This window comes from Ruegeria sp. SATB027, assembly GCF_059613825.1.
The window spans coordinates 55,992-100,331 of sequence record NZ_JBXWTH010000016.1 but is presented as its reverse complement, the minus strand read 5'-3'; the positions used below and the strand labels follow the sequence as shown (position 1 = coordinate 100,331).

General features: G+C 58.0%; 45 protein-coding genes. 19 read left to right on the top strand and 26 right to left on the bottom strand.

The features are described from left to right. The first annotated feature begins 442 nt into the window (after positions 1-442). A complete protein-coding gene (locus AC2FPW_RS01995) occupies positions 443-1,036 on the top strand; it encodes a LytTR family DNA-binding domain-containing protein (protein ID WP_496812398.1) in 594 nt (197 codons plus the stop codon). Between the two features lie 2 nt (positions 1,037-1,038). Here AC2FPW_RS01995 and pdeM read toward each other — a convergent pair whose 3' ends face one another. The 15 genes from pdeM to AC2FPW_RS01920 all read right to left on the bottom strand — a co-directional run bounded on the left by pdeM (position 1,039) and on the right by AC2FPW_RS01920 (position 16,698). After that, positions 1,039-1,701: a ligase-associated DNA damage response endonuclease PdeM gene (gene pdeM, locus AC2FPW_RS01990; RefSeq protein WP_496812397.1), complete on the bottom strand. Its 663-nt coding sequence runs from the start codon at positions 1,699-1,701 to the stop codon at positions 1,039-1,041. Between the two features lie 40 nt (positions 1,702-1,741). Beyond that, positions 1,742-4,153 carry a ligase-associated DNA damage response DEXH box helicase gene (locus AC2FPW_RS01985; RefSeq protein WP_496812396.1) on the bottom strand — a complete coding sequence of 804 codons (2,412 nt, stop codon included), beginning with the start codon at positions 4,151-4,153 and terminating at the stop codon, positions 1,742-1,744. Positions 4,154-4,193: 40 nt separating this feature from the next. Then, on the bottom strand, positions 4,194-5,501 hold the full coding sequence (locus tag AC2FPW_RS01980; protein ID WP_209505546.1) for a DUF8689 domain-containing protein: 1,308 nt from the start codon (positions 5,499-5,501) through the stop codon (positions 4,194-4,196). Positions 5,502-5,618: 117 nt separating this feature from the next. Next, a complete protein-coding gene (locus AC2FPW_RS01975) occupies positions 5,619-6,164 on the bottom strand; it encodes a prepilin peptidase (protein ID WP_480833061.1) in 546 nt (181 codons plus the stop codon). 3 nt (positions 6,165-6,167) lie between these two features. Next, positions 6,168-7,019: a tetratricopeptide repeat protein gene (locus AC2FPW_RS01970; RefSeq protein ID WP_267363020.1), complete on the bottom strand. Its 852-nt coding sequence runs from the start codon at positions 7,017-7,019 to the stop codon at positions 6,168-6,170. Positions 7,020-7,048: 29 nt separating this feature from the next. Further along, positions 7,049-7,633 carry a tetratricopeptide repeat protein gene (locus AC2FPW_RS01965; protein ID WP_480586136.1) on the bottom strand — a complete coding sequence of 195 codons (585 nt, stop codon included), beginning with the start codon at positions 7,631-7,633 and terminating at the stop codon, positions 7,049-7,051. A 9-nt stretch (positions 7,634-7,642) separates the two neighbouring features. Next, positions 7,643-8,623 carry a type II secretion system F family protein gene (locus AC2FPW_RS01960; protein ID WP_480586138.1) on the bottom strand — a complete coding sequence of 327 codons (981 nt, stop codon included), beginning with the start codon at positions 8,621-8,623 and terminating at the stop codon, positions 7,643-7,645. A gap of 10 nt (positions 8,624-8,633) precedes the next feature. After that, positions 8,634-9,602 carry a type II secretion system F family protein gene (locus AC2FPW_RS01955; protein ID WP_267363023.1) on the bottom strand — a complete coding sequence of 323 codons (969 nt, stop codon included), beginning with the start codon at positions 9,600-9,602 and terminating at the stop codon, positions 8,634-8,636. 11 nt (positions 9,603-9,613) lie between these two features. Beyond that, positions 9,614-11,059, bottom strand: coding sequence for a TadA family conjugal transfer-associated ATPase (locus AC2FPW_RS01950; protein ID WP_496812395.1), 1,446 nt, complete (start codon positions 11,057-11,059; stop codon positions 9,614-9,616). A gap of 23 nt (positions 11,060-11,082) precedes the next feature. After that, positions 11,083-12,318, bottom strand: coding sequence for a CpaE/TadZ family protein (locus AC2FPW_RS01945; protein WP_480488504.1), 1,236 nt, complete (start codon positions 12,316-12,318; stop codon positions 11,083-11,085). A gap of 199 nt (positions 12,319-12,517) precedes the next feature. Next, positions 12,518-13,150 carry an OmpA family protein gene (locus tag AC2FPW_RS01940; protein ID WP_496812394.1) on the bottom strand — a complete coding sequence of 211 codons (633 nt, stop codon included), beginning with the start codon at positions 13,148-13,150 and terminating at the stop codon, positions 12,518-12,520. Between the two features lie 17 nt (positions 13,151-13,167). Then, complete coding sequence (locus AC2FPW_RS01935; RefSeq protein WP_496812393.1) at positions 13,168-14,574, bottom strand: type II and III secretion system protein family protein; 1,407 nt, start codon at positions 14,572-14,574, stop codon at positions 13,168-13,170. 193 nt (positions 14,575-14,767) lie between these two features. Continuing rightward, positions 14,768-15,646, bottom strand: a complete 879-nt coding sequence (gene cpaB / locus AC2FPW_RS01930) for a Flp pilus assembly protein CpaB (protein ID WP_496812392.1) — start codon at positions 15,644-15,646, stop codon at positions 14,768-14,770. A 293-nt stretch (positions 15,647-15,939) separates the two neighbouring features. Further along, positions 15,940-16,167 carry a hypothetical protein gene (locus AC2FPW_RS01925; protein WP_171724433.1) on the bottom strand — a complete coding sequence of 76 codons (228 nt, stop codon included), beginning with the start codon at positions 16,165-16,167 and terminating at the stop codon, positions 15,940-15,942. 303 nt (positions 16,168-16,470) lie between these two features. After that, on the bottom strand, positions 16,471-16,698 hold the full coding sequence (locus AC2FPW_RS01920; RefSeq protein ID WP_171724432.1) for a Flp family type IVb pilin: 228 nt from the start codon (positions 16,696-16,698) through the stop codon (positions 16,471-16,473). A 353-nt stretch (positions 16,699-17,051) separates the two neighbouring features. On the opposite strand from AC2FPW_RS01920, the gene AC2FPW_RS01915 reads away from it, so the two are divergent. Next, positions 17,052-17,918 carry a lytic transglycosylase domain-containing protein gene (locus AC2FPW_RS01915; protein ID WP_496812391.1) on the top strand — a complete coding sequence of 289 codons (867 nt, stop codon included), beginning with the start codon at positions 17,052-17,054 and terminating at the stop codon, positions 17,916-17,918. A 38-nt stretch (positions 17,919-17,956) separates the two neighbouring features. On the opposite strand, the gene AC2FPW_RS01910 is transcribed toward AC2FPW_RS01915, so the two are convergent. The 6 genes from AC2FPW_RS01910 to tldD form a co-directional block, all read right to left on the bottom strand. Next, positions 17,957-18,583, bottom strand: a complete 627-nt coding sequence (locus AC2FPW_RS01910; protein ID WP_267363038.1) for a CoA transferase subunit B — start codon at positions 18,581-18,583, stop codon at positions 17,957-17,959. Continuing rightward, on the bottom strand, positions 18,583-19,287 hold the full coding sequence (locus AC2FPW_RS01905; protein WP_209505579.1) for a CoA transferase subunit A: 705 nt from the start codon (positions 19,285-19,287) through the stop codon (positions 18,583-18,585). The genes AC2FPW_RS01910 and AC2FPW_RS01905 overlap by 1 nt, the downstream gene beginning before the upstream one ends. A 112-nt stretch (positions 19,288-19,399) precedes the next feature. Continuing rightward, a complete protein-coding gene (locus AC2FPW_RS01900; protein ID WP_209598181.1) occupies positions 19,400-19,927 on the bottom strand; it encodes a superoxide dismutase family protein in 528 nt (175 codons plus the stop codon). A 123-nt stretch (positions 19,928-20,050) separates the two neighbouring features. After that, positions 20,051-22,678 carry a type I DNA topoisomerase gene (topA, locus tag AC2FPW_RS01895; protein WP_496812390.1) on the bottom strand — a complete coding sequence of 876 codons (2,628 nt, stop codon included), beginning with the start codon at positions 22,676-22,678 and terminating at the stop codon, positions 20,051-20,053. A gap of 180 nt (positions 22,679-22,858) precedes the next feature. Continuing rightward, positions 22,859-23,986: a DNA-processing protein DprA gene (dprA, locus tag AC2FPW_RS01890; RefSeq protein ID WP_496812389.1), complete on the bottom strand. Its 1,128-nt coding sequence runs from the start codon at positions 23,984-23,986 to the stop codon at positions 22,859-22,861. 239 nt (positions 23,987-24,225) lie between these two features. Beyond that, the gene (gene tldD, locus AC2FPW_RS01885) at positions 24,226-25,647 is read right to left on the bottom strand and encodes a metalloprotease TldD (protein ID WP_496812388.1); all 1,422 of its coding nucleotides are present in this window, start codon (positions 25,645-25,647) and stop codon (positions 24,226-24,228) included. Positions 25,648-25,823: 176 nt separating this feature from the next. Here tldD and coxB point away from each other — a divergent pair, with 176 nt between their 5' ends. The 11 genes from coxB to AC2FPW_RS01830 all read left to right on the top strand — a co-directional run bounded on the left by coxB (position 25,824) and on the right by AC2FPW_RS01830 (position 35,782). Further along, the gene (coxB, locus tag AC2FPW_RS01880) at positions 25,824-26,735 is read left to right on the top strand and encodes a cytochrome c oxidase subunit II (protein WP_267363050.1); all 912 of its coding nucleotides are present in this window, start codon (positions 25,824-25,826) and stop codon (positions 26,733-26,735) included. Positions 26,736-26,823: 88 nt separating this feature from the next. Beyond that, on the top strand, positions 26,824-27,774 hold the full coding sequence (cyoE, locus tag AC2FPW_RS01875) for a heme o synthase (protein ID WP_480900302.1): 951 nt from the start codon (positions 26,824-26,826) through the stop codon (positions 27,772-27,774). Beyond that, positions 27,771-27,932 (top strand): cytochrome c oxidase system small membrane protein, encoded by a 162-nt coding sequence (locus AC2FPW_RS01870; protein ID WP_267363054.1) that lies wholly within the window; start codon positions 27,771-27,773, stop codon positions 27,930-27,932. Before cyoE ends, AC2FPW_RS01870 begins: the two co-directional genes overlap by 4 nt. Continuing rightward, positions 27,932-28,507, top strand: coding sequence for a cytochrome c oxidase assembly protein (locus AC2FPW_RS01865; RefSeq protein WP_480586161.1), 576 nt, complete (start codon positions 27,932-27,934; stop codon positions 28,505-28,507). The genes AC2FPW_RS01870 and AC2FPW_RS01865 overlap by 1 nt, the downstream gene beginning before the upstream one ends. A 22-nt stretch (positions 28,508-28,529) precedes the next feature. Next, on the top strand, positions 28,530-29,345 hold the full coding sequence (locus AC2FPW_RS01860; RefSeq protein ID WP_209505605.1) for a cytochrome c oxidase subunit 3: 816 nt from the start codon (positions 28,530-28,532) through the stop codon (positions 29,343-29,345). A 156-nt stretch (positions 29,346-29,501) separates the two neighbouring features. Beyond that, positions 29,502-30,179, top strand: a complete 678-nt coding sequence (locus tag AC2FPW_RS01855; RefSeq protein ID WP_480915107.1) for an SURF1 family protein — start codon at positions 29,502-29,504, stop codon at positions 30,177-30,179. Further along, a complete protein-coding gene (thrC, locus tag AC2FPW_RS01850; protein ID WP_496812387.1) occupies positions 30,176-31,564 on the top strand; it encodes a threonine synthase in 1,389 nt (462 codons plus the stop codon). Before AC2FPW_RS01855 ends, thrC begins: the two co-directional genes overlap by 4 nt. Next, a complete protein-coding gene (locus AC2FPW_RS01845; RefSeq protein ID WP_496812386.1) occupies positions 31,561-32,823 on the top strand; it encodes a M16 family metallopeptidase in 1,263 nt (420 codons plus the stop codon). Before thrC ends, AC2FPW_RS01845 begins: the two co-directional genes overlap by 4 nt. Beyond that, entirely contained in the window at positions 32,823-33,407 is a 585-nt protein-coding gene (locus tag AC2FPW_RS01840) for a GNAT family N-acetyltransferase (protein ID WP_480586169.1), read from the top strand. The genes AC2FPW_RS01845 and AC2FPW_RS01840 overlap by 1 nt, the downstream gene beginning before the upstream one ends. A 102-nt stretch (positions 33,408-33,509) precedes the next feature. Continuing rightward, positions 33,510-34,328, top strand: coding sequence for an MBL fold metallo-hydrolase (locus tag AC2FPW_RS01835; RefSeq protein WP_480484384.1), 819 nt, complete (start codon positions 33,510-33,512; stop codon positions 34,326-34,328). 38 nt (positions 34,329-34,366) lie between these two features. Next, entirely contained in the window at positions 34,367-35,782 is a 1,416-nt protein-coding gene (locus AC2FPW_RS01830; protein WP_496812385.1) for an FAD-binding oxidoreductase, read from the top strand. 42 nt (positions 35,783-35,824) lie between these two features. Here AC2FPW_RS01830 and AC2FPW_RS01825 read toward each other — a convergent pair whose 3' ends face one another. Further along, positions 35,825-36,364 (bottom strand): adenine phosphoribosyltransferase, encoded by a 540-nt coding sequence (locus AC2FPW_RS01825; protein WP_209505620.1) that lies wholly within the window; start codon positions 36,362-36,364, stop codon positions 35,825-35,827. A 325-nt stretch (positions 36,365-36,689) separates the two neighbouring features. Here AC2FPW_RS01825 and AC2FPW_RS01820 point away from each other — a divergent pair, with 325 nt between their 5' ends. After that, on the top strand, positions 36,690-36,863 hold the full coding sequence (locus AC2FPW_RS01820) for a hypothetical protein (RefSeq protein ID WP_209505622.1): 174 nt from the start codon (positions 36,690-36,692) through the stop codon (positions 36,861-36,863). A gap of 8 nt (positions 36,864-36,871) precedes the next feature. Here the strand turns inward: AC2FPW_RS01820 and AC2FPW_RS01815 are convergent, their stop codons facing one another. From AC2FPW_RS01815 to AC2FPW_RS01805, 3 genes are all read right to left on the bottom strand, one after another. Continuing rightward, positions 36,872-37,501 (bottom strand): LysE family translocator, encoded by a 630-nt coding sequence (locus tag AC2FPW_RS01815; protein WP_496812384.1) that lies wholly within the window; start codon positions 37,499-37,501, stop codon positions 36,872-36,874. A 302-nt stretch (positions 37,502-37,803) separates the two neighbouring features. Next, positions 37,804-38,676, bottom strand: coding sequence for an S-methyl-5'-thioadenosine phosphorylase (locus AC2FPW_RS01810; protein WP_480586186.1), 873 nt, complete (start codon positions 38,674-38,676; stop codon positions 37,804-37,806). A 66-nt stretch (positions 38,677-38,742) separates the two neighbouring features. After that, complete coding sequence (locus AC2FPW_RS01805; RefSeq protein WP_496770475.1) at positions 38,743-39,303, bottom strand: invasion associated locus B family protein; 561 nt, start codon at positions 39,301-39,303, stop codon at positions 38,743-38,745. Between the two features lie 165 nt (positions 39,304-39,468). Here AC2FPW_RS01805 and AC2FPW_RS01800 point away from each other — a divergent pair, with 165 nt between their 5' ends. Continuing rightward, positions 39,469-41,103, top strand: coding sequence for a SulP family inorganic anion transporter (locus AC2FPW_RS01800; RefSeq protein WP_480507780.1), 1,635 nt, complete (start codon positions 39,469-39,471; stop codon positions 41,101-41,103). 135 nt (positions 41,104-41,238) lie between these two features. Here the strand turns inward: AC2FPW_RS01800 and AC2FPW_RS01795 are convergent, their stop codons facing one another. Continuing rightward, on the bottom strand, positions 41,239-41,844 hold the full coding sequence (locus tag AC2FPW_RS01795; RefSeq protein WP_496812383.1) for a flavin reductase family protein: 606 nt from the start codon (positions 41,842-41,844) through the stop codon (positions 41,239-41,241). A gap of 72 nt (positions 41,845-41,916) precedes the next feature. Here AC2FPW_RS01795 and AC2FPW_RS01790 point away from each other — a divergent pair, with 72 nt between their 5' ends. From AC2FPW_RS01790 to AC2FPW_RS01775, 4 genes are all read left to right on the top strand, one after another. Then, complete coding sequence (locus tag AC2FPW_RS01790; RefSeq protein ID WP_267363076.1) at positions 41,917-42,411, top strand: GNAT family N-acetyltransferase; 495 nt, start codon at positions 41,917-41,919, stop codon at positions 42,409-42,411. A 52-nt stretch (positions 42,412-42,463) separates the two neighbouring features. Further along, complete coding sequence (locus AC2FPW_RS01785; RefSeq protein ID WP_480900283.1) at positions 42,464-43,207, top strand: EcsC family protein; 744 nt, start codon at positions 42,464-42,466, stop codon at positions 43,205-43,207. A gap of 140 nt (positions 43,208-43,347) precedes the next feature. After that, the gene (locus AC2FPW_RS01780; protein WP_496812382.1) at positions 43,348-43,809 is read left to right on the top strand and encodes an NUDIX hydrolase; all 462 of its coding nucleotides are present in this window, start codon (positions 43,348-43,350) and stop codon (positions 43,807-43,809) included. A 72-nt stretch (positions 43,810-43,881) separates the two neighbouring features. Further along, positions 43,882-44,337, top strand: coding sequence for a DUF1178 family protein (locus AC2FPW_RS01775; protein ID WP_480546425.1), 456 nt, complete (start codon positions 43,882-43,884; stop codon positions 44,335-44,337). The last annotated feature ends 3 nt before the right edge of the window (positions 44,338-44,340 follow it).

Here is a 44,340-nt window from a genome sequence, read left to right as displayed (position 1 = left end):
TCACCGCCTGCTGCCGCGCAAACAAACTCCCAGAACCAGAAGGCCTGACCGCCTGATAAACACGGGGGCCGGAGCGGATTCGTCGAACCGGTCCCCTTTTTTTTGGCAGGCAAGGTTCTTGCCAAACCGCCCCCAGACCGCCCCATGAGAGCATGGGCAAAGCAGCCTGAATGGGTTTGACAGCCGAACAATTCATGATATCCCTGTATTCCCAGTTGGTTACAGGTGAAGACACTATTGTGTCTGAGGCATTCGGGTTGAGCTATGCTAATTCATGCACAAAAGCGGTATGACGTCTAAAATAAGTATAATACAGAAGGCATTTTCACCGCAGCGTGTGGCAGCGGGTTTGGTCTTTCTTCCTTTACTTGCATATGCGTTTCCACCCTTTCTTGATTCTGACCTGTCATTTGGATTGCGGCTTGTATTCTGGGCCGGGGTAATGCTCCTTGCTCTGACGGTTACCGGGCTGGTCCGAAAGCTGATGCAGAAGAATTTTGCACTTCTGAACCTTCTGGCACGGGACCTGACATATGTTGTCTTGACCGTGGCGTTGTTCACGCCTTCTTTGTGGATGCTAGCCTGGGCACTTTACATCCTTGGTGGAAGTATGGTGCCAGATACCGAACGGGTTGTCGTGTACGGCGCTTTGTTCGCGACAGGCTTGATGCTTGTTCAGCGTAACGACCTGAATGCCTCGGCAAATACTGAAGCCGATCCTGAAAAACCACGCCTTGTCAAACGCTTGCCGCCCAGGTTCAACGGGCAGATCTATCGCCTGACTGTTCGGGATCACAACGTAGATGTTGTCACCTCAGAAGGCACCTTCACGCTTCGGTCGCGTTTCACAGATGCAATCGCCGAGATGGAGCCTGTCCCGGGTCATTGTTCGCACCGTTCGCATTGGGTCACCGACGCATCCATTGCAAGTGTCGAAAGAGAAGGCAGCAAAACCTTTCTGAAACTGGTCAATGGAGATCTGGTTCCGGTCAGCCGGAAATACAAGCCGTTGCTGGAACAGGACGGCCTGATTTGAACCTATTGTGGCATTGGCATCATATGCGGATGCGGACCTGTGAGAATCGCCATCGCCTGCGATCCCATGAGTGCCGACAGCACATGATCCGAACTGCGCAGCCCCCCGGTAAAGGTGCCATATGCCGGAAGTATCAGGCGATGATCGTTCAGCAGAAAGGCGGGGCGTGAAATATGACGTCCCTTGACCCTGATCCGGACTTTTGGATGGTAATGGCCGGAAACTTCTCCTCGCGCGGGATCCTGCGCGATATGACGGAAAACAAGCGGGCCACGGTGCCATTCGAACAGATGGGTTCCACCCATCTCAATAGGACCGGGATCGTGGTTCCCCTCAATCCAGATCCACTGACGTCCGGACTGTAAGGTCGCGATCCTTAGCATTTCTGATTTTGGCAGCGCCCGGGCAGCCTCAAGATCATCGAAGCTGTCGCCCAGACATACAATGTTTTTGGCGTTCGTATGCCCCAGGTCGTCCTTCAGGCGGTCCAGCGTTTCGCGGCTGTCATAAGGCGGAAGCGAAGGCCCACCACGCCGCGCCACGCGCTCGGATTTGCCCAGATGCAGGTCCGACACGCACAGCAGGTTCTCGTCTGGCCACCAAAGCGCACCGGAAGGCAAAGCACACAGGCGCTGACCTGCAAACGGAAACTCAAGTTCGTTCATGATACGTTCTTGACCTGTTTCAGAGCCCGGCGCAAGCAGATCAAAGCTGTTCCAACCCCGCCGCTTGCAGCAGCCGTGCGCTTTCCTCCGCCAGAAGCCTTTCTTCGGCACTGCCTTTCACCGGCACTTTGCCAACCTCCAGAAACAGAGGCGCTGACAGGGGCGAGACACGCTCGAGCCGCACCAGATCAATTCTGTCGCCAATTCGGGCCAGCATTGTTTCGATCCGACCGAAATCGACAAGCCCGCGCATGGCTTCTTCGCGGGTGATCTGCATCAGTAGGTGATCGGGATCGTATTTCAGCAAGGTGTCATACAGGATGTCCGACGAAAACGTAGCCTGCCGCCCGCTTTTGCGCTGCCCTGCCATGTTGCGTTCGATCAGACCCGCAATGGTGGCCGATGCACGAAACGTGCGCTTCATAACGGCGTTGCCTGCCAGCCAGGTGTCCAGCCCATCGCGCAGCGCATCGGGTTGAAGCAATGGGCGGGGATCGGTAACCGCGTCCAGACCCCAGATCAACGTGGCATAGTCCGTGGCGACAAACCCCAGCGGGGCCAAACCGGTTTCCTCCATCCGTTTGGTCAGCAGCAGGCCCAGTGTTTGTTGCGCGTTGCGCCCAGCGAATCCGTAGACGCACAGATGTTCACGCCCGTCGCTGGGAAAGCTTTCAATGAGCAGCCGATCACGCTGGGGCAGGCGGGACATCTGGCGCTGCAAATCCAGCCATTCAGACGTGTGAGGCGGAAGCTGTGGCCAGTCAGTTTGGGCGAACATGTTCAGGATGCGGTCGCTGAGTTGCGTTGAGGTTGCGAATTTCGTGCCCGAAAAGGTCGCAATCTTTGGCTTTCGGTCAGCGCGCCGCGTGACTTCGACCACCATCTCGCGCAGCCCCTCATACCGCACCAATTGCCCGCCGATCAAGAAAGTGTCGCCGGGTGTCAGCGAGGCAGCGAACGCTTCTTCCACCTCACCCAAGGGTTTGCCGCCCCGGTTGCGTTTCAGACGAACCTTGAGCGTATCCGTGTCCTGAATAGTGCCCAGGTTCATACGAATTCGCGATGCGGCGCGCGGGTCGCGCAGCTGCCATTGCCCGTCGGCGCGGTGTTGCAGCCTTTGCCAGCGATCATAGGCTTGCAGAGCATAGCCGCCGGTGGCGCAGAAATTCAGGCAGGCGTCAAACTCGGCCCGCGTCAGTAGAGCGTAAGGCCCGGCGGATGTCATCTCGGCATACAGATCATCTGCGTTAAACGCCCCGGCGCAGGCGGCAATCAGGATATGTTGGCACAAAACATCGCGCGGGCCGCGACCGCGGGGTTCCCCATCCAATTCATGGGCTTTGGCGGCCTCTAGCGCGGCGACGCATTCGACCACTTCGAAGCGATTGGCAGGCACCAAAAGCGCCTTGGAAGGTGCGTTATAGCGGTGGTTGGCCCGTCCGATCCTTTGCACCAGCCGTTTGACATTCTTTGGCGCGCCAATCTGGATCACCAGATCGACATCCCCCCAATCGATGCCCAGATCCAGCGAACCGGTGCAGACGATGGCGCGTAAGTCGCCCCGAACCATCGCCGCCTCGACCCGCTCGCGCTGTTGTCGGTCCAGACTGCCGTGATGGATACCGATGGGCAGACCGTCATCATTGGCCAGCCAAAGATTGTGAAAGAATATCTCGGCCTGGGCGCGCGTATTGTGAAAGATCAACGTGGTCTTGTGATGCTTGATCTGCTCCAGCACAGCTGGGATGGCATAAGCCGCGCCACCACCAGACCAGGGTGGCATCTGTGACGTTTCCAGCATTCGGATATCCGGGTCCGGGCCGGGGTCGGCCTGTACAATCTGGCAGGGATTAGGATGGCGGGCCAGAAAGCGGGCAATCGCAGCAGGATCTTCCACCGTCGCCGATAATCCGACGCGGCGCAGATCGGGATTGAGGCGTTGCAGACGTGCCAGCGCCAGCATCAGCTGATCCCCGCGCTTGCTTTCAGCCAGTGCGTGGATTTCATCAACGATGATCCGCTGCACCCCTTCAAACATACGCGGCGCATCCTCGTACGAGGTCAGCAACGCCAGACTTTCCGGTGTGGTCAGCAGGATGTGGGGCGGATCGGCCCGTTGGCGTTTCTTTTGCGTGGCTGAGGTATCGCCGGTGCGATCCTCGATCCGAATAGGCAGACCGATCTCATCCACCGGGGTGCGCAGGTTACGTTTGATATCCGCTGCCAGCGCCTTGAGCGGCGAGACATAGATTGTGTGCAATCCATTGTGATCAGCATCCGCAAGTTCAGCCAGCGACGGCAGAAATCCGGCCATGGTCTTGCCGCCACCGGTGGGCGCAATCAATAGTGTCGCCGGGCTGCATGCGCGGTAGAGCATCTCTTGCTGATGCGGGTGGATGGACCAGCCTTTGGTGGAAAACCACGCGGCAATCCGTGCGGGAATCTGCGTCATGAACGCAGACTACCCGCCCCGGAGTGGTAATGGCACGGCGTTATTTGACGATTTTCTCGTCTTTGACGAACATGTTGGCCCAGGCCCGGTCGATCAGTTCCGGGCTCATCTGATAGGGGATGCCTTCGAACTCGCAGATCGAGATCATCTGGTCGATCAGGAAGATCGGTTGATAGTTGGCGTAGATATTGTTGATGGTCGGGTACTTGACCTTCAGCAAATGCACCAGCGCCGCCTCATCCAGCGGCATCCCGCGTTTGCGCGCAACCATGGCGAAGATCTTCAGGAAGTTTTCCTGATTCGGGCCGTCGATCTTGATCTTGAAGAAGATCCGGCGCAGGGCCGCCTGGTCAAAGATCTCGTTCGGGTGGAAGTTGGTCGAGAAAATGACTAGCGTATCAAACGGAACTTCGAATTTCTCACCCGATTGCAGGCCAAGGATATCCTTGTTCTCTTCCAGTGGAACAATCCAGCGGTTGACCAGCGCCTGCGGCGGTTCGGCCTGACGGCCAAGGTCGTCCACGATAAAGATGCCGCCGGTGGATTTCAGCTGCAGCGGTGCCTGATAGGTTCTTGCCGTGGGGTTGTAGACCAGGTCCAGCATACTAAGCGACAGTTCACCGCCGGTGACCACGGTCGGGCGTTCACACTGTACATAGCGTGAGTCGAACCGCTTGCGGCGGCGCAGGCTGTTCGGGTCGTCGGCCTCCTGCTCGATCGCGGTATGCACGATCGGGTCGTAGACTGTGATCACCTGCCCCGCATATTCGATGGCATAGGGTACATAGACATTGTCCCCCAACGCATCGCGAATGCCGTTCGAGATGGACGATTTACCGTTGCCCGGCGGGCCATACATCAGGATCGACCGGCCTGCACTGACCGCCGGGCCCAGATGATCCAGCAAGCTGTCGGGTAGAACCAGATGGCCCATGGCATTGGTCAACTGGTCGCGCGTGACCTGAATGTTGCGGATCGACTGGCGCTTGACCTGCTCGCGATAGACATCCAGCGGCACGGGCATCGCACCGAAATACTCGGACTGGCTGAGGGCATCCAGTGCGCGGGCCTTGCCGGCATCAGTCAGCTGATATCCCATCTCGTTGCCACTGTTGGCGTTCAGCGTCCCCGTAGCCTCAAGCAATTTTTGTTCGCGCGCGATATCGATCAGTTCCTGCGTGACAGCGCCGGGCAGACATATGGCTGCAGAAACTTCTGACACTGTGCTCGCATTCTTGCGGAATATGGTCTTCAGCAAAATATCCCGCATCATCACCAGCGGAAGCTTCATTTCGCCTAACCCCTTCGGGGCAGGGGGGGCCATAACAGAGGAAGTCTGCATATTCATGCGCGGTGCTCGTTCGTCAAATTGTAACGCCAACTGCCCGAATAAGGGCGACTTGAAGGAAAAGTGACCCAGCTTTGTGGCGGGACAAAGGCAGCGGCAAGGCGCGCTGATGATAGTTTACGAACCGAGAACAGTACCCAGAATCAGATACATGGCCAGCGAGCCACCCAGTGCGAAACCCATGGGGAACTGTTTGCCCCGATCCCAGCTTTCCCAATGTGGCGCAATGGTGCGCAACCTTGTGATTTTCGCCAAACGGTGCGTGACCACGGCAGCCAGAATACAGGCGGTCAGAATAAGAAGCACCAGCTTTAGATCGCCAAGCCAGACAAATGGCGCGGACGCGGCAAGAAACTTCGCGTCACCCGCGCCCATTGCTCCTGACGCGTTCAGAAGAATGCCGAAAATCAACACAACAGGGATATGCAGAAGGTGCCAGAAGTAGATTGGCATCGACACATTGATCAGCAACAGATGACCGCTGACCGCACCGGTGGACCAGGGCGGGATGGCAATCAGCCCGACCACGACATAAATCAGCGCCAGGGCAACAACTGCATGGTTCTTGATCCGCATCTCACGCATATCCGTGAAGGCCACGTAAAAGCAGATCGGCAGCACGAAGGGCAGGAACCATGCCGCCGCCGCAGCGGGGATTTGCATGTGTCAGGCCTCTTCAAGCGCACGAAGCGAGCGAACCGCTTCATCGAAATGTTGCGGATGAGTGGCAATAGCCTCGCGGAACAGGTTTTTCGCGGTTTCCACGTCGCCTTGTTTGACTGCGGAAATACCCATCGTATTCAGCAGTAGCGCCCGTTCAACCTGGGTCATCGGCACCACAGGAAGGCTATAGTTGCCCTGCGCTGACCGGGCCAGCACCAGATTGTTCTTGGCAGTGAACAAAGAGCTGTCCTGACGGACTGCGTCGGTAAACAGGCGTTCGGCCTCGGCATACTGGCCACGGGTTAGTTTCGAATACCCCCAATTGTTCATCACGCTGCCCGGGCGGGTGGTCAGCCCAACGGCCGTTTCATAGAAATGATCAGCCCGCTTCCACTCTTTCCGGGAATCCGCGACCACCGCCTCAAGACGGTAGCGTTTGAAGGTTTCGAACGTTGGGGGAACCGAATCCAGAACGGTTTTGGCCTGAGACCAGTCGCCATTTCGCACCAGCGCATCGGCATACTCGACCTTGTCTGCGGCGTTCGTACCCTTCATTGTCGTCACGCGCTTCCACGCTGCTGCCGCTTCGGTGGTGCGTTTTGCGCGTCCCAAGGATATTGCCAATCCGCGCTGAAGGTCGATGCGATCAGGGTTCTTGAGTGTGGCACCGTGGAAATACGTCACCGCCTCATTCGGGTCGGCGGCACTCAACAACACATCGTTCAGGTTGGTTTCGTCAATGACGTTCACTTCCTGAAACGTCCGTTCCACCTTTTCCTCTTCGGTTTCCTTTGCACAGGCCGAAAGGATCAGACCGCTGACAATAACTGCCGGAATCAAGAATTGCTGGCGCATTTTTGCGTCCTTTACTGCTCTTGCCTCGATTACTGGATTTTGCGTAGCGCGAATTGCCCGTCGCCAAGCTGCTCCAGTGTAAATTCTTGTTGTTCTTGCGGGATATTATTAACAGGATTTTCCATTTTTGCGAGTGCTAAGCGCAGATTGTCGCGGATTGCGTCACTTTCGCCATTGTCCAGCGCGTAAGCCCGTTGAAAGACCTGCGCCGCTTCGGGGTACTCCTGTTTCTCCATCAGCAGAACGCCCAGATTATTCCATGCAACAGGCCAATCCGGATCGCCTTCCACGGCGCGGCGCAGCAATTTCTCAGCCTGCCCTAAACGCCGCAACCCAAGATTGGCCGTACCCAGAGAGGTCAGGACCTGTGTCGTCATACCCTGGTCCAGCGCGGCGCGTGTAAAGGTATCAAGCGCCAGTTCGTATTCACCGGCAGCCATCAGCCGGTTTCCGACCTCGATATTGTCTTCTGCTTGTCCCCTGGGATCAACTCCCGGCGCATCCAGGCCGTTCGGCGAAAGGCCTTCTGTGCAAGAAGCCACCATGGTGCAAACCACGGTGGCCTTAAGTATTCGGCGAAACCCGGAAGGGAAGCACCAGAATTCAGCTTTCATAGGGTTTTATCATCCTGCGCGCCCGAAAGTCGAAATGACATTCGCCGAGGGGCCGACCAGAATGATCAGCAGTGGCGGAACTGTCAGCATCATTGTGACAAGAGTCATCTTGGTAGGCAACTTGTTCGCAGCCTCTTCGGCGCGCATCACGCGTTTGTCACGCATCTCTGAGGCGTAAACCCGCAATGCCTCGGCAATGGACGTACCGAAAGTCGCCGACTGGATCATCACGGTGACGAATGAGTTCACGTCCTGTACACCGCAGCGCACTCCGAAATCGCGCAAAACAGTGTCTTTGTCCTTACCGGCTTTCATCTCGTGTGCGACGGTTTCGAATTCCTGAGCAATATCTGGGTAGGAGGATTTCATTTCACCGGACACGCGCACGATGGCCTGGTCCAGCGATTGTCCGGCCTCAACACAGACCAGCATCAGGTCAAGCGTATCTGGAAAGCCTGCGGTAATCGCCTCTTTGCGTGCTTCGACCCGGCGCGTGATCCAGTATTTCGGCGCGAAATAACCGATTGCGGCTGGCACGAATACCCGAATTATCATCTGCTGGCCGGTGAATTCCTGACCGTTTGACAGGACCGTAATCAGCAGAACACCGACAACGATACCAATGATACCCAGCGAAAACTGCGCAAAGTGAAAGAACCGGACCGCATCTTTTGACCGGTATCCCGCCTGACGCAGCTTCAGCTCAACCGCCGAATACTCTTCTTCGTTTTTCGGCTCCAGGAAAGTCGCGAATTTCTCAAGCTGCTCATTGCGGCTGGAGTTACGCAGTTGCTCTTTCTTGCTTTTTTTCGTCGCCCGGGGCGCCGCATTCGACCGCTGAAGCTTTTTCAGAGGATCTTCCGGCTGGCTCATGATCAGTGAGACAGCGACAAGAACCATGATCAGGCCAAGTACACCCACTACGATCAGGGGGCCGAACTCACCCAGGTGTTGGGTCAGCAGGTCATTGATGTTGGTCAGAAATTCCATTGTGCTGCCCTCAGACCTTGATGTTGGTGATGATCTTCATGACGATCAGGTTCAGTGTCAGCAAAATGCCGACAACGAAGCACGCAGGGATGAACCAGGGGTGATCCAACACTTCGTCATAATACCCCGGATCCTTGACCAGGATGAAAATCAGACACGCAATTGGGAAGCCAGACAGGAACTTACCTGACCATTGGGCTTCGGCCGTGATCGCCTTGACGCGCCGGAACAGGCGGAACCGCGCGCGGATCACCTGTGCCAATCCAGCCAGAATTTCAGCCAGGTTACCACCGGACTGCTGCTGAATACCCACAGCAACCGCGAGGAACCGAAGATCCTGCATGTCCAGACGTTCGGCCATATCTTTGAGCGCCTCGCCCACATCGCGTCCATAGGCGCATTCATCCGCGATAATACCAAACTCGGTTCCCAGCGGATCCTGAACTTCGTTGGAAACAACCTGAATTGTCGAAACGAAAGGATTACCCACACGAAGCGAACGCACCATCAGCTCAACCGCGTCAGGCAGTTGCTCTTCGATCATGCCCATACGTTTCTTGGCCTTGTGGTTTACCCACGCGTAAACACCGCCAATACCGATGGCGATTGAAATCGCGATGCGCAGCGCCGTATCCGTCGCGGTACCGATGCTCAGACCGACAAACGCCATGGCCGAGACCAGAGCCATGATCATGATCAGCTGACGGGGTGAAAACGCAATGGCGGCTTTTTGAGCCTTGTCAGCAAGCAGCGAATACAGAGGAATGCTCTGTGATTTCATGTGCTGCTGCATTTCCTTGCGCAGCTGCTCCAGCACCTGTTCGCGCCCGGCACCCTTTTCCAGCATGTCCAGACGCCGGTTGACCCGGCTGTTCAGACTGATGGATTTGCCGAACGCAACCAGATAGATGCCCTCGACCAGGGCAAGAACCCCCACAAAGATGGCGACATAGATGATCGCCTCCATAGGCAATTGCATACCCGGTTCTCCTACATTGTGGTTGGGTCGTAGATGGATGCGGGCAGATCAAACCCCCACAGACGGAAGCGTTCCGAATAGTGGCTGCGCACACCAGTTGCGGTAAAGTGACCGATGATCTTGTTGTCAGGTGTCAGGCCAACACGTTGAAAACGAAAGATTTCCTGCATTGAAATCACGTCACCTTCCATACCGGTAATTTCGGTGATCGAGGTCATCCGGCGCGAACCGTCCTGCAATCGGCTGGCCTGAACGATCAGGTTCACAGCGCTTGCGATCTGGCTGCGGACGGCCTTAATGGGCATTTCGATGCCGGCCATCGCGATCATGTTTTCCAGACGTGAAATCCCATCCCGGGCCGAGTTCGCGTGGATCGTGGTCATCGAACCGTCGTGGCCAGTGTTCATGGCCTGCAACATATCGATCACCTCGGCGCCGCGTGTCTCGCCGACGATGATGCGGTCAGGTCGCATACGCAAGGCGTTCTTCAGACAGTCGCGCGGACTGACCTCACCTTTGCCTTCCACGTTGGGCGGTCGGCTTTCCATCCGGCCCACATGCGTCTGTTGCAGCTGAAGTTCCGCTGTATCCTCGATGGTCAGGATGCGTTCGGCATCGTCGATAAAGCTGGACAGAGCGTTGAGCGTAGTCGTTTTACCGGAACCGGTACCGCCCGACACGATAACGTTCAGTCGGGTCGACACGGCAGCTTGCAAATAGGCAGCCATTTCCTCGGTGAACGCACCAAAATTGACCAGATCATCGATACCCAGCTTGTCTTTTTTGAATTTACGAATCGAAACCAGAGACCCATCAACCGCGATAGGGGGCACCATGGCGTTGAATCGCGATCCATCGGCCAGTCGGGCGTCAACATAGGGGTTGGATTCATCGACTCGACGGCCTACCGCGGACACGATCTTATCGATGATCCGCATCAGGTGCTTTTCATCCTTGAACGTGATGTCGCTGATTTCCAGCTTACCGGCACGTTCCACGAAAATCTGATGCGGTCCGTTGACCAGAATATCGTTGACACTATCGTCCTGCAGCAGCGTCTCAAGCGGGCCAAGGCCTGTTACTTCGTCATAAAGTTCTTTGTTCAGCTGTGATCGGTCGTCGCGATTCAGAACGATGTTTCTGGTTTCCAGAACTTCGCTGGCGATTGCGCTGATTTCGGCCCGTAGCTCCGCTTCGGCTGCGGTTTCCAAAGCTGCCAGGTTCAGGTTCTCCAGCAACTCGCGGTGCAGTTCGATCTTGATCTCACTCAGCCGCTCTTTGCGTTTTCGATCACGATCGGCCCCGGCAACCTCGGCCGTTTTTTTCTGAGGTTTGCGTACGATGGCCGTTGCAGCGGGGCTGGGGGCAGCTTGTGCGGCAGGTGCCGCCGTTTCGACCGGCTGCGCTGCCGCTTTGACGGGCTGCGCTGCTGGCTGTTTTTTATATCTTGAAAACACGGCGATCCCCCCTTGGGATGATGTTACGCAGCTTCAGCGCTGCTGCTGCCAAGGCTGTGAAGTGATTTGGCGAGCTTCGCGATTTCCCGGCGAAGCGGGTTCTTGGCGGCTGAATTGGCCAGCGGCAAACCATGGTCGCCACTTTGCATGACAGGTTTGCCCCCATCAGGCAGCAGCAGGTCAATTGAGATGCCAAGGCTTTCCCCCATACGTTTCACGCGGCTTTTTCCATTCAAATCGGTGAATTTTGGGGCCCGGTTCAGCGCAAAGCGCAGCTTGTTGAAGGGCAGTTCTTCGGCCTGCAACGCGCGCTTGAGGCGCAGGGCGTTCTGAGCCGAGCGCATATCAAGCTCAATCATTGCAAAATATACATGCGCCGCCTGCAAGACCGTTTCCGACCACAAGACCAGCGTTTTGGGCATATCCACAACCACATAGTCGAAATGCGTGCGCGCCACGTCAATCACGCGCTGGATGTCTTCGGGGGTAATCAGGTCCAATGGCACCATGTCGGATGGTGCAGTCAGGACCTGCAGTTTTTCTTCATAAGTTTGAAGAGCTTGTGAGAAAACCTCGCTGTCCATCGAATCCGTATCCGACAGCATTTCGAACACCGTCTCGCGGCGTGCCAGGTCCAGATAGGTTGAAACCGTGCCGTATTGCAGATCCAAATCGATCAGACAGACAGACGGGGCATCCTTGTCCGAGGCACAGGCCAGTTCCCAGGCCAGGTTTACCGCCAAAGTCGTGGATCCCACGCCACCAGCAAGTCCCTGAACGACGAACAACGCGCCTTCCTTTGATTCGCCATTTGCCAATGGAACAGCTGCGGCTTGCGCCATGGCAACCGGATCGGGCTGCTTCATGCGTTCTACCGCTTCCTGCAATTCACCTTCGGGAAGCGGGTAGGGGACAAACTCGTCCGCACCCTTGCGCAGCAATTGGTGGAGCGAAGCAGGTGTGACGTCCTCGGCGATCAAGACGACCTTGATCTTCTTTTCCTTGGCCCGCGTGATGATTTCACCCATCAATGACAGGTTGTCTTCATCTTCCCCGTCGATTGCCAATGCAACGAATTCAAGCGCTTCGGCTTCTGGCTGGCTGAAAAAGGCCAGCGCTTCGGCAAAGCCCAGGTCGCCCCAGCGCTCGCCCAGAATGGTTTCCATATCTTCAATCAGAAGGTCGAAATTCTGGACATCCCGGCTTATGGTGCAGGCCAGGATTGCAGAATTTTCGTCTTGCGGCGTTGCGCTGGTCATAAACACTATCCTCGTCGTGAGGGCTCAGCATGTCATATGAACGAATTCCGCCAGATTGATGTGCTGTCGCCCCAATACGGTCAAATTTGGCCGCAGGTCACCCTATTGTTCACAAAGTTGCTTTGAAGTTGGGCAAGAATTGGGCGCAAAAGAACCAATTGTAGGGAAATGGGCGACGATGTCGCCCATTTCGCATTTATTATTCACCACCATCAGAGGCATCTGTCGCGGTAACCTGTTCAATCGTGCTCTTCCAGGTCGCACTTTCAACGTATTCGCGATAAATGACGTTGGCGTATTTGCCATCCAGCAGTTGCGGGTGACGGTCAACAAAGCCAGAAACTTCCGTTACCGTCCGGCGGTTGCGGCGATCCCGATTCGGTGTTGCGATCAACGGCTGCGTTTTTCCAAAGGATACAACGGCTTCAAGACGTGAACGCGAGATTCCTTGCCGTTCAAGGAATGCGACTACCGCTTGTGCGCGGCGCATCCCAAGGCTCTTGTTGTAACTGGTTGATCCTACGGCATCCGTATGTCCGTAAACCCGGAACCTGGCTTCGGGGAACTGTTTGATCCAGTCGGCCTGCTGCAACAGTATGCTTTGCGCTGATGCGTCCAGTTGCGAACTGTTGAAGGCAAAGTTCACTTGACTGGGCACATCCGCGGCAAATCTGCGACCGAGAATCTGAGCATAGGTCAACTCGCCGTTTTGAACCTGGATATTGTTCAACGTCGCGTTTCCAAAGGTTCCGGCATCGATCTCGTATCCGGCCTCGCGCGTACATGCGGCAACGGCGACCGTAAGACCCAGTGTGATGATCCACTTCTGCATTGGTCCTATCCTCCTGATCAATCTAGGACGTAGCCGTACGAGCTGCCGAAGTCCTGTTTGGCAACTTCGGATGCTCCGCCGGCTCCGGGACGCTGTGTACGAGCAACCCGACCATTCACGAACAGGTCAAATTCGCTGGGCGGTTTGACACGATCGGTGGGAAGGGCTAGCGCCTCGCCGCGTGTCGGCGTTACCAGATGCGCCGTGATGATGATCACAAGTTCGCTTTGTGCGCGTTGATAGTTCGCGCTGCGAAACAATGCGCCCAGCACCGGTACATCTCCCAGCCATGGAACCTGATTACTGAGGTCAGTAAAATCATCCTGAATCAGACCCGCAATGGCAAAGCTTTCCCCATCGCGCAGTTCGATCGTGGTCGTCGCACGACGAGTAATGAAGCTGGGGACAGAGTCGCCGTTGATCGTGAAGTCCGAGCTTTGATCGATACTGGAAACGGCAGTTCCCATTTCAAGGTTGATCAGGTCACCATCCACAACACGCGGGATGAAATCCATCTCAACACCGAAGGATTTATATTCGATTGCTACGACGCCGTCATCCTGTGGTACCGGAATCGGAACTTCACCGCCTGCCAGGAACGTCGCTTCTTGCCCAGACAGAGCAGATAGATTCGGTTCGGCCAGGCTGCGGGCCAACCCCTTGCTTTCAAGCGCTTCCAGCAACAGGCGGACCTGCGTCGAACCCGCGCCAAACCCAAACAAGATCGCACCTGTGTTTGTTTGGACGTTTGGGATGTTGTTTGCGATAGCGTTGTTCAGCGAAAGCTGGTTGTTGAGCGTGTTGAAACCACCAGTAATGTCACTGCCACCGAAGCCAAGCGACGCTGTCAGGTTTTTGGCAACGGTACGATTCATCTCGGCAAAGCGTACTTTCAACATCACTTGCTGCACGCCACCTACAGACATCAGGTTCGATACACGTTCGGGCGCGTAGCGTTCAGCCAATTCAAGTGCGCGGGCCAGTTTGGCGGCGCTTGAAACCGTGCCGGACAGTACGATGCCATCATTGGCGGTGCGCACTTCAATCTGCTCGCTTGGCAGGATCTGACGCAGACGCTCTTTAAATTCGGTTACATCGGGCGAGACCCGGACACGTACGTTGGCAAGCAGATTTCCTGCGCCATCAAACAGTGTCAGCGTGGTCAGGCCAGGGGCCTTACCCAAAACATAGATTGTGCGATCCGAAAGCGAAGAGATATCCGCAATGCCTGCGTTGGCAATGCTGAGCTCTGCAAACGGTTGTTCGCTTTCCACAACAATCGCGCGGTTCATCGGAACTTCCAGCGTTTCCACTGTGCCCTTTTTTACCACGCGAAGGGATTCAGCCCAGGCGGCATCGCCGACCGGGCCCATAACAAGCGACAACCCCAGCAGGGTTGCGCTGATCCAGGAACGTATTGTCATGTGACCTGCCTCTCCGATCACGCCTCGTTTTTTGGGTCTTATGCCCTATGTGCAGAGAGACTGCGCGAAATCCGAATTTATTGCAATAATCAATGGTTTCTGGAATTTTCCTTATGTGGAGAATTGGCAACAACAACAAGAAAAGAGCCGCATCTGAGATGCGGCTCCGATCTTGTAACACTCTGAATTGGCGTCAATTTGTACAGGGGATAGGCACGTTGACAATCTCTCCGCCGCGTCTGATGCGCGTCGTGCAGACCTGTTCAACCTCTTCCTTCGGTTCCGGAGCGGCTGCCGTTATTCCAAGCAGTTTGCGCTGATCCACCTCGATTGCCGACGCAACAGAGTCATCCTGTACCCCAACAAGGGCCAGTGACAGCCGCCCGGTGTTCTGGGCCTGCGCGAGTGCTGCGACCTGTTCCGGCGTGGCTGCGACCGTAACTGTGCGTGCAATCGTTGCGCTTGCGACGTCCGAACCAGCGGTCTGGTCGACCGCGATGAGTTGAACATTGGTTTCGATCAGTTTGGTGATGCCGCCGGTGTTGCCCTCTACTGTGCCGCTTGATCCGGTCCAGTAGATGTCGACATTGTCGCCGGGGCGCAGGAAGCCTGAAACACCAGAGGCCACGTCAACGCTAATCGCAAAGGCGCGCATACCTCTTTCAAGACGAGAGGTCAAACCGGCCGATTCGCCAGGCTGTGTGATCTTGACCTCCATGATCGCCTCATCCTTTTCCATGGTCCTCAGAACATAACGCTCATTGGCGCCTCTTTCGGGAAAGAGCACAGCGAGATCAGAGAATGTACCTGCGGGAATCGCGTTTTCCGGCCAGTCTACGGCGCGAATGTCCTCCTGCGTCAGGCGTTCACCGTATTTCAGCGCACGATTTGAAACGTAAACGGTTACCGTTGGAATGACATCGACTTTGGCATTGGCCAGCGCTTCTTCTGCCGCTTGTTTCTGCCGTGCCAGTTCGCTTTGATAAGCCGCAATATAGTTGCGCGCCATGTAAACGGCGCCCCCAGCCAGAGCAACGCCGACAATCAGGACAAGTCCGAATACCGCTCGCATACATGCACCTCTTTCTTATTTAGTCGGATACTAAGCGGCCAAAGGGCCACTTTGAAACAGCCCAAGTGTTAAATGTAAATTGTGTCGAAATGTGGGACAAAAATGTCTGCTTGTTAGATTCTGCGTCAGCTTTCGCACAATTCCGCAAAACGACTGCTGTCATTTCCTTTCGGCAGGCCAGACGAAGAACAACGAAACAAACGCCGCGCCCCAAAAAGGCCGCCGCGTTTATTTGCCCTACACGTTCACCAACAAGCTCAGGAAAGTGGGTGAATGTGAAAACTCGCTGTGGTTCAGTTGGTTCCCGCTGTGACGAGACCGCCAGGCCCGGTGTTCGAGCCGGTGCTGACAACAGAGGAACTCATGGCTTGGTTGATGTTACCGCCGATACCATCAACACTTGAGCTGATGACGAGGTAGGTCGCGCCTGACAGACCGATCAATACTGCGGTCAAAACCACCCAGTCAACGGTCACCGCTCCTGCTTCGTCCGATTTGAACCGATTAAGGAACTTTAGCATCTACATATCTCCAATACGACAATTCAGTGTTTCCCGTAACGTCGCCCAACAGTGGTTCGTTCGGATGGCGGAAATCAGGCCAAAAGTTGATTTTGGTGAAGATATCTAAGATTCAGCACTTTTTCTCGTGTTCCTTATTGCGGTGAGACCTGAAAAGGGCGTGACTAATTCGGTGGCACTCGTGATGTGTCGGGCGGCGTCATGTCTATTAGCCTGTATTTTTGCCTCAGAAGTACCGGTACTTCTGAAACAAAAAAGACCGCGCCTGAAGGCGCGGTCTCGAAATCTTGCTAAACCAGAGGCTTAGTTGGTGCCTGCAGCTGTGATACCACCTGTTGCGGTGTTGCTGCCGGTGCTGATCGACGATGCTTGCAGAGCGGTGTTCACGTCTGTTGCCAGGCCGGTCGCGCCAGCCGAAATCTGCTGGTATGCAACGGCTGCCAGGCCGATGACTGCAGCGGTCAGAACAACCCAGTCAACTGTTACTGCGCCGTCTTCGTCTTTGCGGAAGTTCTTGATGAACTTGATCATGTTACGTCCCTCCTAAAGGATCAAAAAGAGTTTAACAAACCTCGGCGTTCTTCAGAGCTTTCTCTCTCAGTCCGCTCATGTCCGTCTCGGTATGGATTAATGTTTGCCTGTTGTGCGTGGCAGGAATTGGGCCAAACACAGATTTTTTTTCGTGCGGCTTAACTTTTTAGTCACTAAATGCGTAAACCCATGCAAATAAAAGGAAAAAAAATTCTTCGATTGGTGCGAAGTGCTCCGCAGCGGTGCAAATATACGCCAAATGAGGCGAAATTGCCCCAATTCGCTTTGTTTTTCTGGCCTTGGGCGAAGATTCGCGGTTCAAATCGCGTAAAAAGAATACATGAGGCAGGCACATGACTCTCCGGAACGCACTTCAATGCGCCGGTGTACTGGCGTTTCTACTATCTGGTGTCGCACCCGGGTCAGCGACCGAGATTGAGCCGCGCGGAGTTTACAAGCGGATCAAGGCCCCCAAGCCGGGTGAGCGTCCTCGCGTGACCATTCAGATCACACCCGAGGAACACGCGGCCAAGCCCTCAGCCCCCAGCACAGGGGTGGAGCTGGTGGTTCCAGAAATCATAGCAAGAACCAAAGTGGTTCAGCCCACAGTGCCGGGAATCGGTGCCGCGCCTGACCCGAAAGGGTCGTACAAGGCATTCTGGGACCGCATTTCACCGCATATCGATGAAGGTGGGGCCGGGCGGCTTGATGCTGCGATAAACGCGCTGGCCGCGACGAATGTAAGATCGCCCCGGCTGCAATCGCTGCAAAACATAGCAAAAGAACGCGGGATCGAGATTTTGCGGTCAACCGTGGGAACCAATGTGTCGCCAGCGCTGGTGCTGGCCGTCATTTCGGTTGAATCGGCCGGTCGCGCAGATGCCGTCAGTTCGGCCGGCGCACAGGGGCTTATGCAGTTGATGCCCGCCACAGCTGCCCGCTTCGGTGTTAAGGACAGTCTGCAACCCTCGCAGAACATCGCCGGGGGCGTGAAATACCTCAACTGGCTGATGGAAGAGTTCGGGAATGATCCGATTCTGGTTCTGGCCGGTTACAACGCGGGTGAGGGGGCTGTACGTAAACACAGCGGCGTGCCGCCTTATGCCGAAACCCGAGACTATGTCCCCAAGGTTCTGGCCGCTTTCCAGATCGCGCGGGCTTTGTGCGCGACACCGCCGGATCTGATTTCAGATGGGTGCGTGTTCCAGACCTCAAATTGAAAAAGGCCCGCCTCGATCCGGCGGGCCTTTTCTTTTGTTCAGCCGACGATTGTCGCTTCGGTCGCAGCGCGCATTTCGTCTTCACTGACACCATCTGCCAGTTCGACGATTCTCAATCCGCCCTCGACCACGTCCAGAACGCCCAGATTGGTGATGATGCGATCCACGACGCCCTTGCCGGTCAGTGGCAGAGTGCATTCCTTCAGGACCTTGCTTTCACCGTGCTTGTTGGTGTGGTCCATAACCACGATCACGCGCCCAACGCCTGCAACCAGGTCCATGGCGCCGCCCATGCCTTTCACCAGCTTGCCGGGGATCATCCAGTTTGCCAGGTCACCTTTCTCATCCACTTCCATGGCACCCAGAATCGCAGCAGCGATCTTGCCGCCCCGGATCATCGCAAAGGACGTGGCGCTGTCGAAATAGGCAGTGCGGGACAGTTCGGTGATCGTCTGTTTACCGGCGTTGATCAGGTCCGGGTCTTCTTCACCTTCATACGGGAAAGGGCCCATGCCCAGCATACCGTTTTCCGATTGCAGTGTGATGTCCTTGTCGCCGACATAGTTCGCCACTAGCGTCGGAATACCGATGCCGAGGTTCACATACATGCCGTCTTCCAGTTCCTCTGCCGCGCGTGCGGCCATCTGATTGCGGTCCCAGGGCATTATGCGTCCTCCTTCTTGCGGGTGGTGCGCTGTTCGATGCGCTTTTCATGATCGCCCTGAATGATGCGATGCACATAGATACCGGGCAGGTGGATCTTGTCCGGGTCCAGTGAGCCGCGCGGAACAATCTCTTCCACTTCGGCCACGCAGATCTTGCCGCAGGTTGCAGCGGGCACATTAAAGTTGCGGGCGGTCTTGCGGAACACCAGATTGCCGGTGTCGTCAGCTTTCCAGGCCTTGACGATAGCCAGGTCGGCAAAAATGCCTTCCTCAAGGATATAGGTCTCGCCGTTGAAATCCTTGTGCTCCTTGCCTTCCGCAATCACGGTGCCGACGCCCGTCTTGGTGTAGAAACCGGGAATACCGGCACCACCGGCACGCATCCGTTCGGCCAGTGTTCCTTGCGGGTTGAATTCCAGTTCCAACTCGCCGCTCAGATACTGACGCATGAATTCGGCGTTTTCGCCGACATACGAGCTGATCATCTTTTTGACCTGCTTGGTCTGCAACAGGATGCCGATACCGAAGTCGTCCACACCGGCGTTATTCGACGCAAAACTCAGGTCCTTGACGCCCGAATCCCGGATGGCAGCAAGCAACAGTTCGGGAATGCCGCACAGGCCAAACCCGCCCGCGGCAATCAGCATGCCATCCGTCAGCACCCCATCGAGTGCCTCGGCGGCATTGGCATAGACTTTCTTCATGGAAAACTCCCCCAATGACATGGTGATGGGCAGGTTTTGCCGCCACGTCATGGGGAAGTCAATGAAACCAGAAGGTTCAGGTATTTCTACTGTAGTTCAGCTGACAATAGTGTCAGTCGGCGATCAGGATCCCGCAGGCGATGCGCCCACCTGCACCGCCAATGGGCTGGCTCATGTGATCGTCGCCAGCTTCGTGGATGATGAAAGTTGACCCGTCCGCATCCAGCAATACATCTCCATTACCCTCAAGCGAAACAAGGTTTGTAAAGGCCTCCATCTCGCCCACACCATCCTGTCCCACATATAGATTGGGCAGATCGCCGGGCTCGGGGCCTTCAGGGTTCAGCAGACCATGTGCGCCTTCAACTTTGCCAACATGGCCTTGGGCCGTCTTGAACCCTTCGCCGGCCTCGCAGACACCATGGCTGTGCAGGTGCAACCCATGTTTTCCCGGCGGCAGGTCTGTGACGCGCACGTGCAGCAGAACACCATTGGGCCCTTGCGTCGCCTTCGCCTGACCAATGACGTCGCCTTGCGCGTTGATGATTTCGGCTGTGGCGGACTTGACGTGATGCGCGGCCTGGCCCTGCGTGGCAGCCGCAACGCTTATCGCCGCAACAAGAATGGCGGTTCTGAACATGTCTCAACTCCTTTACTGAACAACGCAATCCTGTATCGCGTCAGTCCATAAACACGCTGGCCGGTTCCTTTATTCAGAAACCGGCCCGCGCGTTTGGTGACATGTCCCGGTCAAAAGTCCGGTTTATTCAGCCGCTTTCTTTGCTGTCTTCTTGGCGGCAGCCTTCTTATTGGGTGCAGCCTTTTTCTTGGTGCCCTTCTTGGATGCGCGCTCATTGACCAGTTCGATGGCCATTTCCTGCGTCACGTCTTCGGGCTTGATGTCTTTCGGGATGGTCGCGTTGACCTTTTCCCACTTCACATATGGCCCGTACCGTCCGTCCAGAACCTGCATCGCGCCGCCATCGGGATGCTCGCCCAGGTCTTTCAAAGCTTTTGCCGCTGCGCGCCCGCGCCCACCGGGATTGGCTCGTTTTTCCGCCAAAAGCTCTACGGCGCGGTTCATACCGATCTCGAACACATCGTTTGGGTCTTTGAGGTTGGCATAGACCGGCTTGGCTTCATCGGCCAACTGATGCATCAGATAGGGGCCAAAACGCCCGAAGTTCGAGGTGATCATGCCGCCTTCGGGGTGCTCACCGATCTGGCGCGGCAGGGACAGAAGCGTCAGCGCCTTGTCCAGATCCATGTCATCCTTGCTCCAGCCGCGTGGAAGCGAGGCGCGCGGCGGCTTCTTGTTCTCGGGCGTGGGTTCGCCTCGCTGGACATACGGCCCAAATCGGCCGGACTTCAGCCAGATCTCATCCCCGGCGTCTTCGCCCAGCAATTGTTCGTCGCCTTCCGCGCCTTCACCGGCGATAGGCCGCGTATAAGTGCACTCCGGATAGTTTCCGCAGCCCACGAACCCGCCGGTGCGTGAGGTTTTCAGGTGCAATTGTCCCAACCCGCATTTCGGGCAGATACGCGGGTCGGACCCGTCCTCGCGCGGGGGGTAAAGCTGTGGCGCCAATGCCTCGTCCAGCTTGTCCAGCACTTCCGATATGCGCAGTTCGGATGTTTCGCCAATCGCTGCCGAGAAATCACGCCAGAACTTGCCCAGCAGATCCTTGTAGTCACGATCACCGGCGCTGACGTCATCCAGTTGCTCTTCCAGATTCGCGGTGAATTCGTATCCAACGTATTGACGGAAAAAGTTCAGCAGAAAGATGGTGACGATCCGGCCCTTTTCCTCGGGGATCAGCCGGTTCTTGTCTTTGCGCACATATTCACGGTCCTGAATCGTGGTCACGATCGAGGCATAGGTCGAAGGACGTCCGATCCCCAACTCCTCCATCCGCTTGACCAAAGTGGCCTCGGTATAGCGCGGGGGCGGTTGCGTGTGATGCTGCAACGCCAGAACGGCTTCGTTATCGGCCATGATTGCGGCTTTGTCCGATTCGCTGGTGGCCTTGGCAAACTGATCACGCAGCGTAGTTTTGGAAAAGCGCGCGGGGTCGCCCTGCATGATCTGTGGCAGGCGCTTTTCGTCATCATCAGCGACATCATCGCGGCCTTCCTCATAGACGCGCATGAACCCGTCGAACAATACTACCTGACCGGTGGCACGCAGGCCGACCTGACCGTCGTCACTGCCAATCTCGACCGTTGTGCGCTCCAATCGTGCTGCTGCCATCTGGCAGGCAATGGTCCGTTTCCAGATCAGATCATAAAGCTTGCGCTGATCTTCATCCGTGACCTTCAGCGCCTTGGCATCGCGCGTCATATCCGTGGGGCGGATACATTCGTGTGCTTCCTGCGCGTTCTTGGCCTTGTTCTTGTACATACGCGGGCTGTCCGGCACATATTCTGCACCGTACCGGTCCGCGATGGTGTCGCGCGTTGCCGTCACGGCCTCGGGTGCCATGTCGATCCCGTCGGTTCGCATATAGGTAATGTATCCGGCCTCATAGAGGCGCTGCGCAACCTGCATCGCATGGCGCGCGCCCATGCCGAATTTGCGGCTCGCCTCCTGTTGCAGGGTCGAAGTCATGAACGGCGCGCTTGGATTGCGCGCGGCGGGCTTGGCTTCGACCGAAGTCACACGCAGCGCGCGGCTGGTGACGGCCTGAACCGCCAGTTCGGCTTGTGTTGCGTTGGCCAGATCGTGCTTGTCCAGTTTCTTGCCCGCCAACGTGACCAGCCGCGCCTCATAGGTCTGACCACGCGGTGTCTCGAACAGGGCCCGAACCGACCAGTACTCGACCGGCTTGAACGCTTCGATCTCCATCTCACGCTCGACGATCAGGCGCAGACAGACCGACTGCACCCGACCTGCGGATTTTGCGCCGGGCAGTTTGCGCCACAGAACCGGTGACAGGTTGAAGCCAACAAGGTAGTCCAAGGCGCGGCGTGCCAGATACGCTTCGACCAGGGGCATATCGACGTCGCGCGGGTTCTTCATCGCCTCGGTCACCGCTTCTTTGGTGATGGCGTTGAAGGTCACCCGGCTAACCGGTGTGTCTTTCTTGATCGAGCGGCGCTTGGTCAGCGCTTCCTGCAAATGCCAGCTGATGGCCTCACCCTCACGATCAGGGTCGGTGGCGAGGATCAGCGCGTTGTCTTCTTTCAGCGCGTCGGCGATGGCCTTTACATGTTTGCGGCTGTCATTGCCCACTTCCCATGTCATGGAAAATCCATGGTCCGGATCCACCGATCCGTCCTTTGGCGGCAGGTCCCGCACATGGCCGTAAGAGGCCAGAACGGTGTAGTCAGGGCCGAGATATTTATTGATTGTTTTTGCTTTGGCCGGAGATTCTACAACAACTACGGGCATTTAAGGGGAAACCTCGCTCGACGAATTTGGCGCCTTCTATGGTGGTGCAAAATGTGTGGGGCAAGCGGGGATTGTCAATGCGTTCCTTTGGCAGGCGGAAAAGCGACGTGATTTCAGCGTGATACCCGCACCTGATCGCAGGCAGAGCGTTCGATTGGGCAATCTTGTTTTCCGTCCAAATCAGCCTGCCAGAGACAACAGCCCGCCCGGCTGTCGCTGGATTCGTCCGTCCAGTTCAAGGTCGACCAGCGCTGGCCCCAGATCCCCGGCCGAGGCCGCAATATCGCGCAGCAACTGGTCTTCGGCGATAGGGGAAGGTCCCAACCGCTCAAGGATTTGCGCCTGCAAGTCCAGTACGGCAGGCCGTGGCTGCATGGCGGGCGGCAGCTCGGGGTTTGCAAAGACCAGATCGCCTTGCTGCGGCAGGGCTTCGACAACGTCGTCTGCCGAACGGACCAGCGTCGCACCGTCCCGAATCAAAAGGTTGCACCCGGCAGCGCGGGCGTCGAACGGATGGCCAGGTACGGCCAGAACCTCGCGCCCCTGATCCAGGGCGTCACGTGCTGTGATCAGGCTGCCGGATTTGGCGGCGGCCTCGACCACCACAACAGCTTGGGCCAGGCCCGAGATGATCCGGTTGCGGCGTGGAAAATGCCTTGCCTGAGGTGTCACGCCCATCGGCTGTTCCGACAGCCGCAGTCCCTTGGTCGCGATTTTATGCGCCAGTTCCGTGTTCTCGGCCGGGTAAATGACATCGACACCGCCCGCCATGACGGCAACAGTGCCGGTGTCCAGCGACGCCATATGCGCCGACGTATCAATGCCGCGCGCCAGACCCGAGACTATCACATGTCCCTTTTCACCCAAGGCGCGCGCCAGACCACGCGCCATCCGTGCGCCCAGCGAGGAACAGTTGCGCGCGCCCACCATCGCAATCGCCGGTTTCTGCAACAGCGACACATCCCCGATGGCCCAAAGCAAGGGCGGGGCATCGGATAGGTCGTTCAACGCGTTGGGGAATTCTGCGGACCCAAGGCACAAAAGCCGCGCTTTGGCTGCTTCTGCGGCCCTGAGTTCCGCCTCGATCACGCCGGGGGGACAGGTTTCATACCCATCTATTCCGGCGGCGCGTGCCATTTCAGGCAGCGCGGCCAGCGCGTTCTGCGCCGAGCCATGTTCACGCAGCAGCCGACGAAACGTCGCCGGGCCGACCTTGCGCGAGCGCAACAGGCGAAGCCACGAAAACCGGTCCTCTTCCGTGGTGGGTGGGAGTGGGGGGTGATTGGAAGAAAGCTGCTCTTCGGTCATCCGTTGCTCCGCCTGATTGCAGAACTGGTTTACGGGACAGGGGGTTAACAGCCTCTGAATCGCAGATAATTAGCAGCGATTTATCTGTATTTCTCGGGGAATACACCGGTCAAGTGTCTGAAAATAAATAAAAGAATATTTTCCAACCGGCGCTCAAATCAATGGCGTCGGTTGGAGTGCTATCGAATCAAAGTGGCGCATGGTTAACCCTGCGCCTGCCTTTGCGCTTCTCTTCCGCCTCAGGCTGCCGACCCGCCGACAGTCAACCCGTCCATCAGCACCGTCGGTTGACCCACACCCACGGGCACCCATTGACCGTCCTTGCCGCAGGTGCCCATACCCGGATCCAGCGCCATATCGTTGCCAAGGCCGCGGATGCGCTTCAAGGCCGATGGCCCGTCACCGATCAGCGTGGCGCCCTTGACCGGCGCGCCGATCTTGCCGTTTTCGACACGATACGCCTCGGTGCACGAGAAAACGAACTTGCCATTGGTGATGTCGACCTGGCCGCCGCCGAATCCAACGGCCCAGATGCCGTCTTTAATATCTGCCACCAAAGCCGCCGGATCAGCGTCGCCCCCCAACATGATCGTATTGGTCATGCGCGGCATGGGTTTGTGCGCATAGCTCTGTCGCCGCCCATTTCCCGTGGGTGCAACGCCCATCAGCCGGGCGTTTTGCCGATCCTGCATGTAGCCGGTCAGGATGCCATCCTCGATCAATACGGTGCGCGAACTGGGCGTGCCCTCATCATCCACAGTGATCGAGCCGCGACGGTCGGCAATCGTGCCGTCATCCACCACGGTCACGCCCTTGGATGCAATCTGTTGTCCCATCAGTCCGGCAAAGGCCGAGCTTCCCTTGCGGTTGAAATCGCCCTCTAGCCCGTGACCGATGGCTTCGTGCAGCAAAATACCGGGCCAGCCGGGGCCAAGTGCAACCTCCATCACGCCGGCAGGGGCGGGAACCGCGTCTAGATTGACCAATGCGATGCGCAGGGCTTCGCGCGCCTTGGCCTGCCAGTCGGCAGGGTCGATCAACCCGCTCAGGCCAACCCGCCCGCCGCCACCGGCCGATCCGCTTTCGCGCCGCCCGTCCTGTTCAACAATGACCGAGACATTCACGCGCGTCATGGGGCGCACGTCACGCACCGTCACACCATCGGGTCGCAGAATTTCCACCTCCTGAACGGCGGCTGCGATCATTGCGCTGACCTGAACCACCCGCGGATCCAGGTCGCGGGCAAAGGCGTCAATCTCCCGCAGGGTTTCGATTTTCACCGGGAAGGCGGCGGATTCGATTGGGTCTTCGTCCGTGTACAGGCGCGTATTCGTGGGCCGGGGCGCTTCGGCGAGCGTTCCGCCTCCATCGCCAACCGCCAGTCGCGCGGTTTCGGCGGCACGTTTCAGCGCGGCAATCGATACATCAGTCGAATGCGCATATCCGGCAACTTCGCCCTGAACGGCGCGCAGGCCAAATCCCTCGGATGCGTCATAAGACGCGGTGCGAAGCCGCCCGTCGTCAAACACCAGAGATTCGGATTTCCGACGCTCGACAAACAGCTCTCCATCCTCGGCCCCGTCCGTTGCCGAGCGCAATATGGCCAGTGCTTCATCTTGCGGCAGGGCGCTCTCAAAGGGGCGAAACGGGGCTTCAGGCATGGGTTGCGACCTTTCGGGTTTGATCCAGATCAAAAATAGCGTCTGTTTGACGCAAGCATTTTGCTTTATCTACCCGCTGGAATATGGTTTTTAACGCGGCCAAAGACAACGGGAGAGGTGCGACCGATTCACACCTTTCCGTCAGGGACGCAAAGATCAAACGATCAGGACAGAACATGAAGAATGCTTTGATGCTTTCAGGGTTTATGACAGCCCTCTCCAGCCTACCCGCCATGGCTCAGGAGCTTGAGATTATTGGCAAGCCGGTAGACGGCGGCATGGGCTTCCAGCCCGCGGCCACCAGCCTTGCCCAGGGTATCCGGGATTTGGACAGCATGATTCTTGTGATCATCACCGCAGTCTGTCTGCTGGTTGCAGCTTTGTTGATCTATTGCATCGTGCGCTACAACCAGCGCGTAAACCCAACTCCGGCGCGTTTCTCGCACTATACTCCGGTTGAAATCGCCTGGACCCTGGGACCGATCCTGATTCTGGTGTTTATTGGCGCGTTCTCGCTGCCGGTTCTTTTCAAACAGCAGGAAATCCCGGAAGGTGACATCACCATCAAAGTCGTCGGCAACCAGTGGTACTGGACCTACGAGTATGTTGATCACGATTTCGCATTCGACAGCTATCTGCTGGGCCACCCGGCGACCCTGGACGAGGGCGCACGCCCCGCAGATGCGGATGTAACGCCGTTTGTTCTGGATGACGCAATGCGCGCCAAGCTGATTGATGCAGGCTACAGCGATGATGAATGGCTGCTGGCCACCGACACCGCTGTTGTCGTTCCGGTCGGCAAGGTCATCGTGATGCAGGTGACTGCATCCGACGTGATTCACTCGTGGACCATCCCGGCCTTTGGCGTAAAGCAGGACGGTGTGCCCGGACGTCTGGCCGAGCTGTGGTTCCAGGCCGACAAGGAAGGCATCTATTTTGGTCAGTGTTCGGAACTGTGCGGCAAGGACCACGCCTATATGCCGATTACCGTCAAGGTCGTAAGCCAGGAAGTCTATGACGAATGGCTGCAGGGCGCGATCGAAGAATACGCGGGCCTGCCGCAAAGCTATCAGGTCGCCTCGAACTGAGTACGATAGGGGCGGGTTGAACCCCGCCTGACACAAGATGCAGGCTGCGCGGGCGATCCGCGCAGTATTCGCCCCAGAAGGACCGGAAATGACCGACGCAAGCATCAATGCCAGCACTGCGACCGCCCGGGCGGACGAGGCCGGCTTTGGCGATTACTTCGCCCTGCTGAAGCCGCGCGTGATGTCGCTGGTCGTGTTCACGGCATTGGTCGGCCTGTTGGCGGCCCCTGTTCCTGTCCATCCCTTCGTCGGATTCTGCGCCATCCTGTTCATCGCCATCGGCGGCGGAGCCTCAGGTGCGCTGAACATGTGGTGGGACGCGGATATCGACCGTGTCATGAAACGCACCAAATCCCGCCCGATCCCTTCGGGCAAGGTCGAGGAAGGCGAGGCGCTGGCTGTTGGTCTGGCTCTGTCGGGTCTGTCGGTGATCATGCTGGGCCTTGCGACCAACTGGTTTGCAGGCGCGTTTCTGGCCTTCACCATCTTCTTCTACGTTGTCGTCTATACGATGTGGCTGAAGCGTTCGACGCCGCAGAACATCGTGATCGGTGGCGCAGCGGGCGCGTTCCCTCCGGTGATCGGCTGGGTGGCCGCCACGGGATCGATGTCGGTCGAGCCCTGGCTGATGTTTGCCCTGACTTTCATGTGGACGCCGCCGCATTTCTGGGCGCTGGCCCTGTTCATGCGCTCGGACTATGACGACGCGGGCGTGCCGATGCTGACCGTCACCCACGGTCGCCGCGCGACACGTATCCATATCCTGGTCTATACAGCTCTGCTGGCTCTGCTGGCCGTTGGAACTGCGTTTTCGGGTATTGGCGGCCCGATCTATCTGACTGTTGCACTGGTTCTGAACATCCTGTTCCTGCGGGGCGCGTGGAAAATCTCGCGCCGGACCGAGGACGATTCCGAGGCCGATAATTTCAAGGTCGAACGCGGTTTCTTCAAGCTGTCGCTGCTGTATCTGTTCCTGCATTTCGGTGCCGTTCTGGCCGAAGCCCTGCTGAAACCCTATGGTCTGGGGGGATGGTCATGAGCCTTCGCAAAGACCACGAGCTGCATCAGCGCCGGTTCAGCCGCAATCTGGGAGTCGGCCTGACGCTGGCCGCCTTTATCGTGATCATCTTTGGCCTGACCATCGTCAAGGTCTCGGGCACTGATTTCAACAGGGCGACGCAAGAGGTTCAGAACTGATGGCGTTGTCCGGTCCTCAGAAAACGGTTGTCCAGACCGTTGGCGTGGTTGTCCTGATGGGCAGTCTGGCCTGGGCGTCGGTGCCGTTCTACAACTGGTTCTGCCGGGTGACCGGATTTGGCGGCACCACCGGTGTTGCCGAAACCGCCCCCGATACCATTCTGGATCGCACCGTTACCATCCGCTTTGACGCGTCCAAGGCCAAGGATATGGAATGGGAATTCAAGCCGGTCGTGCGCGAGATGGATGTGCGCATCGGCGAAACCGGTCTCGCGTTTTACGAGGCCTTTAATCCGACCGACCGCCCCATTGCCGGGCAGGCGTCTTACAACGTGGCGCCCTATTCTGCGGGTGGGTATTTCCAGAAGATTGCCTGTTTCTGCTTTGAAGAGCAGGTGCTGCAACCCGGCGAACGCGTTGAGATGCCGGTGACTTTCTTCGTCGACCCGGAAATGGTCGAGGATCTTGAAGCCAAGTATGTTCATACGATCACGCTGTCGTATACATTCTACGAAATTGACCTGCCCGAGGGCTATGCCGCCCTCGATGCGCAGGCAGATACAAACACGAACTAACGCCTGTAGGTGAGGGACGCTGATGGCACACGCTAAAAACCACGATTACCACATTCTGGCCCCGTCGATCTGGCCTCTGATCGGCGCCGTCGGCGGCTTTGTCATGCTGTTCGGAGCCGTTCTCTGGATGCAAGGCATCACGCCCTTCATGTTCTGGGCCGGTCTGGCAGCTGTGCTTTACACGATGTTCGCCTGGTGGTCGGATGTGGTTGCGGAAAGCCGTCAGGGTGATCACACGCCTGTTGTCCGCATCGGTCTGCGTTACGGCTTCATCCTGTTTGTCATGTCCGAGGTGATGTTCTTCTTCGCCTGGTTCTGGTCGTTCTTCAAACATCGCATGTACCCGATGTACGACTATGCTGGCACCGAATACATTCAGCCGGATATTCATGCGGTTGACCCGTTTCACCTGCCGCTGATCAACACTCTGGTCCTGTTACTGTCAGGCTGTGCGATCACCTGGGCGCACCATGCGCTGGTGCATGACAACGACCGCAAGGCGCTGATCAATGGTCTGGCCATTGGCATCGTGCTGGGCATCGCCTTTACCTTCCTTCAGGGCTATGAATACGCCGAACTGCTCAAGCATGAAGGCTGGGAATTCGGCGGCGACCAGTTCTATTCCAACTTCTTCATGGCAACGGGTTTCCACGGCGCACATGTGATCATCGGGACAATCTTCCTGACCGTCTGCCTGATCCGCGCGCTTAAGGGTGACTTCACCCCCGAAAAACACGTCGGTTTTGAGGCCGCCGCTTGGTACTGGCACTTCGTCGACGTGGTCTGGCTGTTCCTGTTCTTTGCCGTCTACATCTGGGGCCAGGCTCCGCTGATGTAACGCCGGTCAGGCTGATCAGTTGCAAAAGCCGCCCCAAGGGGCGGCTTTTTCTCTATGTGGGGCGCAAGATTGCGCCCCATACAATTGCGTGGTTGCAATTCAGCCCGCGCGCCCCTTAACAAGACGCCGGTTCCTGCAAAGAAGTGTGGTCCTGACATGCGCCGTACCCTGTTCCTGCTAATCTTCGGCCTCGCCGGTTTGGGCGTGCTGCTGTCGCTGGGCATCTGGCAGGTGCAGCGTCTGGCGTGGAAGCAGGACGTGCTGGCCGAGATCGAAGAGCGGATCTCGGCTGCGCCGGTTTCCCTCCCGCTGCAGGTTTCGGTGGATCAGGACAAATACCTGCCGGTAACGGTGTCGGGCGAGACGGAGCCTGCGGAAGTTCACGTTCTTGTTTCGCTCAAACAGGTCGGTGCGGGGTATCGCATCATTCAGCCGTTCATTACCGGGGGCCGGACCATTCTGATTGACCGGGGGTTCATCCCGACCACGGCCAAACAGGCCGAGCGGCGCAACGGCCAGATGGAGATTTCCGGCAATCTGCACTGGCCAGATGAAATCGACAGTTACACGCCCGCACCTGATCTCGACGCCAACATCTGGTTCGCCCGCGATGTGCCCGCGCTTGCGGGTGCACTGGGCGCGGAACCGGTTCTGCTGATCGCCCGTTCGCAAACCGATCCGAATGTGACGCCGCTGCCGGTGGACACGGCGGGCATACCAAACGATCACCTGCAATATGCAATAACCTGGTTTGGTCTGGCTCTGGTCTGGGCCGCGATGACCGGATACTTCCTGTGGCGCAGCCGTGCCAATTCTGAAAGTGACGCGACATGAAATACATCTCGACCCGCGGGCAGGCGCCCGAACTGACGTTTGAAGAGGCGATGTTGACCGGACTTGCCCGCGATGGTGGCCTGTATCTGCCCGCCGAAATCCCGGTGATGTCGCAGGACGAGATCGCGGCGCTGGCCGGATTGCCCTACGAAGAAATCGCATTCCGTGTGATGTGGCCCTATGTCAGCGGCTCATTCGCCGAGGATGAGTTCAAGGCGATCATCGCCCGCGCTTACGAAGGTTTCGGCCACGATGCCCGCGCGCCATTGAAGCAGCTGAACGAGAACCACTTCCTGCTGGAACTGTTCCACGGCCCCACGCTGGCCTTCAAGGACTTTGCCATGCAGCTGATCGGTCAGTTGTTCCAGGTGGCGCTGAAGCGTCGCGGTGACCGTGTGACTATCGTCGGCGCGACCAGCGGGGATACCGGCTCAGCCGCGATCGAGGCGTTCCGGGGGCTGGATGCTGTGGATGTGTTCATCCTGTTTCCGCATGGCCGCGTGTCCGAGGTGCAGCGTCGCCAGATGACGACGCCTGCGGACAGCAATGTGCATGCGTTGGCCGTGGACGGCGATTTCGACGATTGTCAGGCCGCGCTGAAGGATATGTTCAACGATTTCGACTTCCGCGATGGTGTGAAATTGGCGGGTGTGAACTCGATCAACTTTGCTCGCGTTTTGGCGCAGATCGTCTATTACTTCTCGGCTGCCGTCAGCCTTGGTGCGCCGCATCGCAAGGTCAGCTTCACGGTGCCAACCGGCAACTTTGGCGACATCTTCGCAGGCTATCTGGCCAAGCGAATGGGGCTGCCGATTGATCGCCTTGTGGTGGCGACCAACCAGAACGACATTCTGCATCGCTGCCTCTCGGGCGAGGGGTATTTCAAGGGCGAAACCATCCCCTCGATCAGCCCGTCGATGGACATTCAGGTCAGCTCGAATTTCGAACGCGCGCTCTATTATGCCTATGGCGAAGATGGCGGGGCCATCGCACAATTGATGGATGAGCTGAAACAGGGTGGCTTCAATATTAGTCAGGGGGCGATGGAAGCGCTGCGTGAGAATTTCGATTCGGGCCGGGTGTCCGAAGAGGAAACGCTGGCTACGATCAAATCCACGCTGGTGCACAGTGCCGAACTGGTCTGCCCGCACACCGCCGTGGGCATCAAGGTCGCAGAAGAGCACCGCGCGGCCGACATGCCAATGATCACGCTAGCCACCGCGCATCCCGCCAAATTCCCGGCCGCGGTCGAGACGGCGAGTGGTGAACATCCGCCTCTTCCCTCCCGCATGTCTGATCTGTATGAACGTCCGGAACGGGTGACCCGGATAGCCAACGATCTGGGCGCCATCGAGGATCATATAAAAAGGCACATCGCTGAGTGACTGTCAGACAAGACCAACTGAAGAACGGGTTCCGTATCGTCAGTGAACATATGCCGGGGCTGCAATCTGCGGCCATCGGCATCTGGGTGACCGCCGGTGGGCGGCATGAGCGGATCGAACAGAACGGCATCGCGCATTTCCTTGAGCACATGGCGTTCAAGGGAACCGAGCGGCGTTCGGCGCTGCAAATCGCCGAGGCGATCGAGGATGTGGGTGGATACATCAACGCCTATACCTCGCGTGAGGTGACGGCCTATTATGCCCGGGTGCTTAAGGATGACGTGGCGCTGGCGATGGACGTGATCGGCGACATCGTTCTGAACCCGGTTTTCGACCCGCGCGAAATCGAGGTTGAGCGCGGCGTGATCTTGCAGGAGATCGGCCAGGCCTATGACACGCCGGACGATGTAATCTTTGATTGGTTGCAGGAGCAGAGCTATCACGACCAGCCTCTGGGCCGTACCATTCTGGGCCCGACCGAACGGGTCAGTGCGTTCTCGCGCGAGGATCTGTCGGGGTTCGTGGCCGAGCATTACGGCCCCGATCAGATGATCCTGTCCGCTGCAGGTGCTGTGGATCACGACATGCTGATGAAACTGGCCGAAGAGATGTTTGGTCATCTGCAATCCCGCAAGGGTCTGATCCCCGAGGTTGCACGCTTTACCGGCGGCGAAGCCCGGCGGGTAAAAGAGCTGGAACAGGCACATTTCGCCCTGGCGCTTGAAAGCCCAGGCTATCGCGATGACGCGATCTACACGGCGCAGATCTATTCGACCGCATTGGGCGGTGGCATGTCCTCGCGCCTGTTTCAGGAGGTGCGCGAAACACGTGGGCTTTGTTACACGATCTTTGCGCAGACCGGTGCCTATGCCGATACCGGAACAACCACGATCTATGCCGGGACCTCGGCCAATCAGGTGGCCGAACTGGCGACAATCACCATCGATGAGATGAAGCGCGCCGCCGAGGACATGAACCCCGAAGAGGTCGCCCGTGCCCGCGCCCAGATGAAGGCCGGGATGCTGATGGGGTTGGAAAGCCCGTCGAATCGGGCCGAGCGTCTGGCGCGGCTGGTGCAGATATGGGGACGGGTGCCCTCGCTGGAAGATACGGTTGCCAAGATCGATGCGGTCAGCACCGACGACGTGCGCGCCTTTGCTGAAACCATGGCCGTTCAGGCCCCGGCGGCGCTGGCGCTTTACGGACCGGTCGCAGACGCACCGACATTGGCGGACTTGCAGGAGAGGCGTGCAGCGTGATGCTGTTGGGCAGACGCAAGTTGAAACTCGAGACCGCGCGGCTCAGCTTGCGTCCGCCTGTACATTCCGATTTCAACGATTGGGCGGCGTTGCGGCGCGCCTCAAAAAATTACCTGACCCCGTGGGAGCCGATCTGGGCCAAGGATCACCTGAGCCGCAAATCCTTTACCAATCGGGTCTACTGGGCTCAGCGCTCGGTCGCGAGTGGCACAGCAATCCCGCTGTTCCTGTTTCGCCGTGAAGACAATGTGTTGGTCGGGGCGATCACGCTGGACAATATCCGGCGCGGTCCTGCGCAGGCCGGAACTCTAGGTTACTGGACCGGTGAATCCTTTGCCCGTCAGGGATACATGCGCGAAGCGATCGGCGCGATGTTGCATCACGCCTTTACCCGTCTGGACCTGAGCCGGATCGAAGCCGCGTGCCTGCCGGAAAACCGGGCGTCGCGCGGTTTGCTGGAAAGCTCGGGCTTCAAATATGAAGGCGTGGCGCAGTCTTATCTACAGATCAACGGGCGATGGCGGACGCATGTTCTCTATGCCAGCCTGCGGTCCGACCGGCGCGGCAAGACGGACGCGGGCTAGGGGGCTCTGCCCCCGTCGCGGCAAGCCGCGCCTCCCCCGGGATATTTTTGGCCAGATGAACAAGGGGCATGACTTGGTGGCGATCTGCGCTACACTTCGGGTATGCGCTGGTTGGTTGCGGCATTGATGGTGATTTCGGGCGAGGCCGTGGCGCAGGAGCGGCGGCCGAGCCATTGTATCGCTATCGCCGATGCTGCGCCGGGGATCGAGTATCTGCACAAAGCTGCGTGGCAGGACCCGGTACCGGAGTTTTCGGTGCGCATCAGCTATGTCGCGCATGCCGCCTTTATGATCCAGACCCGTGGCGGGTTGAATGTGGTGACCGATTTTACCGGGTTCATCGGGGGTGCCGATCTGATTCCCGATGTGGTGACAATGAACCATGCCCATGACACCCATTGGACGGCGCATCCCGACCCGGCGATCCCGCATGTCCTGCCGGGATGGGGAGAGTTCGGGCAAGGAATTGAACATCACCTGGATCTGGGCGAGATGCTGATACGCAATGTCCCGACCGATATCCGCTCGGCCTATGGCGGAGTTGAGGAGCGCGGCAATTCTATCTTCGTGTTCGAGGTCGAAGGGCTGTGTATCGGCCATCTGGGACATTTGCATCATGTACCGTCAGACGAACAGTTTGCTGCGCTGGGTCGGTTGGATGTGGTCATGGCGGCCGTCGATGGCGGAACAACCATGCCCTTGCCCGACATGATCTCGGTTCTGAAGCGGCTGAAAAGCTCGGTGATCATTCCGATGCACTGGTTCTCGGAGTTTTCGCTTGATCGCTTCCTCGTGGATATCCGGGATGAGTTCCCGGTTGAACGTGACGGCGTGTCCGAGATCACCGTCTCTCTGCGTGACTTGCCGGACCGTCCAACGGTTGTCGTGCTGGAGCCGCGTTATCTGATTGATCTGGAATAAGGCTTGCCGTGGCGGAATCGGTTGGGCATTGAAAGCGTATGAGTCTGAACCCCGCTGATGACCGCATTGCCACGCTGATCCGCTCGAAACTGGGCGATCAGGTGCTGCGCCCGGTGACCGACCGGTATCTCGAAGAGCCGCGCGGGCGATATGCCGGACAGGCTGGCCTGCTGGCCTTGCCCCGCACAACCGAGGAGGTCTCGGTACTGGTGCAGGTGGCGTCCGAAATGCGTGTTCCCGTGGTGCCCTATGGTGGCGGAACCGGTCTGGTCGGGGGGCAGGTGATGCCGCATGGGCCCGCGCCCCTTGTGATTTCGCTGGAGCGGATGACGGCCATCCGGTCCGTCTATCCCACCGAATACGTACTGATTGCCGAGGCCGGCGCCATTTTGCAGGATGTCCAAGCCGCGGCCGAGGCGCAAGACCGCCTGTTTCCTTTGACGCTGGCGGCGCAGGGATCCTGTCGGATCGGGGGCAACCTGTCCACCAATGCCGGGGGCGTCAACGTCTTGCGCTATGGCAATGCGCGTGACTTGTGCCTTGGGCTCGAGGTCGTTCTGCCCAATGGTCAAATCTGGCAGGGTCTCAGCCGGTTGCGAAAGGACAACACAGGCTATGACCTGCGCAATCTGCTGATCGGGGCCGAGGGCACGCTGGGGATCATCACCGCAGCCGCGCTCAAGCTGTTTCCCCGGCCTGCCGCGATCGGGACGGCGATGTTTCAGGTAGCGTCACCCGAAGCCGCCATTTCCCTGCTGGCCCAGGCGCGTGATCGCGAGGGCGAGGCTGTCAGCACTTTCGAACTGATCCACCGGCAGGGGCTGAAGTTCTTGTCCGAGGTTCTGCCGGATGTCCGGCAACCGTTTGAAACACCGCCAGAGTGGAGCGTTCTGATCGAATTGGGGCTGGCCACGGGGCAGTCTCCGTCCGACGCGCTGGAGGATATCTTTGTCCACGCGCAAGCGCTTGGGCTGGTGCAGGATGGCGTGATTGCACAAAGCGAGGCGCAGCGTGATGAGTTGTGGGCCGTGCGCGAGCGAATCCCCGAGGCCAACCGCCTGATCGGCTCGGTGTCGAGCCATGATATCTCGATCCCGATCTCAGAAATTCCGGAATTTGTGCGCCAAGGGGAAAAGTTGGTTTCCGGTCTCGGGCCGTTCCGGATCAATTGCTTTGGCCATCTCGGGGATGGCAATCTGCACTACAACGTCTTTCCCCCCAAGGGGCAGCGCCGCGCGGAATTTGAGGGTCAGAGCGCTGTGGTCAAGCGGGCCGTGCATGATTTGGTCCATGCCTTTGATGGTTCGGTCAGCGCGGAACACGGCGTGGGCCGCATGAAAACGGACGATCTGGACCGCTATGGCGATCCGGTAAAGCTGGATGCAATGCGGACCATCAAGGCGGCGCTGGACCCCTTGGGCATCATGAATCCCGGCGCGGTGCTGAAGGCGTGAACCCGGCTCTGACTCTTGTTAAGAAATCCGAAGGTTGCCGCGTTAAAGCCCTTCGAATTCGCACAGGACATGCACGTCCATGCCCATATCTTCCAATACTTTGCGCCCGCCGAGGTCAGGCAGGTCGATAATGAACGCGCATGAGACGATCTCACCGCCCAAACGCTCGATCAGTTTGATGCCCGCCGCCGCAGTGCCGCCTGTGGCCAAAAGGTCGTCAACGACAAGGATCTTTTCGCCTGGCTGGATAGCGTCATCGTGGATCTCGACGATCGCTTCACCATATTCCAGCTTGTAGTCCTGGCTGATCGTTGTGCCGGGCAGCTTGCCTTTCTTGCGGATCGGTACGAAGCCCAGACTCAGCTGATGCGCAATCGCCCCCCCAAGGATAAAGCCCCGCGCCTCGAGGCCGACAACCTTGTCGATGCGTTCCCCGGCATAGGGGTGCAGCATCTGGTCAATGGCCATCCGAAATCCGCGCGGATCGGCAAACAGCGTCGTCACATCGCGAAACAGAATTCCTTCATGCGGAAAGTCGACAATCGTCCGGATGTAGTCTTTGACAGTCTTGTTCCTTGACATGAACCAACCCTTTTCCGCTTCAAATACCAAAACGTGTTTGGCCCAAGAGGGTTAGCCATGCAAGGAACAATTCATTCACGCGATCACTAGCGGCACGAAACCACAGCCTTGGGCAATCCGTAATACCGGTGAAGCGTGGCAGGTGGCCAAGACAGGTGCGGCTTGTGCATTTGCGTTGATCTCGCAAAAGAAAGGCCCCAGACGGTTTGAAGGTTCATTGCCATTTCTGTTCCGGTGCTGTTAAGTGCCCGATAACGACAATCACTATGCTATGTATACACAATGCATCGCCTGAATTAACGAGCATTTGCTAGGAGCAACGCGCGTGCCAAAGAAAGACGGCAAGGGATCGACGAAGAAAAACAGCCAGCTGGTTCTGCGTCTGGACAAGGATGAACGCGACGCGTTTGTCGAGTTGTGCAGGGAGCTGGATACATCAGCTGCCCGCGAAATCCGCCGGTTTATCCGCGGGTTCATGAAGGAAAACGCCGAAAACTGAAGAAGGGGTCAGGCCGGGCGGCGCAGAACCGCCGTGGCGAAACCCATCCCGATCAGAGTCAGCCCGCCAAACCGCGTCATGCCGGTGATCACGCTAGCGCGGCCAATCAGACGCCGCAACCGGTCAGCCAGCAACGCATATGCCAGTGCATTCAGCCAGGCCAGTCCGACAAAAGTGGCAATCAGGATGGCAAATTGCGGCACCAGTGGTTCAGCCGGGCGCAGGAACTGCGGCACAAAGGCGATGAAAAAGGCGATGGATTTCGGGTTCAGTGCTGTGACTGCGGCCGCATGTCCAAACACGCTGCGGGGGGTGACATCCCGCCCGGTCGCGACCGTTCCCAGACCACTTGCCGGGGCGCTGCGCAGCAGTTTAACCCCAAGCCAAACCAGATAGGCCGCACCGACCCATTTGAGGATGGAAAACAAGGTGGCCGAGGCCAGAACAAGCGCGCCTAGCCCCAACAAAGATGCGGTCATCGCCACAAGATCCCCCACAGCGACCCCTGTGGCCGAGGCCACGGCAACGCTGCGCCCCTTGGACAGCGCATAGCTCAGCACCAACAGCACCGTCGGGCCCGGGATCAGCAGCAAGGCGGTGGATGCGGCAACAAAGGCCAGCCAGAGTTCCAGAGACATAAGGGTCTGCTCTCAATACGTTCCTTTGGTACCGATATAGCCAAACTACCGGTGCTTGACAATTTTCATGGCGACCAGCTTTCGGGCCTGATTGGACCGATTTGACAGGCCCGAAAACTGGTGCCAGTGCGATCCTTCACAACCGTCGCATCTTTGCGGCGAGTATCCCGGCAGAATGAACCCGTTTCCCTGTCCTCGGGCAGTTACGGGCACAGGGTCGATGTCATGCTTGGACGCTTTCAAAACGTGATCCGGGAACCCGAACTTCTGGCGGCGATGATGCCTGATGCGTCGCGCGGAACTTAGAGAATTCGACCCGCCACCGCGTCCAGTTTGGCCAGTAGCGCCGGATCGCGCTTTTCGGGCGCAGTCAGGATGGCATATTCCAGCGCCCGGTCACAGCCATGCGGACAGGGCGCGCGGTCGGCCCCCAACAGGGCGGGAAGGCCCTTGACCAGTGCACGGCCCTTGTCGGCATTGCCGGTCAGGGTTGCAATGATGGTGGTCACATCCACTTCACCATGATCCGGGTGCCAGCTGTCAAAATCGGTGACCATCGCGATCGAGGCATAACAAAGCTCGGCTTCGCGGGCGAGCTTGGCTTCGGGCATGTTGGTCATGCCGATCACGTCGCAGCCCCATTGCTCGCGATACATCTTCGATTCCGCCAGAGACGAAAACTGCGGCCCTTCCATCGCCAGATAGGTGCCGCCGCGATGGATCGTGATACCGGCAGCCTTGCCTGCGGTCTCACAGGCGTCCGACAGGCGCGGGCAGGTCGGATGCGCAACGCTGACATGGGCGACGCAGCCTGTTCCGAAAAAGCTTTTGTCGCGCGCAAATGTCCGGTCGATGAACTGATCGACGATGACAAAGTCACCCGGTGCCATGTGTTCGCGAAACGACCCGCAGGCCGAGACCGAGATCACATCCGTCACACCAAGCCGTTTCAGCGCGTCGATATTGGCGCGATAGGGCACATCGGTCGGTGAATGCACATGCCCGCGCCCATGGCGCGGCAGAAAGGCCATTGCGACACCGTCCAGCGACCCGGTCAGAATCTGATCCGAGGGCGCCCCCCAAGGGGTATCGACACTGACCCATTCCGCATTTTCCAGCCCATCGATGTCATAGATGCCTGATCCGCCGATAACGGCAATCCTGGTTTGGGTCACTGTCCTGCTCCGCCTGAAATACTGATATTGAATTTGTGCGGGTTCGGCCCGAAATTGACAAGAGGTCTATTCCTGTTTCGCCAGCAGGTTACGCTGTTGAGATTGCGTATTGAAATCTGCCCACGCGGCTCCAAACTCATCCAGCGGCCACGTCAGATCCTGCGATTGACCATGCCTGTCACGAAACTCAAAACGATACGCATCCCCGTTCAGCATGGCATCCAGCAGGCCGTCGGCGCGATGATCCTCGAATGTGCAGCTTAACCCTGTCAGGCACCCGGGGCGCCGCGTGCGCCAGATCACATCCTGATCTTTCTCTATGCGGAATCCAGAAGGGCTGAAGAAGGTGCCGGGCTCAATCCCGAACTCGATTTTGAAACCATCTGGTTCAGGTGTGATGAACATGAATTGCGCCGCAAATTTCGGACGCAAGGAAAACACCTCGGCGCGCCTTATGTAGCAGCGCTGCACCAAAGTACCGGCTTCTTCACGCTCGTCACAAATCGAATTCCAGATGCCGAAAATTTCATGGTGCGTGACACGCCAGTTTCCAGCCGTGTCATTCCCTTGCAAGTCCTGTGCAAAGGCGGGCAGGGCCGATAGAAATATAAGGGCAATCCAACGCATGAACTCACATTTGGGTGCTTGATCCGGGTGCCGCAAATCACGTTGCCGAGAGGCGAGTTATGCGCTGTGCGCATGGCTGCATCCCACCTCCTGCGGTGGCTTAACAGCGGAGCGCCCGCTACAACGACCCCTTCGCGCGAACATAAAATCCTATAGGACTGTCCAATGCCCCGAGCCTTGCTGGCAAGTTTTGCCAACCGTATCGCCATACCTGATCTGCGCTGGGTGCCGGATGAGGGGCTGACCTTCTCTCGCCTGCGGATCGAGCTGCTGTCCGGCCTGACCGTGGCCCTCGCACTGGTGCCCGAGGCCGTGGCTTTTGCCTTTGTGGCAGGCGTGCACCCGCTGGTGGGCCTATATGCCGCTTTCCTTGTGGGGCTCATCACCGCGCTGATCGGCGGGCGACCCGGCATGATCTCGGGCGCGACGGGCGCGCTGGCGGTCGTCATGGTGGCTTTGGTGGCCGAACATGGGGTCGAATACCTGTTCGCGACGGTGGTGCTGATGGGGATCCTCCAGGTTATCGCCGGGGCGATGCATTGGGGCCGCTTCATCCGACTGGTGCCGCACCCGGTGATGCTGGGTTTTGTGAATGGCCTGGCTATCGTGATCTTTCTGGCCCAGATGGGCCAGTTCAAGGTGCCGGGCACCATGGAAAACACCGGTCACGGCATGGGCGGTGGAGAATGGCTCTCCGGTGCGCAGCTATACACCATGCTGGGCCTTGTGGCACTGACCATGGCGGTGATCTGGGTGGTGCCGCGCATCACGCGCATCATTCCTGCGCCTCTGGCCGGTATTCTGGTTGTCGCTGCGCTGGTGATCGGTCTGGGGCTGGATGTTCCGCGCGTCGGTGATCTGGCCTCGATCGAAGGTGGTCTGCCTGCCTTCCACATCCCGATGGTTCCACTGAACTGGGGCACGCTCGAGATCATCCTGCCCTACGCTGTCATTCTGGCCGCGATTGGCCTGATTGAATCCCTTCTGACCCTGAACCTTGTGGGTGAGATTACCGGCAAGCGCGGCGGGGCCTCTCAGGAATGTATCGCCCAGGGTGCGTCGAATATCGTGACCGGCTTTTTCGGAGGCATGGGTGGCTGCGCGATGATCGGTCAGTCGATGATCAACGTGAAATCCGGTGGCCGGACCCGTATCGCCGGGATCGCTGCGGCGCTGTTTTTGCTGACCTTCATCCTGTTCGCTTCACCGCTGATCGAGCAGATCCCGCTGGCCGCGCTGGTTGGGGTGATGTTCATGGTGGTCATCGGCACCTTTGCGTGGAACTCGTTCAAGATCCTGCGCAAGGTTCCACTGACTGACGCTTTTGTCATCGTTCTGGTCACCGTCGTGACAGTGATGGAAGACCTCGCGGTTGCTGTTGTGGTCGGTGTCATCGTGTCGGCTCTTGCCTACGCTTGGAACAACGCCAAGCGCATCCACGCCGTCACCCGTGAGTCCGCAACCGAAAAAGGGGCGAAGGTCTATGAAATCCAGGGGCCGCTGTTCTTTGGGTCATCGGATGGCTTTATCGAACTCTTCGATGTGCCGAATGACCCGGAAACCGTCATCGTCGATTTCGCTGAAAGCCGTGTGGTTGACCAGTCGGCGTTGCAAGCCATCGAAAACATCGCGGCCAAATACGAGGCCGCGGGTAAACGCGTCATGCTGCGCCACCTGAGCCGGGATTGTCACAAGCTGTTGAACAAGGCAGGCCACCTGATGGTCGACAGTGACGATGACCCGGATTACGAACTTGCCGTGGATTACTCGGTCCGTACCGGCATTCTGGGCGGCCACTGATCCATTTGCGAGGCTCTGCCTCGCGCTCCGGGATATTTGAAGCCAGATGAATGAAGGATCCCTGCTTCATCTGGCCAAAAAATATCCCGGGGGAGCCGCCCGGAACGGGTGGTGGGGGCAGAGCCCCCGACACCCTCAATCATCCGGGCGATTGAGCGAGAACAACTCGGACACGACCGAATAGTCCCGGTACCCAAGCCGCGCCAGAGGTTTGAATGAGGTTACTTCGAACTTGCCCTCTCGGATGTGGTCGTCGAGCAGATGTACGCCTGTTACTTCGCCGAACACGACGCGGTTGGCCGCGCCCGGCAGAGTGACGATCTGGGTCAACTTGCATTCCAGTGCTGCCGGGGCGCCTTGTACGCGGGCGCAGGGTATGGTTTCACATTCGACCGGGGTTAATCCGGCATGGGCAAACTCGTCCACCTCCTTCGGAAGGCTGGCCGAGCTGGCGTTCATCGCATCCTGATGCGCTAGGGCTACAACATTCACGCAGAATACACCTGTCGCCTCGATATTGGCGATACTGTCCTTGCCGCCGATCTGATCGTGTTTCGTGCCGGTTGTGGCAAACATTACCTGCGGCGGTGTGTAAGCAACCCCGTTGAAAAAGGAATAGGGTGCCAGATTGTTGATCCCATCCGCATCACGGGTCGAGATCCAGCCGATCGGGCGTGGCGTGATAATGGCGTTGAACGGGTTGTGCGGCAGGCCGTGGCCGTCTTCGGGGCGGTAGAACATCATATCTCCAAGCGTTTGCCCAAGGCGTAACGAAGTGCTAGGGCGATTTCCAGCAAGGAAAAGAGGGCGGGTGTGCAGCAATTCGGGATCAGGCCAGAAGAGCCGGACGATTGGTGGGAGGTCGAAGCCCTCTATGACCTGTGCTTTGCGCCGGGCCGTGAGGCGTTGTCGTCCTACCGGTTGCGCGATGATGTGCCGCCGGTTTCTGACCTGTCACTGGTCGCGCGCGACGGTCAGGGCATTCTGGCCGGGGCGATCCGCTTCTGGCCGGTCCATGTCGGTGAACACGATGCATTGCTGCTAGGCCCGGTTGCCGTACACCCAACCCACCAGGGCGAGGGTCTGGGCGGGTATCTGATCCATGCCGGTGTCGAAGCCGGGCGTAAGCGCGGGTGGCAGCGGGTCATGCTGGTCGGTGACGAACCCTATTACAGGCGATTTGGTTTTGCGCGGCTGCAAGGTGTCGAGATGCCACCGCCCACCAACCCGGACCGGGTTTTGGGGCTGGAACTGATGCCCGGTGTCTGGTCCGGAGTTCAGGGGGCCGTCACCCGCTGGACCCGCTGACCTATTGAATCGACACGGCTTAACGCCGATGTTGATAGGCAGGAGGACGCACATGCAGAACGTGGTTCTTGTCGAAAACGTGGATGCCGAGGCTGAACTGGATCGTTTGGCGGGTTATTACCGATCTGCCGGAGGGGCTGGTGTCAAACTGCTGAACAAGCTGGGCGGGTCAGCCGAGTCACTGCTCGAGCAATTGCCCGATCCGGTTCGGAACGGCCTGACAGGGGCTACCGAGCAGGCGCTGTGGCTTGCGATGCACGCGGCTCAGGGGTCCCGGCGTGCGATCCCTGATCAGCAGCCCTGGGTCAATACCGCGCTTGCCACGGCCATGGGCGCGGCCGGCGGGCTGGGCGGTGTTTCAACAGCCCTGATGGAGCTGCCTGCAACAACCGCCATGCTGTTGCGCGCCATTCAGGGGGCCGCCGCGCGCGAAGGTTTCGATCCGTCTGCCGAGAACGTAAAGTTCGACTGTGTGCGGGTTTTGTCCGCATCGGGCCCGCTGTCGCATGATGACGGTGCGGATCTTGGCTTTTTCTCGGTGCGCCTGACACTGACGGGTCCGGCCATGCAGCGTCTGATTGCTGCAGTGGCACCACGCTTTTCAATCGTGCTGGGGCAAAAACTGGCGGCACAGTCCGTCCCGGTGCTCGGCGCGTTGGCCGGTGGTGGAACGAACTATGTCTATTCGCGCTATTACCAGCAAATCGCGCGTGTGCATTTCGGCCTGCGAAGATTGGCGGTTGATGCCGATATCCCGCATAACGAGCTGGTGAAACAGCTGTCAGCCCGTATGTGATCAACAAATGCGCCATCACGCCGGACTTGGCGGGCACCACTTCATATGGTAGTTTTTCAAGAGAAAGGCGCTAAATAGGCGTGTCCTGCGGGCCTATAACGCCAACGGGTCCTTTGCCCGAACAAAAGGTGCGTCGCGCAATGAATGCAAGACCGGTACTGCGTGAATTGGCTGAGACTGCGGAACACCCTGTTTTGCGGCAATCCTCTGCCCTGTGTTACCGGATACGGCGTGGCCAGCCAGAGGTGTTGCTGATCACGACACGCCGAGCCCAGCGGTGGATTGTCCCCAAAGGGTGGCTCATCCCCGGCCTGACCCCATCAGAAACCGCAGTGCAGGAAGCCTGGGAAGAAGCGGGCGTGACGGGGCGATGCAGCAAAGCGGGGCTGGGGCAGTTTCTGCACCTCAAGCACCGCCCAAATCAGCCCCCGACCTTTATTCTGGTTGATGTTTTTGCGCTGCATGTACAGGTAATGTCGCAGGACTTCCCCGAAAAGCACGAGCGCAGGCGCAAGTGGTTTGCACCTGAATGCGCGGCCCAAAAGGTCAGATCACCCGAGCTTGCCGAATTGTTACGCGACTTTAAGACCCATACGCATTAAGATAGCGCCAGAGAGGCTTGATATTGTCAGTCTGGTCGGTATCTATTCGCCAATCGTAATTTTGGACTGAACATGATTCAATACGCGTTGAAATGCAGTGAAGGCCACACATTCGACAGCTGGTTTCAATCCGCAGAAGCCTTTGACAAGCTGGCCTCTGCCAAGATGGTGACCTGCGCGATCTGCGGATGTACGCAGGTTGCGAAGGCGATCATGACACCGCGTGTCCGACCGGCCCGGAATGCGCAGGGAAAGCCCGAAAACGCGCCTGCATCCAATGAACAGATCAACGTCGCCACCCCTTCGCCCGAGATCGAGAAAGTTCTGGCCGAAATACGCCGCCATGTCGAAAAGAACTCGGACTACGTTGGCAAGGATTTTGCAAGCGAAGCGCGCAAGATGCATCTGGGAGAGGCGCCAGAGCGTTCGATCTATGGTGAAGCCAGACCGGATGAGGCGAAATCGCTGATCGAAGATGGCGTGCCGGTGGCACCGCTGCCGTTTCTGCCCAGCAGAAAGACCAACTGATCC

Bases quoted from the DNA above. Each gene is read 5' to 3' on its own strand.
- AC2FPW_RS01995 (WP_496812398.1), top strand. From the start codon at position 443: ATGCTCCTTGCTCTGACGGTTACCGGGCTGGTCCGAAAGCTGATGCAG.
- pdeM (WP_496812397.1), bottom strand. From the start codon at position 1,701: ATGAACGAACTTGAGTTTCCGTTTGCAGGTCAGCGCCTGTGTGCTTTG.
- AC2FPW_RS01985 (WP_496812396.1), bottom strand. From the start codon at position 4,153: ATGACGCAGATTCCCGCACGGATTGCCGCGTGGTTTTCCACCAAAGGC.
- AC2FPW_RS01980 (WP_209505546.1), bottom strand. From the start codon at position 5,501: ATGAATATGCAGACTTCCTCTGTTATGGCCCCCCCTGCCCCGAAGGGG.
- AC2FPW_RS01975 (WP_480833061.1), bottom strand. From the start codon at position 6,164: ATGCAAATCCCCGCTGCGGCGGCGGCATGGTTCCTGCCCTTCGTGCTG.
- AC2FPW_RS01970 (WP_267363020.1), bottom strand. From the start codon at position 7,019: ATGCGCCAGCAATTCTTGATTCCGGCAGTTATTGTCAGCGGTCTGATC.
- AC2FPW_RS01965 (WP_480586136.1), bottom strand. From the start codon at position 7,633: ATGAAAGCTGAATTCTGGTGCTTCCCTTCCGGGTTTCGCCGAATACTT.
- AC2FPW_RS01960 (WP_480586138.1), bottom strand. From the start codon at position 8,623: ATGGAATTTCTGACCAACATCAATGACCTGCTGACCCAACACCTGGGT.
- AC2FPW_RS01955 (WP_267363023.1), bottom strand. From the start codon at position 9,602: ATGCAATTGCCTATGGAGGCGATCATCTATGTCGCCATCTTTGTGGGG.
- AC2FPW_RS01945 (WP_480488504.1), bottom strand. From the start codon at position 12,318: ATGACCAGCGCAACGCCGCAAGACGAAAATTCTGCAATCCTGGCCTGC.
- AC2FPW_RS01940 (WP_496812394.1), bottom strand. From the start codon at position 13,150: ATGCAGAAGTGGATCATCACACTGGGTCTTACGGTCGCCGTTGCCGCA.
- AC2FPW_RS01935 (WP_496812393.1), bottom strand. From the start codon at position 14,574: ATGACAATACGTTCCTGGATCAGCGCAACCCTGCTGGGGTTGTCGCTT.
- cpaB (WP_496812392.1), bottom strand. From the start codon at position 15,646: ATGCGAGCGGTATTCGGACTTGTCCTGATTGTCGGCGTTGCTCTGGCT.
- AC2FPW_RS01925 (WP_171724433.1), bottom strand. From the start codon at position 16,167: ATGCTAAAGTTCCTTAATCGGTTCAAATCGGACGAAGCAGGAGCGGTG.
- AC2FPW_RS01920 (WP_171724432.1), bottom strand. From the start codon at position 16,698: ATGATCAAGTTCATCAAGAACTTCCGCAAAGACGAAGACGGCGCAGTA.
- AC2FPW_RS01915 (WP_496812391.1), top strand. From the start codon at position 17,052: ATGACTCTCCGGAACGCACTTCAATGCGCCGGTGTACTGGCGTTTCTA.
- AC2FPW_RS01910 (WP_267363038.1), bottom strand. From the start codon at position 18,583: ATGCCCTGGGACCGCAATCAGATGGCCGCACGCGCGGCAGAGGAACTG.
- AC2FPW_RS01905 (WP_209505579.1), bottom strand. From the start codon at position 19,287: ATGAAGAAAGTCTATGCCAATGCCGCCGAGGCACTCGATGGGGTGCTG.
- AC2FPW_RS01900 (WP_209598181.1), bottom strand. From the start codon at position 19,927: ATGTTCAGAACCGCCATTCTTGTTGCGGCGATAAGCGTTGCGGCTGCC.
- topA (WP_496812390.1), bottom strand. From the start codon at position 22,678: ATGCCCGTAGTTGTTGTAGAATCTCCGGCCAAAGCAAAAACAATCAAT.
- dprA (WP_496812389.1), bottom strand. From the start codon at position 23,986: ATGACCGAAGAGCAGCTTTCTTCCAATCACCCCCCACTCCCACCCACC.
- tldD (WP_496812388.1), bottom strand. From the start codon at position 25,647: ATGCCTGAAGCCCCGTTTCGCCCCTTTGAGAGCGCCCTGCCGCAAGAT.
- coxB (WP_267363050.1), top strand. From the start codon at position 25,824: ATGAAGAATGCTTTGATGCTTTCAGGGTTTATGACAGCCCTCTCCAGC.
- cyoE (WP_480900302.1), top strand. From the start codon at position 26,824: ATGACCGACGCAAGCATCAATGCCAGCACTGCGACCGCCCGGGCGGAC.
- AC2FPW_RS01870 (WP_267363054.1), top strand. From the start codon at position 27,771: ATGAGCCTTCGCAAAGACCACGAGCTGCATCAGCGCCGGTTCAGCCGC.
- AC2FPW_RS01865 (WP_480586161.1), top strand. From the start codon at position 27,932: ATGGCGTTGTCCGGTCCTCAGAAAACGGTTGTCCAGACCGTTGGCGTG.
- AC2FPW_RS01860 (WP_209505605.1), top strand. From the start codon at position 28,530: ATGGCACACGCTAAAAACCACGATTACCACATTCTGGCCCCGTCGATC.
- AC2FPW_RS01855 (WP_480915107.1), top strand. From the start codon at position 29,502: ATGCGCCGTACCCTGTTCCTGCTAATCTTCGGCCTCGCCGGTTTGGGC.
- thrC (WP_496812387.1), top strand. From the start codon at position 30,176: ATGAAATACATCTCGACCCGCGGGCAGGCGCCCGAACTGACGTTTGAA.
- AC2FPW_RS01840 (WP_480586169.1), top strand. From the start codon at position 32,823: ATGCTGTTGGGCAGACGCAAGTTGAAACTCGAGACCGCGCGGCTCAGC.
- AC2FPW_RS01835 (WP_480484384.1), top strand. From the start codon at position 33,510: ATGCGCTGGTTGGTTGCGGCATTGATGGTGATTTCGGGCGAGGCCGTG.
- AC2FPW_RS01830 (WP_496812385.1), top strand. From the start codon at position 34,367: ATGAGTCTGAACCCCGCTGATGACCGCATTGCCACGCTGATCCGCTCG.
- AC2FPW_RS01825 (WP_209505620.1), bottom strand. From the start codon at position 36,364: ATGTCAAGGAACAAGACTGTCAAAGACTACATCCGGACGATTGTCGAC.
- AC2FPW_RS01815 (WP_496812384.1), bottom strand. From the start codon at position 37,501: ATGTCTCTGGAACTCTGGCTGGCCTTTGTTGCCGCATCCACCGCCTTG.
- AC2FPW_RS01805 (WP_496770475.1), bottom strand. From the start codon at position 39,303: ATGCGTTGGATTGCCCTTATATTTCTATCGGCCCTGCCCGCCTTTGCA.
- AC2FPW_RS01800 (WP_480507780.1), top strand. From the start codon at position 39,469: ATGCCCCGAGCCTTGCTGGCAAGTTTTGCCAACCGTATCGCCATACCT.
- AC2FPW_RS01795 (WP_496812383.1), bottom strand. From the start codon at position 41,844: ATGTTCTACCGCCCCGAAGACGGCCACGGCCTGCCGCACAACCCGTTC.
- AC2FPW_RS01785 (WP_480900283.1), top strand. From the start codon at position 42,464: ATGCAGAACGTGGTTCTTGTCGAAAACGTGGATGCCGAGGCTGAACTG.
- AC2FPW_RS01780 (WP_496812382.1), top strand. From the start codon at position 43,348: ATGAATGCAAGACCGGTACTGCGTGAATTGGCTGAGACTGCGGAACAC.
- AC2FPW_RS01775 (WP_480546425.1), top strand. From the start codon at position 43,882: ATGATTCAATACGCGTTGAAATGCAGTGAAGGCCACACATTCGACAGC.